At 53.1% G+C, this 57,671-nt stretch carries 53 protein-coding genes, 3 tRNA genes and 1 pseudogene (1 of these 57 running past the window's edge); 17 read left to right on the top strand and 40 right to left on the bottom strand.

The annotated features are described in order from the left end of the window. From cheB to flhD, 14 genes are all read right to left on the bottom strand, one after another. Positions 1–405, bottom strand: the beginning of a protein-coding gene (gene cheB, locus RTX30_RS18430; protein WP_312691611.1) for a protein-glutamate methylesterase/protein glutamine deamidase. 645 nt of this gene lie to the left of the window's left edge; 405 of the gene's 1,050 nt are visible here — the first part of the coding sequence; it begins with the start codon at positions 403–405; the stop codon falls past the left edge of the window. After that, on the bottom strand, positions 402–1,271 hold the full coding sequence (gene cheR, locus RTX30_RS18425; RefSeq protein ID WP_312691610.1) for a protein-glutamate O-methyltransferase CheR: 870 nt from the start codon (positions 1,269–1,271) through the stop codon (positions 402–404). Before cheR ends, cheB begins: the two co-directional genes overlap by 4 nt. Positions 1,272–1,835: 564 nt before the next feature. After that, complete coding sequence (tar, locus tag RTX30_RS18420; protein ID WP_312691609.1) at positions 1,836–3,491, bottom strand: methyl-accepting chemotaxis protein II; 1,656 nt, start codon at positions 3,489–3,491, stop codon at positions 1,836–1,838. Between the two features lie 86 nt (positions 3,492–3,577). Further along, on the bottom strand, positions 3,578–4,540 hold the full coding sequence (locus tag RTX30_RS18415; protein WP_312691608.1) for a spore coat protein U domain-containing protein: 963 nt from the start codon (positions 4,538–4,540) through the stop codon (positions 3,578–3,580). After that, the gene (locus RTX30_RS18410) at positions 4,540–6,945 is read right to left on the bottom strand and encodes a fimbria/pilus outer membrane usher protein (RefSeq protein WP_312691607.1); all 2,406 of its coding nucleotides are present in this window, start codon (positions 6,943–6,945) and stop codon (positions 4,540–4,542) included. Before RTX30_RS18410 ends, RTX30_RS18415 begins: the two co-directional genes overlap by 1 nt. Beyond that, on the bottom strand, positions 6,921–7,691 hold the full coding sequence (locus RTX30_RS18405; RefSeq protein WP_312691606.1) for a molecular chaperone: 771 nt from the start codon (positions 7,689–7,691) through the stop codon (positions 6,921–6,923). The genes RTX30_RS18410 and RTX30_RS18405 overlap by 25 nt, the downstream gene beginning before the upstream one ends. 14 nt (positions 7,692–7,705) lie before the next feature. Further along, on the bottom strand, positions 7,706–8,179 hold the full coding sequence (locus RTX30_RS18400; protein ID WP_312691652.1) for a spore coat U domain-containing protein: 474 nt from the start codon (positions 8,177–8,179) through the stop codon (positions 7,706–7,708). A 91-nt stretch (positions 8,180–8,270) separates the two neighbouring features. Then, the gene (locus RTX30_RS18395; RefSeq protein WP_409429830.1) at positions 8,271–8,840 is read right to left on the bottom strand and encodes a spore coat U domain-containing protein; all 570 of its coding nucleotides are present in this window, start codon (positions 8,838–8,840) and stop codon (positions 8,271–8,273) included. Between the two features lie 390 nt (positions 8,841–9,230). Next, positions 9,231–9,734 (bottom strand): chemotaxis protein CheW, encoded by a 504-nt coding sequence (cheW, locus tag RTX30_RS18390; protein WP_312691605.1) that lies wholly within the window; start codon positions 9,732–9,734, stop codon positions 9,231–9,233. A gap of 22 nt (positions 9,735–9,756) precedes the next feature. Next, entirely contained in the window at positions 9,757–11,820 is a 2,064-nt protein-coding gene (gene cheA / locus RTX30_RS18385; RefSeq protein WP_312691604.1) for a chemotaxis protein CheA, read from the bottom strand. A 4-nt stretch (positions 11,821–11,824) separates the two neighbouring features. Beyond that, positions 11,825–12,772 (bottom strand): flagellar motor protein MotB, encoded by a 948-nt coding sequence (motB, locus tag RTX30_RS18380; protein ID WP_312691603.1) that lies wholly within the window; start codon positions 12,770–12,772, stop codon positions 11,825–11,827. Continuing rightward, positions 12,769–13,656 (bottom strand): flagellar motor stator protein MotA, encoded by an 888-nt coding sequence (motA, locus tag RTX30_RS18375; RefSeq protein WP_094420765.1) that lies wholly within the window; start codon positions 13,654–13,656, stop codon positions 12,769–12,771. Before motA ends, motB begins: the two co-directional genes overlap by 4 nt. Positions 13,657–13,780: 124 nt before the next feature. Continuing rightward, positions 13,781–14,359 carry a flagellar transcriptional regulator FlhC gene (gene flhC, locus RTX30_RS18370; protein ID WP_061494345.1) on the bottom strand — a complete coding sequence of 193 codons (579 nt, stop codon included), beginning with the start codon at positions 14,357–14,359 and terminating at the stop codon, positions 13,781–13,783. A 2-nt stretch (positions 14,360–14,361) separates the two neighbouring features. Further along, the gene (flhD, locus tag RTX30_RS18365) at positions 14,362–14,712 is read right to left on the bottom strand and encodes a flagellar transcriptional regulator FlhD (protein WP_061494343.1); all 351 of its coding nucleotides are present in this window, start codon (positions 14,710–14,712) and stop codon (positions 14,362–14,364) included. A 779-nt stretch (positions 14,713–15,491) separates the two neighbouring features. Between flhD and uspC the strand changes: the two genes are divergently transcribed. Further along, a complete protein-coding gene (gene uspC / locus RTX30_RS18360) occupies positions 15,492–15,917 on the top strand; it encodes a universal stress protein UspC (protein WP_312691602.1) in 426 nt (141 codons plus the stop codon). Between the two features lie 31 nt (positions 15,918–15,948). On the opposite strand, the gene otsA is transcribed toward uspC, so the two are convergent. The 8 genes from otsA to azuC all read right to left on the bottom strand — a co-directional run bounded on the left by otsA (position 15,949) and on the right by azuC (position 23,364). After that, positions 15,949–17,373, bottom strand: a complete 1,425-nt coding sequence (gene otsA / locus RTX30_RS18355; protein ID WP_312691601.1) for an alpha,alpha-trehalose-phosphate synthase — start codon at positions 17,371–17,373, stop codon at positions 15,949–15,951. Continuing rightward, on the bottom strand, positions 17,348–18,154 hold the full coding sequence (gene otsB, locus RTX30_RS18350) for a trehalose-phosphatase (protein ID WP_312691600.1): 807 nt from the start codon (positions 18,152–18,154) through the stop codon (positions 17,348–17,350). Before otsB ends, otsA begins: the two co-directional genes overlap by 26 nt. 186 nt (positions 18,155–18,340) lie before the next feature. Continuing rightward, complete coding sequence (araH, locus tag RTX30_RS18345) at positions 18,341–19,321, bottom strand: L-arabinose ABC transporter permease AraH (RefSeq protein ID WP_312691650.1); 981 nt, start codon at positions 19,319–19,321, stop codon at positions 18,341–18,343. A 15-nt stretch (positions 19,322–19,336) separates the two neighbouring features. Next, positions 19,337–20,851: an L-arabinose ABC transporter ATP-binding protein AraG gene (gene araG / locus RTX30_RS18340; protein ID WP_312691599.1), complete on the bottom strand. Its 1,515-nt coding sequence runs from the start codon at positions 20,849–20,851 to the stop codon at positions 19,337–19,339. A 70-nt stretch (positions 20,852–20,921) separates the two neighbouring features. Further along, the gene (locus RTX30_RS18335; protein WP_312691598.1) at positions 20,922–21,902 is read right to left on the bottom strand and encodes an arabinose ABC transporter substrate-binding protein; all 981 of its coding nucleotides are present in this window, start codon (positions 21,900–21,902) and stop codon (positions 20,922–20,924) included. 317 nt (positions 21,903–22,219) lie between these two features. Further along, positions 22,220–22,777: a DJ-1 family glyoxalase III gene (locus RTX30_RS18330; protein ID WP_312691597.1), complete on the bottom strand. Its 558-nt coding sequence runs from the start codon at positions 22,775–22,777 to the stop codon at positions 22,220–22,222. A gap of 130 nt (positions 22,778–22,907) precedes the next feature. Further along, on the bottom strand, positions 22,908–23,159 hold the full coding sequence (locus tag RTX30_RS18325) for a DUF2766 family protein (RefSeq protein ID WP_312691596.1): 252 nt from the start codon (positions 23,157–23,159) through the stop codon (positions 22,908–22,910). A 121-nt stretch (positions 23,160–23,280) separates the two neighbouring features. Continuing rightward, on the bottom strand, positions 23,281–23,364 hold the full coding sequence (azuC, locus tag RTX30_RS18320; protein ID WP_017458329.1) for a stress response protein AzuC: 84 nt from the start codon (positions 23,362–23,364) through the stop codon (positions 23,281–23,283). 212 nt (positions 23,365–23,576) lie between these two features. Between azuC and RTX30_RS18315 the strand changes: the two genes are divergently transcribed. Beyond that, positions 23,577–24,998 (top strand): MFS transporter, encoded by a 1,422-nt coding sequence (locus tag RTX30_RS18315; protein ID WP_312691595.1) that lies wholly within the window; start codon positions 23,577–23,579, stop codon positions 24,996–24,998. Between the two features lie 49 nt (positions 24,999–25,047). On the opposite strand, the gene RTX30_RS18310 is transcribed toward RTX30_RS18315, so the two are convergent. Further along, positions 25,048–25,686 carry an RpiB/LacA/LacB family sugar-phosphate isomerase gene (locus RTX30_RS18310; RefSeq protein ID WP_312691594.1) on the bottom strand — a complete coding sequence of 213 codons (639 nt, stop codon included), beginning with the start codon at positions 25,684–25,686 and terminating at the stop codon, positions 25,048–25,050. A gap of 339 nt (positions 25,687–26,025) precedes the next feature. Here RTX30_RS18310 and yecR point away from each other — a divergent pair, with 339 nt between their 5' ends. Both yecR and ftnA read left to right on the top strand, forming a co-directional pair. Continuing rightward, positions 26,026–26,358: a YecR family lipoprotein gene (gene yecR, locus RTX30_RS18305; protein WP_312691593.1), complete on the top strand. Its 333-nt coding sequence runs from the start codon at positions 26,026–26,028 to the stop codon at positions 26,356–26,358. Positions 26,359–26,564: 206 nt separating this feature from the next. Then, positions 26,565–27,062: a non-heme ferritin gene (gene ftnA, locus RTX30_RS18300; protein ID WP_312691592.1), complete on the top strand. Its 498-nt coding sequence runs from the start codon at positions 26,565–26,567 to the stop codon at positions 27,060–27,062. Between the two features lie 38 nt (positions 27,063–27,100). Here ftnA and RTX30_RS18295 read toward each other — a convergent pair whose 3' ends face one another. Further along, the gene (locus RTX30_RS18295; protein ID WP_312691591.1) at positions 27,101–27,340 is read right to left on the bottom strand and encodes a YecH family metal-binding protein; all 240 of its coding nucleotides are present in this window, start codon (positions 27,338–27,340) and stop codon (positions 27,101–27,103) included. 67 nt (positions 27,341–27,407) lie between these two features. After that, positions 27,408–27,761: pseudogene (locus tag RTX30_RS18290) on the bottom strand (hypothetical protein). A gap of 223 nt (positions 27,762–27,984) precedes the next feature. On the opposite strand from RTX30_RS18290, the gene tyrP reads away from it, so the two are divergent. Further along, positions 27,985–29,196, top strand: a complete 1,212-nt coding sequence (gene tyrP, locus RTX30_RS18285; RefSeq protein ID WP_312691590.1) for a tyrosine transporter TyrP — start codon at positions 27,985–27,987, stop codon at positions 29,194–29,196. A gap of 137 nt (positions 29,197–29,333) precedes the next feature. On the opposite strand, the gene RTX30_RS18280 is transcribed toward tyrP, so the two are convergent. The 6 genes from RTX30_RS18280 to uvrY all read right to left on the bottom strand — a co-directional run bounded on the left by RTX30_RS18280 (position 29,334) and on the right by uvrY (position 32,874). Continuing rightward, positions 29,334–29,420, bottom strand: a tRNA-Leu gene (locus RTX30_RS18280). Positions 29,421–29,433: 13 nt separating this feature from the next. Further along, positions 29,434–29,507 (bottom strand) — tRNA-Cys (locus RTX30_RS18275). A gap of 53 nt (positions 29,508–29,560) precedes the next feature. Beyond that, positions 29,561–29,636 (bottom strand) — tRNA-Gly (locus tag RTX30_RS18270). 147 nt (positions 29,637–29,783) lie between these two features. Further along, positions 29,784–30,332 carry a CDP-diacylglycerol--glycerol-3-phosphate 3-phosphatidyltransferase gene (pgsA, locus tag RTX30_RS18265; protein WP_312691589.1) on the bottom strand — a complete coding sequence of 183 codons (549 nt, stop codon included), beginning with the start codon at positions 30,330–30,332 and terminating at the stop codon, positions 29,784–29,786. Between the two features lie 56 nt (positions 30,333–30,388). Continuing rightward, the gene (gene uvrC / locus RTX30_RS18260) at positions 30,389–32,221 is read right to left on the bottom strand and encodes an excinuclease ABC subunit UvrC (protein ID WP_312691588.1); all 1,833 of its coding nucleotides are present in this window, start codon (positions 32,219–32,221) and stop codon (positions 30,389–30,391) included. Further along, positions 32,218–32,874, bottom strand: coding sequence for a UvrY/SirA/GacA family response regulator transcription factor (uvrY, locus tag RTX30_RS18255; RefSeq protein WP_312691587.1), 657 nt, complete (start codon positions 32,872–32,874; stop codon positions 32,218–32,220). Before uvrY ends, uvrC begins: the two co-directional genes overlap by 4 nt. Positions 32,875–33,336: 462 nt before the next feature. Between uvrY and RTX30_RS18250 the strand changes: the two genes are divergently transcribed. Further along, entirely contained in the window at positions 33,337–33,561 is a 225-nt protein-coding gene (locus tag RTX30_RS18250) for a DUF2594 family protein (RefSeq protein WP_312691586.1), read from the top strand. A gap of 62 nt (positions 33,562–33,623) precedes the next feature. Here RTX30_RS18250 and sdiA read toward each other — a convergent pair whose 3' ends face one another. The 4 genes from sdiA to RTX30_RS18230 all read right to left on the bottom strand — a co-directional run bounded on the left by sdiA (position 33,624) and on the right by RTX30_RS18230 (position 37,247). Continuing rightward, positions 33,624–34,346 (bottom strand): transcriptional regulator SdiA, encoded by a 723-nt coding sequence (gene sdiA, locus RTX30_RS18245; RefSeq protein WP_312691585.1) that lies wholly within the window; start codon positions 34,344–34,346, stop codon positions 33,624–33,626. A gap of 331 nt (positions 34,347–34,677) precedes the next feature. Next, positions 34,678–35,664 carry a D-cysteine desulfhydrase gene (gene dcyD / locus RTX30_RS18240; protein ID WP_312691584.1) on the bottom strand — a complete coding sequence of 329 codons (987 nt, stop codon included), beginning with the start codon at positions 35,662–35,664 and terminating at the stop codon, positions 34,678–34,680. A 247-nt stretch (positions 35,665–35,911) separates the two neighbouring features. Next, a complete protein-coding gene (gene fliZ, locus RTX30_RS18235; protein WP_312691583.1) occupies positions 35,912–36,463 on the bottom strand; it encodes a flagella biosynthesis regulatory protein FliZ in 552 nt (183 codons plus the stop codon). A 64-nt stretch (positions 36,464–36,527) separates the two neighbouring features. Next, positions 36,528–37,247, bottom strand: coding sequence for an RNA polymerase sigma factor FliA (locus RTX30_RS18230; RefSeq protein ID WP_061494319.1), 720 nt, complete (start codon positions 37,245–37,247; stop codon positions 36,528–36,530). A 488-nt stretch (positions 37,248–37,735) separates the two neighbouring features. On the opposite strand from RTX30_RS18230, the gene RTX30_RS18225 reads away from it, so the two are divergent. The 9 genes from RTX30_RS18225 (at position 37,736) to RTX30_RS18185 (ending at position 45,605) form a co-directional block, all read left to right on the top strand. Continuing rightward, entirely contained in the window at positions 37,736–38,380 is a 645-nt protein-coding gene (locus tag RTX30_RS18225) for an acetyltransferase (protein ID WP_312691582.1), read from the top strand. A gap of 83 nt (positions 38,381–38,463) precedes the next feature. Beyond that, a complete protein-coding gene (locus RTX30_RS18220; RefSeq protein ID WP_312691581.1) occupies positions 38,464–38,706 on the top strand; it encodes an acyl carrier protein in 243 nt (80 codons plus the stop codon). Between the two features lie 3 nt (positions 38,707–38,709). Next, a complete protein-coding gene (locus tag RTX30_RS18215; protein WP_312691580.1) occupies positions 38,710–39,453 on the top strand; it encodes an SDR family oxidoreductase in 744 nt (247 codons plus the stop codon). A 10-nt stretch (positions 39,454–39,463) separates the two neighbouring features. Then, on the top strand, positions 39,464–40,207 hold the full coding sequence (locus RTX30_RS18210) for an SDR family NAD(P)-dependent oxidoreductase (protein ID WP_312691579.1): 744 nt from the start codon (positions 39,464–39,466) through the stop codon (positions 40,205–40,207). Continuing rightward, positions 40,204–41,022, top strand: a complete 819-nt coding sequence (locus tag RTX30_RS18205) for a transketolase (protein WP_312691578.1) — start codon at positions 40,204–40,206, stop codon at positions 41,020–41,022. The genes RTX30_RS18210 and RTX30_RS18205 overlap by 4 nt, the downstream gene beginning before the upstream one ends. Next, positions 41,015–41,980: a transketolase C-terminal domain-containing protein gene (locus tag RTX30_RS18200; RefSeq protein WP_312691577.1), complete on the top strand. Its 966-nt coding sequence runs from the start codon at positions 41,015–41,017 to the stop codon at positions 41,978–41,980. The genes RTX30_RS18205 and RTX30_RS18200 overlap by 8 nt, the downstream gene beginning before the upstream one ends. After that, positions 41,977–43,359, top strand: coding sequence for an AMP-binding protein (locus RTX30_RS18195; protein ID WP_312691576.1), 1,383 nt, complete (start codon positions 41,977–41,979; stop codon positions 43,357–43,359). The genes RTX30_RS18200 and RTX30_RS18195 overlap by 4 nt, the downstream gene beginning before the upstream one ends. Continuing rightward, positions 43,343–44,428, top strand: coding sequence for an acyl-protein synthetase (locus RTX30_RS18190; protein WP_312691575.1), 1,086 nt, complete (start codon positions 43,343–43,345; stop codon positions 44,426–44,428). Before RTX30_RS18195 ends, RTX30_RS18190 begins: the two co-directional genes overlap by 17 nt. After that, on the top strand, positions 44,412–45,605 hold the full coding sequence (locus RTX30_RS18185) for an acyl-CoA reductase (protein ID WP_312691574.1): 1,194 nt from the start codon (positions 44,412–44,414) through the stop codon (positions 45,603–45,605). Before RTX30_RS18190 ends, RTX30_RS18185 begins: the two co-directional genes overlap by 17 nt. A 43-nt stretch (positions 45,606–45,648) precedes the next feature. Here the strand turns inward: RTX30_RS18185 and RTX30_RS18180 are convergent, their stop codons facing one another. Continuing rightward, positions 45,649–46,800 carry a DegT/DnrJ/EryC1/StrS family aminotransferase gene (locus RTX30_RS18180; protein ID WP_312691573.1) on the bottom strand — a complete coding sequence of 384 codons (1,152 nt, stop codon included), beginning with the start codon at positions 46,798–46,800 and terminating at the stop codon, positions 45,649–45,651. A 249-nt stretch (positions 46,801–47,049) separates the two neighbouring features. Between RTX30_RS18180 and RTX30_RS18175 the strand changes: the two genes are divergently transcribed. Together RTX30_RS18175 and RTX30_RS18170 are read left to right on the top strand one after the other, a co-directional pair. Further along, on the top strand, positions 47,050–50,616 hold the full coding sequence (locus RTX30_RS18175) for a glycosyltransferase (protein WP_312691572.1): 3,567 nt from the start codon (positions 47,050–47,052) through the stop codon (positions 50,614–50,616). Between the two features lie 106 nt (positions 50,617–50,722). Next, positions 50,723–51,505: a methyltransferase domain-containing protein gene (locus RTX30_RS18170; protein ID WP_312691571.1), complete on the top strand. Its 783-nt coding sequence runs from the start codon at positions 50,723–50,725 to the stop codon at positions 51,503–51,505. 38 nt (positions 51,506–51,543) lie between these two features. On the opposite strand, the gene RTX30_RS18165 is transcribed toward RTX30_RS18170, so the two are convergent. The 4 genes from RTX30_RS18165 to RTX30_RS18150 form a co-directional block, all read right to left on the bottom strand. Continuing rightward, positions 51,544–55,194, bottom strand: coding sequence for a glycosyltransferase (locus RTX30_RS18165; RefSeq protein WP_312691570.1), 3,651 nt, complete (start codon positions 55,192–55,194; stop codon positions 51,544–51,546). 184 nt (positions 55,195–55,378) lie between these two features. After that, positions 55,379–56,281 (bottom strand): flagellin, encoded by a 903-nt coding sequence (locus tag RTX30_RS18160; protein ID WP_312691569.1) that lies wholly within the window; start codon positions 56,279–56,281, stop codon positions 55,379–55,381. 199 nt (positions 56,282–56,480) lie between these two features. Further along, positions 56,481–57,383 (bottom strand): flagellin, encoded by a 903-nt coding sequence (locus RTX30_RS18155; protein WP_312691568.1) that lies wholly within the window; start codon positions 57,381–57,383, stop codon positions 56,481–56,483. Between the two features lie 178 nt (positions 57,384–57,561). Then, positions 57,562–57,671: flagellin (locus RTX30_RS18150; protein WP_268886888.1), on the bottom strand; the 110-nt coding region annotated here is incomplete at its 5' end.

The raw sequence follows: 57,671 nt of genomic DNA, 5'->3' as shown, positions 1-57,671 counted from the left end.
CAGACGCGCACGCGATGCGGTACGCACTTTCTCAGCGATCATCTCGCTGTAGGCCAGCATACCTTCGCGAATACCGATCTGCGGCTTAGTGACGAAATCAATCGCCCCCAGCTCCAGCGCACGCAGCGTCACTTCCGACCCTTTTCCAGTCAGTGAAGAAACCATCACGACCGGCATCGGGCGTAAGCGCATTAATTTTTCCAGGAAGTCCAGTCCGTCCATGCGCGGCATTTCGACGTCCAGCGTTAACACGTCCGGGTTGAATTTTTTAATTAAATCCCGGGCGACCAACGGATCCGGCGCCGTCGCGACCATTTCCATATCACTGTGGCTATTGATTATTTCTGTCATGATCTGACGCATCAATGCGGAATCATCGACGGACAATACCCTGATTTTACTCATGCTTTATCCTTACTCAGCGCATAAACGGTCTGCCCACGGAGGCTAAACTCGCGCACGAGGTTGCTGAAATTCTCCGAATGCCCGGCAAACAATAATCCGTCCGGCTTAAGCAGCGGAGCAAAACGATGCAGAATGTCCTGTTGCGTCGTTTTATCAAAATAAATCATTACGTTACGGCAGAAAATAGCGTCAAACGGCCCCGGTACGTTGTATTGCTTATCCAGCAAGTTCACGGTCGTGAAATCAACGTAGTTCGCCAGTTCCTGACGTACCCGCACCAGTCCGGCGTGAGGCCCGGTGCCGCGCATGAAATAGCGCTGCATCTGCTGCGGCGAAAGGGTTTTCAGCTCATCCTGGCGATAGATACCGGCACGGGCTTTTTCCAGCACCTCAGTATCGATATCGCTGGCGAACACCTTCCAGCGACCTGGCGCCATTCCGAGCGCGTCAGCAAGCGTAATAGCCAGCGAATAGGGTTCTTCACCCGTCGAAGCGGCGGCACTCCAGACGCGATACTCTCCTGTGCGCTTACGCGCATGTTCAGCCAGTACCGGAAAGTGATGCCCTTCCCGGAAAAATGCAGTGAGGTTGGTGGTCAGCGAGTTAATAAACGCTTGCCACTCGGCGCTATTCTGATTCGCTTCCAGCATGCTCAGATAACGACCGAAATCATCCAGCCCCAGCGTGCGCAAACGGCGGACCAGCCGGTTGTAGACCATGTCACGTTTATGATCGGCGAGGACTATCCCCGCTCGCTGGTATATCAGTTGACAGATCCGACGGAAATGCGCGTCGGACAGCGCGAGGCGCTGAGTCATCTGCTGTAATATTGATGACGTTTGCCCACTGGGCAGTGATGATGTCATAGCGCCTTCTCAACTAGGTTCAGGATGTAACAGGCACGCGCTTTGCCGTGCCACTTCAGGTCTGCCGACCCGCTCTTCATTCTTAAACACTGCCACCAACGCGGTCAGTTTATCCGCCGGGTTTCGTCACGGGCCGGCGGCAGATCTCTTTTCTACACGCGCAGCACCCCGTTGCATCACCCGTTCCATCAGGCTTATGGCATGCGTGTTCTGCCCCGTTTTGCGACGTTATTGCACTGTCGCGGCGGCAGTTTCGCCCATATGTCGTGGTCCAGGGTGACGGCGCAGACGACATCATTCTTCGTCCACACAGCGGCTTCGGGCTTTGTACAGCAGCCATGAAACCGTCGTTAAACCAGGCTTTACTCTCTTCTACCGCCTGCGCACTGCGCTGATGGTTATTTCTACTACGTCCTGTAGATGTGACGTGCTTTCCTTAATTGCTGAGAAAGACAACTTTTTACTGCCAACCTACAACATGCCAAAACACATTCACTTTTTTATTGGGCAACCTGTTCAACATCCCTGCTCTTTTAGGGCGGCAACGTTACCGCCCAGGCACTGCTAAAATGTTTCCCAGTTCGCTTCCTGACCGCCGGACTGCGGGCGGCTTCGCGCCGGGGCCGTCGCCACAGGGGCAGACGCTGGTCGTACCGGTGTGCCGGCTGCCGCTGAGAGGCGGAAAGTGGATACCGCCATCGTCAGCAGGCTGGCTTGTTCTTCCAGGGCGGCCGCTGCGGCGGCCGATTGTTGCACCAGTGAGGCGTTCTGCTGCGTAACGCGATCCATTTCGGATACCGCCAGCGCAACCTGATCGATTCCGCGGCTCTGCTCATCCGAGGCCGATGCGATCTCGCCCATAATGTCGTTTACCCGCGTTACAGCGTTAACAATGTCCAGCATGGTTTCGCCTGCGCTACCGACCAGTACTGATCCGGTATCGACACGGGAGACAGAATCTTCAATTAAAGCTTTAATTTCTTTGGCCGCCTGCGCACTTCTGCTGGCCAGATTACGCACTTCACCGGCTACCACGGCGAACCCACGCCCTTGCTCACCAGCACGTGCAGCTTCAACTGCGGCGTTTAATGCCAGAATATTGGTCTGGAAGGCTATGCCGTCGATAACGCTAATAATGTCGGCGATTTTCTGTGAACTTGTAGCGATTTCATGCATCGTTTTCACTACACCGTCCACCACTTTGCCACCGCGTTCTGCGGTTTCCGAGGCACTCTGCGCCAGCAGCGACGCCTGACGGGCGTTTTCGGCGTTCTGTTTCACCGTGGCCGTTAACTCTTCCATACTGGCTGCGGTCTGCTCCAGCGCGGAAGCCTGCTCTTCAGTGCGCGAAGAGAGATCGTTATTTCCCGCAGCGATTTCACTGGTGCCGGCGTAAATTGCATCAGAACCCTGACGCACATTGGTGACTGTTTCGATCAATGCGTTTTGCATATGATCAACGCTTTGCGCCAGTTCGGTGATCTCGCTGCGTCCGGCAATGGTCAGAGTATGCGCCAGATTACCGCCGGCAATCTCGCGAATATGACGAATAACTGACGACAATGGAGACAATAGAATGCGGCGAATGCCATACCAAACGGCGGTGAGAACAATCACCAGCGCCAGCGCCAGGATTGCCATCTGCCATTTGGCAAAGTTGTAGTCGCTCACGCTTTGTTCCCAGGCGTTGCGATACAAGTTTTCACTTAAGCTTGCATATTTCGCCATCGCCTCACCGAGGGCGTTTTGCATCCCCTGGGTCGGTTGCGCCATAAATGCGTTCATATTGCCGCTTTCAAGGAACTGGACCAGTTCAGTGAGGGCGGCGTTATAGGTACGGTACTTATCGTCCAGCGTCTGGCGGGCAGCGTCCATCTCTGGCAACGAGGGCAATGCACGGAAAGCGTCATAATGCTTCGCCGCCTCTGTCAGAGAATTTTTCGCGCTGTTGAGCAGATCGATTTTCGCACTGCTCTGCTGGTTGCTGGGATCCAACAACATACGCGCGGAAGAGCGACTGAGGTTAATGCGGGTTTGCAGCATCAGTTCCCAGGCTTTGCCCAGTTCGGTTTGTTGCATGCGCAGATCATTGGAGACGGCAAAGCTCTGCTGATTTTGCTTAAGCGAGGAGAAAAAAAGCCCGCCAGAAACGAGTTGCAGCAGGGCAAACACCAGCAACACGCTCATAAGCATTGTAACGACGCGGATACGGTTCAACATACAACACCTTCTTGATAAGTTCTTAACGGTGTTATCGGCATCCGATGAGGGAACTTTACATTTGCGAAAGGGAATTAAATTACTGCTTAAAAAGCGATATCCACGGTCAACGTATCGCTGTAGGTTCCCCCCGGCGGCGTGGTCTGCGTCGTTAACACTTTTGCGGTGTAGTTATAGGTTCGTAACAGCCCATCGGTGCTGATCTGCGTTGACACGCCGCTTGACCAGCGCTCCGCTCCCACGCTGCCCCAGCGCGAAGTGGTGGCACCTTTATAGATGTCGTAGCTCAGTCGGTTACTGCCGCTGGCCATATTGCGCACGCTGCCGCTGGCATACGCGCCATTATTAATGCCGACGGTATAAGTACTGCCTTTCGTGCAGGTAATGGCAATAGATTGCGAGACGGTTGGAAAGTTACGCACCAGCGGCGCACTGCCAAAATTGACGTTTGGCGCGCTGATCGTCGAACAGTCATTTGTAATCGTCATGTTCAGTTGCAGGCTGGTGGCTACCGTACCGGTTTGAGGCGAACCGCATAAGCCCCCCGCACCCGCCGCGCAAACGTTATAGGCGACGTTGAAATTCAGGGTCACTTGATAGGGTCCGGCGCTGACATTTTGCCCTGCCACGGTTTGAAAATAGAGCGGCAGGGTATAGGTTTTACTTCCCAGCAGCGCCAGCAGAACGGATCCGCTCCAGGTATAACTGTTGCCGGTAATGGTCGCTTCGCTGTTCGCGGGGCATCCGGACTGTCCGCAAACCCGTACCGGTATGATATCGGTTACCGTCGTATCATCGGTACGTTTCAGGGTTCCGCGGTTGGCGGCGGTGGCCGATGCCCCCGTCAGCGTCAGGGTGACGGAATCATTGGTTAGCACGTTCAGCGCCGCATCGCATTTGACGATCAGGTTCGCGGTTGTGGTTTGTGCAGTACTGTTCAGTACAAATGACGTGACAGTACCGAAAGCGCCATTCGTGGTGCTAACGGTGCAGGCCGACCAGACCTGCGTTGAACTGAATAACAGCACAAGCAACAACAGTCGGCGCATTAGGGGCTCCTCTTACAGGTTAACGGCCCGTATGTCTGCAGTTTATGTTCGGGGTTGGCCATCAGGCTAAAACGGGTATCACAGCGGGAACCATCCGGCATACGCACATGCAGCACATTCACCGCATCGAGATTTTCCAGCCAGGCAATGCCGTCGTAACCGACAAGGGCATCCACGTTGCCGGGGCGCGACACCAGGCTGGCGACAGGGAGCGCTTCCCCCGCCTCATCATGCAAAATGACGCTGGCAACACGCGACTCTTGCATCGGAAATTCAACCAGATAGCCACTGTGACGGCGCAACGCGACTCTGCGTTCGGTATCCATGATCCGCGTATCTGCCGGAAGGTTAAGCGTATCGATACTGTAGCTGGCCGGATAATAAGCCGAGACGCCGCTCACCAGCAGATAACCATTACGGTCTGTTTCACCCACGGGTTGATTCTCATAATTCACTGGTACCCCGGCACGACCGCTGGTACTCACCACTGCAAAGGCGTCATTGATTCGGTTGGCGGCAAACCACTCGCCGTCCATCAGCACCACCGCGCCGAGCGCTTCGCCCCACCAGGTCATCATATTATTTTCGCCATAACCGCCGCCCTGAAGTTCAACATTATTATTGCGCCACCCCAGCGTGCCTTGTTGATACGTACGTGACTGGGACTGATTGGCCAGCGCCATGTTCCCGCTGAAACCGCCATCCGTGGGCATGGCATGGTTGTAGTTAATTCGTTGAGTCGAGCCAGCATCAGGCGTTTTCTCCATACTGACGGCTGCGTTGTCGCTGTCACCGATCGGGATCTGCAGCGACATGGCGAAAGTCCAGTCGCCCTGTTGGTTATCACGGCTGGCGGCCAGATAGAGACTGCTGCTTCCCCACAGGTTGCGACTCCACGACAAGTTCAACAGTTCAGTTCGGCTGTTGTCGAAACTGCGTACGCCAATCCACGCCGCGCCGACGTTACCGTAATCCCCCATATTAAATGTCAGCGAATACTGATCAGTGTTGCGACTTAAGCTGGCGAAGATGTGCTGGCTGGAGCCGGTGCGCATGTCACGCTCTCGGTTATAACTGGCACGTTGATCGTAAAGTGCCAGATTGCCGAATTCTCGGGTGCGACGGCTGTGCTGGGTGCTGACGCTAAACAGACTGGCGTTGTATTGATAGCCCCAGTTACGTTGATTACCGCGATCGCTAAACATCTGGCTCTGTGTCCACGCACCGTTAACAACCCCGAGCCGGCCCAGTTTGACGACCGCTCCAGCGCCGCCAAGCGCGAGCGACTCGGCCGCCTCGGCATGGCCTTCAAGCGTCAGGTAGTCCGTTAAGCCATAGCGGTACGAGCCGCTTGCCACCAGCGGCCCATAGTCAAAATTATCAATGCCATAATTGCGCCGCAGCGAGCCAACCGTCACAGCACCATCACTCAGGCCCGCTTTCAACAAGTCGCTGGCCACATAAAATGGCAATGTGGTGCTGACCTGGCGGCCCAGTGCGTCGGTGGTGACCAGCACGGCATCGCCCGCCCCGTTGATATAGGGCATATTGGTCAGGGTGAATGGCCCCGGCTGAAGTTGCGTATTCCCGGCGCGATAACCGTTGATAAAAACATCCACGGAGGTCGGTACTGCCGCTTCACCAGAGAAAGCGGGAAGCGGCCAGGTCACCAGATCCGGGCGCAGTGAAAAATCGCGGCCAAAACTGATGCCGCCAACACGCACACTACTGCTCCAGCTCAATGCATCAGATATCACATCCCCGAGATTCCACTCAGTCGCGTCATCTTCATTAGTAAAGGTCACTGTAGAGTCATAACGGATGTAACCCTCTTTTTGTCGCAGATCGCCGGAAAGCGTCTTTCGCCAGGATCCGGTGGAAGAGAGTACCCCGTTATCCTTGAAATACCGAAACTCATGCCATAACGCCGCCTGTGTTCCAATATGTTCTGTGGTGCTGGAGTAGATGTCGTAGTTGATTAACGCGCCCTGGCCGTAATGCAACGAGCTACGCCCGACCCCGGTATTAAAGGCGGTCAAACGCTCAGGCACCCATGCCGACGGGACCGACAACATTAATCGTTGCCGCTCACTATCATACTCCGTTCGCACTTCCGGCCAGGCCGACACATTCACGTCACCTTGTGGAACATGTTCCGCGGCCAGCCCTGCCCGCAGCAAATCCGCACTGGATACATAAAACTGGTGTTGCCGCTGGATCACCGGCACCACCTGCTGCGTATCGTAATGGTTGATAACCAAACTGAGATGAAACACAGCCTGTTCATTGATTGCACGTGCATCTGGCGGCGGCGGTAAGGCATCATCGCCCTCTTCCGCGCATGCCCACTGCAATGGCAGCATCAATGTGACAGCCAGAATCAGTTGCCTGCGGACGACTGCCATTCGCTATCCCTGGCATTGATCGTCGCCTTCATCTCTGCTGGACGTGTCACCCCGGCGGGTAATGGCCAGCTTCTTGTGCTGTGTGGTAACACATACCCTAATAACCCATCGGCAACCTGATGCGTCTGCCCGCCCTGACGCGCTGTCACTTTACTTAAACGAACGTGCACATTCCCGGTATTGCGAACCTCCAGCGCGGGCTTACCGTCGGCGCGCACCACACGCCAGCTTAAGTTCTGCGTGTCCACGAGGGCATGGTGTGCACCCTGGGCATAGGTGATCATCCCCTGGCCATAAACAAACAATGGTATGGAGTAACGCATTTGCAGCTTCAGGCCAATTTTCGGCGTGGCGGGATCGTCGGGTTGCGGTATTTCATCCACGATAATGCGGTATGCCTGTTCAACGCCCGCCGGAATTTTCCCCTGCTTAATTAACCGAATCAGCTGCTTACTGCCCTTTTCAATCCGCACGATGGGTGGACTGGCAACCACATCACTTTGCTGCTGGTAACGTTCAAGCCCACCATCCTGGCGCCAACGTACAATCCGCACCTGCATGGTAGTGGGCGTTTCCCCCTGGTTCTGGATCCATAACTCGCTGGCGTTGGTGTTGCTTGCCATCCACGGATCAATCGGCCAAAGCAAAATGGTCGCTGCCGCCTGTGCCCTGGGTACGACCAGCGTTAGCAACAGCGCGGCTGCCAGCAATGATCCCACCGTCCGGTTAGACAAGATGGCTTTCATGCACTTCTCCCTTATTACCATGACAAGGTCACAGTGAGTTGATCGGTATAGGTTCCCGCCGGGCTGAAGCCGGTCAGTGTCGCGGCGCCGAAGATGGCTAATGCGATATTGTTGCTGTCGGTATAGGCGACAGAGACGGCCTGGTTAACGCCAATTTCTGTGTTAGCCGCCAGGGTACTGCTGCGGTAAAGCCGGTAAGGCACGCGTTCGGTGCCGCCCGTACGTTGCATATTCCTTACCGTTGAATAGTTCGCCCCCCCATTGATACTCATGCTGAGCGTGACGCCAGGGGTACATCCCAGCGACAGCGAGGCATTAGGTACAAAACTGGTAGTCACCTGGCCGGTTTGTACGCCGCTGCGGGTACCAAAATTGAGCGAGCCCAGTACACCGCCGCTGCCACTGACCACCGCGCAGCCCGGCGCTATCGTTGCGCCCACGGTGAAGGTCTGCGAGGTCACCGCAAGCGCCTGCTGTTGCGCCAGCATCCCTAACAGTATCAGCCCTGAAATCGCGCGCAGGCATCCCCCGCTTCCGCGAAGGGAAGCGTCAGCGTCAACAGACGTCATGTGAGGAGAATTAGTACGTTACGCTCACGTTAATCGTATCGGTGTAGGTGCCCGGTACCACACTCACACTGTTACCCCCGCCAGTTATCCGGCCAAAGAGGGTGTAGTTATCTACTCCGCCCGTTGTCGATGCGCGGGGGATCGTGGTGTTGTTGGCAATAACGTTGCTGAAGCCGCTGTCGCTGTAGAGGCTGTACGCCACACCCTGGGTGGTGTTAGCCGCGTTGACCAGGTAGCGCGCGGGCGTACCTGGCGTACCGACGACGGTACCCGGCGCGGTTGAGTTGGTATTGCCGGTGATCTGCACGGTGTAATCTGTGGTGGTGCACTGGATGCCGAAGCTGTTACCGCCACTGGCCCCGGTTAACTGGGTGGTGAGTTGCGAGAAGGTCGCGGGATGGGTACCAAAGTCGAGGGTACCAAAATTAATACCATTCTGACTGGGAGACCCGTTGATCAGGCAGCCGTTCGTCAATGTCAATGTCGCACCGATGGTACCACTGCTGGTCACCGCCCGAGCTTGTTGCCCGGCCATCACTAGCACTCCACTTGCAAGGACAAGAAGAAGTTTTCTGTTCATCGTCGCCTCCGGTAATGAAGCGTGCTGTTCATCTTGAAGTGAAAGTACCACCCGAAAAACACGCAAGAAATCAAAGTTCAGAGCAGGAATATCAGAAATTTAGTTTATGCGTAGCGGTTCAACCACTTATGTTGCTGAGGCTATTGCAACGCGCGGCTTTGCTTTTTAATGCTGTTAAATCAATAAATTAGAACAGAAAAACAGCATCGAAATGGGTTTGTGCAAAGGATATATGGATTAATATGTGATAAATGTCTCAAAATATTACGGATGGTAAATGAATTTTCCACCGTGTATTCAGCGGTAAGCAGAGGAGGATGCAGGATATTTTTTGCAGAGCAGCCAAAGAAAAGCGGGTGAAACTGTGTTCACCCGCCTGATTATTTCGAATTACGCTACGTGAGAAGTCGCGATGTCGAGCAGCGCCATTTCATCGCTGTTCAGCAGTTTTTCGATATTCACCAGAATCAGCATACGGTCGCCCAGTGCGCCGAGGCCAGTGAGGTATTCTGTCGACAGGGTGACGGCGAATTCCGGTGCCGGACGAATCTGGTCTGATGCCAGAGACAGCACGTCAGACACGCCATCCACAACAATACCAACAACACGCTGGCCGAGATTCAGCACGATAACAACGGTGTTATCGTCATACTCAACGTCGCCCTGGCTGAACTTCACGCGCAGGTCAACAATCGGCACAATCACGCCACGCAGGTTGGTGACACCTTTGATAAAGTCGGGGGTATTGGCGATACGGGTCACCTGATCATAGCCACGAATTTCCTGAACTTTGAGAATATCGATACCGTATTCTTCATCGCCCAGCGTAAATACCAGGAATTCCTGACCTGATGGCTCGCCCGCCAGTTTTGCTACATTACTCATACCGGTCATGTTTTATACCTTCTTAACTAAATCAGGCGGCTGTGTGCGCCATACGATGTTCACGATTCAAGCCCTGCAGCGCCGATACGTCGACAATCAGCGCGACGCTACCATCACCGAGGATAGTGGCCGCAGAAATACCCGGCACTTTGCGATAGTTACTTTCCAGGTTTTTCACTACGACCTGGTGCTGACCGATCAGTTGGTCAACCAGCAGGGCATAGCGGCGACCGGCGCTTTGCAGGATAACAACAATCCCCTGCGTGGCTTCGGTTTTGGCACCCATAACGTCAAACACTTTCCACAGTTCCACCAGCGGCAGGTATTCACCGCGCACTTCCAGTACACGCTCGCCACCCGCCAGCGGATGCAGATCTTCTTCGCGCGGCTGCAGAGATTCCATCACCGCATTCAGCGGCAGAATGAAGACTTCGTCATTCACTTTCACTGACATACCATCGAGGATGGCCAGCGTCAGTGGCAGCAGGATTCGGATGGTTGTGCCCGTACCCTGTTTCGATTTGATTTCAACGTGGCCGCCCATCTCCTGGATGTTACGTTTCACCACGTCCATACCGACGCCACGACCCGACACGTCCGTTACCTGCTCAGCGGTAGAGAAGCCCGGGGCGAAAATCAGCATCCCGACTTCTTCATCAGTCATGTTTTCGTGTACCGCCATCCCCTGCGACAGTGCTTTTGCGAGGATACGGTCACGGTTCAGACCTGCGCCATCATCGGTGACTTCAATGCAGATATTGCCACCCTGGTGTTCAGCAGACAGAATCAGGTTGCCGATCGGCGATTTACCTGCTTCAACACGTTTTTCCGGCGACTCAATACCATGGTCGAGGCTGTTACGCACAAGGTGCGTTAACGGGTCAATAATGCGTTCGATCAGGCTCTTATCCAGTTCAGTCGAGCTCCCTTGCAGGGTTAGCTCTACTTGCTTATCCAGTTTGCTCGCCAGATCGCGAACCAGGCGTGGGAAGCGGCTGAAAACGTATTCCATCGGCATCATACGAATGGACATCACCGATTCCTGCAGGTCACGGGCGTTGCGTTGCAGCTGGCTCATGCTGGTGATCAGATCCCCATGAGTGACCGGATCCAGCTCGTTGGAGCGCTGGGCCAGCATCGACTGGGTAATCACCAGTTCACCGACCAGGTTAATCAACTGGTCGACTTTTTCTACCGCAACACGGATGCTGGTTGATTCACTGGCGCGCGCCGCGGGTTTTTCGCGGCCGGCCGGAGCCTCTTTCGCTACAGCTTTCAGTGCCGGAGCAGCAGCCGGTTTAGCCGCAGGCACCGCAGCCTGCGCGTCTTGCGGCGCGGCCTCAGCAGCGACGGCTTCCGCTTCATCAGCAGGTGCGGCGGCGGGCGCAGCAGCCGTTTTTTCGAATGCAATTTGGTCAGCTTCGATAACGAAGCACAACACCGCAATGATATCGTCTTCACCGACACCGCCATCGAGCGTGACGCTCAGGGTATCGCTCCCTTTTACGACATCGCTCAGCGTACCGAGATTGCTTAACTCCTCTTCCAGCAACCCGACTTCGCTCTCCTTCAGGCGAGAGAGGACAATACGCAGTTTACCGTCGCTTTCAGCGGCCGGTGCGGCAGCGGTTTCAGATTCCAGCGCAGCGGTCTCTACAACAGAGAGTTTCGCGCCGCCTGCGGCCGCGGGAACAACCTCTCCTTTTGCTTCCAACGCCAGCTGGCGCAGAGCATTGCAGATATATTCAAAGCTGGCAGCATCTGGCTCTTGAGAGCTTTTATAGGCGTCGAGCTGTTCCTGCATAATATCTTTGGTTTCCAAAAACAGGTTGATAATGTCGGTGTTGAGCTGCATCTCTCCACGCCGGGCCTCATCAAGAAGGTTTTCCATTAAATGCGTGGTTTCCTGCAAGATGGTGAAGCCAAATGTGCCTGCACCACCTTTAATAGAGTGCGCCGCACGAAAGATGGCGTTGAGCTGTTCGGAATCTGGCGCTTCGGGCACCAGATCCAGCAAGTGTTGTTCCATATCGGCCAACAACTCGTCAGCTTCATCAAAAAATGTCTGATAAAAATCGCTAATATCCATGCTCACGCTATCACCTCGGTTCGGCTTGTGGCGATGTGGAAACTGCTACCGGAGATGCGGGCGCGTTAGCGCCTGCGGCCTCTGGCTGTGAAATCGCGCTTACTGGCGCATTCTGACTTTCGGCGTTTTCATGCAGAATGGCCTCTTCTGCCTGCTTATTAAGAACCAAAAGACTAATTCGGCGGTTGATTGCTTCATCCGGCCCCCTGTCGGCCAGGCGCATGGTTGCTGCCATGCCCACGACCCGCAGGATCTTGCCGTTATCCAGGCCACCCGCAACCAGCTCACGGCGCGACGCATTAGCACGGTCGGCAGAAAGTTCCCAGTTGCTATATCCTTTTTCGCCATTGGCGTAAGGGAAATCATCCGTGTGGCCCGATAAGCTGATCCGGTTAGGGATCCCATTCAGCACTGGCGCAATCGCCCGTAAAATATCACGCATGTAGGGCTCAACTTCCGCGCTGCCGGTCTTAAACATCGGCCGGTTCTGGCTGTCGATAATCTGAATTCTCAGCCCTTCCTGCACCAGGTCTATCTTCAAATGCGGGCGCAATGCGCGCAGTTTCGGATCGGCTTCAATTAACTGGTCCAGGTCACCGCGCAATTTATTCAGGCGCGATTGCTCCATGCGTTTTTTTAAATCATCAATATTGGGCTGTTTTTGCACTTCGCCCTTTTGCTGTGTGTAGTCATCGCCACCGCCCGGTATCGGACTGTCGCTGTTAGAAATTCTCGGCCCACCCGTGACTGCCGTTGCCAGCGGCGTGCGGAAATATTCCGCAATCTGGATGAGTTCTTTCGGGCTGGAGATGGAGATCAACCACATCACCAGGAAGAACGCCATCATCGCCGTCATAAAGTCGGCATAGGCAATCTTCCAGGAACCGTGTGCTCCGCCGCCGTGGCCTTTATGTTTCTTTCGTTTTACAACAACGATGGGATGGGCCTGATTTTTCATGCGTCCTCGGTCGTTGTCTGTTGGTTAGGGTTTCTCACCGCACGCACGTGTTCATCCAGCTCGACAAACGATGGACGCTCACTCGAGTACAACGTTTTACGACCGAACTCAACCGCGATAGGCGGTGCATAACCATTAAGGTTCGACAGCAAAGTGATCTTGACGCACTGCATCATCTTGGCGGTTTCAGCACTCTTCTGGCGTAATACGCTGGCCAGTGGAGAGATAAAACCATACGCCAACAGGATGCCGAGGAACGTCCCCACCATTGCATGCGCGATCAGGGCCCCGAGTTCTGCCGCCGGGCGATCCGCAGACGCCAGTGCATGAACCACCCCCATCACCGCTGCCACGATACCAAACGCCGGAAGAGAATCCCCCACTGCCGCCAGGGCGTTAGCCGGAACTTCAGCTTCACTTTCGTGGGTTTCAATCTCTTCATCCATCAACGCTTCAATTTCGAAGGTATTCATATTGCCGCTGATGATAAGTCGCAGATAATCCACAATAAATTCAAGCATGGTGGCATCCGCCAGAATGCGTGGATAGCTGGCGAAAATCTCGCTCTCTTTCGGGTTCTCAATGTCACGTTCCAGAGAGAACATGCCCTGCTGACGTGATTTCGCCATCAGGCGATAGAGCAGCGCCAACAAATCCATATACATACTTTTGGTGTACTTCGAACGGCGAAAGAGCAAAGGTAACGCTTTCATCGTACCTTTGATGGCTTTACCGTTGTTGCCTACAATGAATGCACCGACACCCGCCCCGCCGATAATGATCAGTTCAGACGGCTGATAAAGTGCCCCAAGGTGCCCGCCGGTCATCATGTAACCACCGAGAACAGCACCAACTACAATCAGGTAACCTAAAACGATAAGCACGACATCATCCTTCTGCTAATGACTAAGGCTAGGGATAAACATTTCAGAGGGTTAACGAATCGGAGGTAAAAAAAAAGCAGCGGCATTACTGCACCGCTGCTGGAGTGTTTTCCACCTGATTCGGTCAAACAGCCTGATCGATCTGTTCATCCAGCAGTTGTGGAATAATATCGGCAGCATCCCGGGAAAGTTTACGTCTTTTTACCGCGCGAGAAGGCGGCTGGCATAAACTGCAGGCGAAACTACCAACGGGCTGGTGTGCGTGCGTAATAAAATTACCGCCACAGCAATTACAGCGAGACAACTCCAGCATTCCGCTTTCCACGAAACGAACCAGCGTCCAGGCGCGGGTCAGCGCCAGCAGCGGTCCTTCCTCGGCTTGAGGGCATTGCTCCAGGTAGAGTCGGTATGCTTTGATCACAGCGTCAACACCGCTGCACAGACCTGTCTTCAACAGAAATTGCCAGGCGTTACAGAACATGGAAGCGTGAATGTTCTGCTCCCAGGTCATAAACCAGTCAGTGGAGAATGGCAGCATACCTTTCGGCGGCGGGCTACCACGCAACTCTTTGTAGAGTTTAATAAGACGACCACGACTCAGCTGCGTCTCACTTTCCAGCATTTGCAAACGTGCGCCAAGCGTAATCAGTTCCATTGCTAACTGAATATCGCGGGCTTCCTGAACAATGCTTTTTTCGCTCATGATTACGCCCTTTTCTTTCTGGCCGCATCGCCGGTCTGCGAAGACTCATTGAGCAGACGAGTGGAAAGCAGGATCCCGGTATGGACTTGCTGTAAATCATCCACGCGAGATTCCTGGGTCAGACGAGTAATAGTCTGGTGATTGTCGAAACGGAACTGACAGATCAGCTGATTGGTTTCAGCCAGTTTAACCATTTGCGGAAGGGTTAACTCACCCAGCGTGGTCGCCATTTCTTCATTAATGCCAAGACGGAACATTGCGGAGGCTTTGTCCTGGCTGATCAAACGCTGAGCAAGGAGTAAATACGACAGGTTGATGTCGTAAACATGTTTCAGCAACTCGGATGTATGCATTTTTCCCATCCCGAATAACCAACTTGTATCTTATGCGGCTGAGCCGCACCCCGTGATGTCGCCGGGAAAAAACCCGGTATAAAAAAAGAAAGGCTAAATGCATAACTGACTTAGGATCGGTTCAGCAAGGCGCTTCGCTCAAATGTTATTGCCTTGCTAACTTCTTAATCATTTCTTACAAAGAACTAAGATTTTTCCTAATTCGACGCAACTGTACTCGTAGGTGTCCTTACATACAATCTGACCAGAGCGAAATTTTGAAATTTTTGTGATCTACGTCACATAATTTAAGCTATTCTGGGTAAGAAATCTATCAGTCTCGCTTCAGAATTGACGTTTTATTACTCGATTGAGCATCTTTTCTATTCCTTCGACACGAATAGGCATGCAAAGCAGCGTCTAAACATTGTTAACTGGTCGGAGGTTTACCCTCCTGCGTCATAAATATTCAATTTCGCGTGTCTAAATCAGAGACAATAATAAAATCTTATAAAAAACAATAAATTACTATTTAATGATGTCTAATTAATTAGGGCCCGTTATCATTAAGTTGCTCTTAATCAGTACTATCAATAATTTAACAATTTGATCTTAAATTCTCTTAATTTTAGTTAAGAATTTAAATTCGATTAACCCGCTCAATCGGTAGCCATGCCGTTACGTTAGAATAATTAATGAATATTTATGATAACCTTCACAACGCGGCAATATTTCTGGCTTGCACTGCCTGCGGAAAGGGAGTAATGGTGAGAAAAATTTGATTCAAAAAGGAGAGAGACATGCCCTATGCTCATCTTCTGGTCGCTGTGGCGATCACGCCGGAGAGCCGGCAATTGCTGGCCAAAGCTATCGATATCGCCCGTCCTTTCAATGCCCGAATCACCCTGATTACCCTGGCTGCCGATCCCGAACTCTACAACCAACTCGCCGCGCCGATGATGGAAAATGTGCGTGAAGTGTTACAAGAAGAGACACAGCAATTTATGGACGAGTTGATGCACAACGCCGGTTACCCCATAGAGCGCGCTATTATCGCCTCGGGTGAATTAAGCGAACACATTCTGCATACCTGCCGCGAGCGGGGTGTGGATTTGGTGTTGTGCGGGAATCATAACCAGACGTTTTTTTCGCGCGCAGCCTGCTCCGCAAAAAGCATTGTGCGTGCCAGTGAAGTAGACGTATTGCTGGTACCGCTGGGAGTGTAAGAAGCTCCCGCTTACGCGGGAGCCCTGTGTGTCATGCCAGCTTTGGAAAGGTCGCCACATTGTGTTGTAGCTCGCTTTGCTCGCTACGTGGCGTTATGCGCTTTAAATCGCTAATAAACCTCTGCTGCCAGTGCTGAATATCATTTTCCTTGATAATTTCCAGCATTTCAGAGTGACGTGAAATACGCTCCGCCAGTGGCATTTTCAGCGCCCTGTCCATTGCGGAAGCGACGTCATCCCGATCGTAAGGGTTAACAATCAGCGCGGAGGTGAGTTCATTCGCCGCCCCGGCAAATTGCGACAGAATAAGCACCCCTGGGTTTGCCGGATCCTGCGCGGCAACGTACTCCTTGGCCACGAGATTCATCCCATCGCGCAGCGGTGTTACCAGCCCCACTTCCGCATAGCGGAAAACTTTCATCAGTATCTTGCGATCGAAGTGCTGGTTCAAATAGTAGAGCGGTGTCCAGCCAAGTTGACCGTACTTACCGTTGATACGCCCTGCTTCGGTTTCCAATTGATGCCGAATATCCTGGTACGCCTGTACTTCTCCACGTGAAGTTGGCGCAATCTGCGTATAACGAATTTTGCCGTGATGCTCCGGGAATTTCTCCAGCAGAGTTTCATAAGCAAGAAAGCGCTCCGGCAGCCCTTTGGAGTAATCGAGCCGTTCTACAGAGAAGATATTCTTCACGTTTTTGAGCTCGTTCTTCAACTGCGCAAGCTTGGCGGGTAGCGGCCCGGCAGCCTGCTGCGCAATCTCTTCCGGCTCAATGCCAATCGGGTAAACCTCGGTGCGGAAGTTTTTACCCCAGGCGATGTGGTTTTTACCACTGCGCGTGGTAAGCCGGGTTTGCACTGACAAACTGTCGAGAAACGCCAGTCGGTCACTTTCAGTCTGGAAGCCTAATAAATCGTAATCACAGAGCTGCTCCAGCAGTTCCGCATGCGGCGGCAAGGCGTTGAAAATTTCCGGTGTCGGGAATGGAATATGCAGGAAGAAGCCGATTTGATTCTTGACGCCTAACTGTCGAAGTTCGCTTGCAAATGGCAACAGATGGTAATCATGGATCCAAATGATATCGTCCGGCTTCAGGAGCGGTAATAGTTTTTCCGCCAGCAGCGCATTCACTTGCTGGTAGCCTTCCCAGGCTTCACGCTGATAGTTCACCAAATCCAGACGGTAATGGAATGCAGGCCACAATACGGCGTTCGAGAACTGCGAATAATATTGATCGTAATGCTCTTCACTCAGGTTAAAAGAAGCCCAGGTAATGTTCCCTTTGGTGACTTTTTTTAACGGCTGGTCCTCATTGCCAATTTCACCGCTCCAGCCAAACCATAATCCGCCGGTGCTTTTTAACGCCCCGAGGATCCCTACAGCCAGCCCGCCAGCGCTGGTCTTTTTGTCATCAGGCGGTGCAATTCGATTAGATACTACGACTAAGCGACTCATAGCCATCTCTCCTGTTTGTTAGCGCCCGTTGTTTTTGTTGTTGATAATCGGTAATGGATTCAAGCCACTGATAAACCTCGTTGACCCCTTCCAGCCGCCATTTCGCCTCGGTTTCACCTGCCCCGACCTTAATCGACACACCGCCGAGACGGTTAACGGCTTTAAATCCATGTTCGTCGGTAAGATCGTCACCAACAAACACCGGGGTCTTGTCGGTAAACGGCGGCGACTGCAAAAAGGCTTCAATCGCGGCGCCCTTATGAATACCGGACGGTTTCAGCTCGACCACACATTTACCAGGCTGCATAGCCAGTTGCGGAAAGTGTGCGACCATCTTTGTAGCCAGATCATACACCGCCTCTTCATGTTGCGGCGCCTGGCGATAATGCAATGCAAATGCCATACCTTTGGCCTCAATCTCCACACCGTCGAGCGACAATACTCCCTGTCGCAGTTCACGCTCCAGTGGCGCGATGATATTTTCCGGTAACGTGACTCGCTCGGTTTGACCATTGATATCGCGGCGCTCCGCACCATGCACACCAGCAAGGGGGAAGCGATACGGCTTGATGAGCTGTTCAAGCTCAGTGATTGAACGCCCTGAAATCAATGCCAGCGCCCCGTCATTTATCTCGCCAAGCCGCGCCAGTCTGGCAAGGACATCAGCCGGGATAAATACCTCATCCGGGTGCGATTGAATATCTGCGAGGGTGCCATCCAAATCGAAAAAAAAAGCAAAATTTCCGGAAAAGAGAGGCGGTACTGATAACGCGTCTTCCACCCTGGTTTCCTCCTTACAGTCTTGATGAGAGCTGTTATTCATTAACATCTCATTTTCATTAGCCATGTAAGTATAGACAGTGTGACGCTGCTCGCCATTTTAAGCATGACTTACCAGCCGAATTAACGGCTGGTAAGGAAGTGGAGGTAGACTTAAAGTTTGGGTAAAAAATGTCTGTCGTTGCGATCAGACTGTGCGTTTGGCTTTTTGTTTGTAGCGGTCGAAAATCACCGCTGCCAGCAGGATCAGGCCCCGCACCACGTACTGCGAGAAAGGAGAAATATTCAGCAAGTTCATGGCGTTTTCGACCGTACCCAGGATCAGAATACCCGCCACCACATATGAGATTTTCCCGATCCCGCCTTTCAACGAGACGCCACCCAACACGCAGGCCGAAATCACAATCAGCTCATACCCAATCGAGGTCATCGGCTGGCCACTGGTCATACGTGACGCAAGAATAATCCCCGCCGCCGCCGACACCAGACCAGAAAGCACAAAGATGATAATTTTGGTTCTCACCACGGGCACACCAGCCAGTCGCGCGGCTTCTTCATTACCACCGATAGCCAGCGTGTTACGGCCAAACGTGGTTTTGTTAAGCAGGAAACCAAAAATAACCAGGCAGGCCACGGTTAACCAAATTGGCGCAGGCAACCCCAGCCAGTTGGCGTAACCCAGCGTGAAGAAACGTTCGTCTTCAATGCCCACCGCTTTACCATCCGAGATAATATAGGCCAGACCGCGCACAATCTGCATAGTGGCAAGCGTGGTAATAAGGGCATTGATTTTTAAACGCGCAATCACGAAGCCGTTGACTAAACCGCTGATCACGCCCAGCAGTAAACCGGCAAAAACGCCAATCCACAGGCTTTCGGTCATGTTGATCACCACGGCCGTGGTCACACCAGCGCAGGCAATAACCGAAGCGACGGAGAGGTCAAAGTCCCCCGACGCCAGGCAGAACAACATGCCGCAGGCCACCATGCCAGACATGGAAATGGCCAGCCCCAGCCCTTTCATATTGACGAAGCTGGCAAAGTTCGGCACAAAAACGGCGCAGCCCAGGAACAGCACAGCGAACACCACCAGCATGCCGAACTGATCCCAGATCCGACCAAAGCTAAAAGCCGATTTTGTCGTGCGGGACGTAGTTAAAAATGACATCATTCTCTCCTTCACTCAGGCGACAGCCTGGCTAACTTTAGGCATCGCGAGGCTCAGCGCCCGCTGTTCATCGCCCTGACCGTGTAACAATTCACCGGCAATTTCGCCTTCCCGCATTACCACAATGCGGTCCGCCACGCCGAGCACTTCCGGCAAATCGCTGGAGGCGAACAGCACCGCAACGCCTCTTGCAGCCAGCGCATAGATCACGTTGTAGATTTCATGTTTTGCCCCGACATCAATACCGCGGGTCGGCTCATCCAGCAGGATCACTTTCATCTCTTCTGATAACCAGCGCCCAAGGATGGCTTTCTGCTGGTTACCGCCCGAGAGATTCATAATCAGCTGATCGGCGCCGGGGGTTTTGATATTGAGCGAGCGAATGTGGTGTTCAGCGTTCTGGTTCTCCCAGCCGTTATCGATCAGGCAACCAGCGCGAATATATTTCCGTCTGGCACTGATATTGATGTTCTCCTGCACCGAGTGCACCGGGATAATGCCCTCGGCTTTGCGATCCTCCGGACACAACATCATTCCAGCGCGAATCGCATGGGCCGGTTTACGAATGTCCACCAACTCATCGTCAATAAACACCTGCCCTTCACTGATCTGCGTACCGCCAAACAGGCCTTTCATCAGTTCACTGCGCCCGGCCCCCACCAGCCCGAACAGGCCTACGATTTCGCCTTTGCGCACGCTCAGACTGATTGGCGTACGCACGCCTGGCGCTTTGACCTGATCCAGCCGCAAGCGTTCTTCGCCATACTCGCGTGGTTGCCAGCCATAAATATCCCCCAGTTCACGGCCAACCATCGCCTGCACTAACTGATCATGGCTGACCTGCTGCACATCGGTGAAGGTGCGGACATAGCGGCCATCTTTGAAGACGGTAATGGCATCGCTGAGGGCAAAAATCTCCTCCATGCGGTGCGAGACATACAGGATCACACGCCCCTCTTTACGCAATTCGCGGATCACCCGGAAAAGATTGTCGATTTCGCGGGCGGAGAGCGAACTGGTCGGTTCATCGAAGGCGATGATTTTGGCATTGCGGGCCAGCGCCTTGGCGATTTCGACCATCTGCCACTGCCCAATAGAGAGATATTTCAGCGGCGTTTGTGGATCGATATCCAGCCCAAGATGTTTCAGCTGCAGTCCCGCTTCATAGTTCAGCAATGAGCGGTTCACGATGCCGCTTTTATGAGGTAGCTGACCAAGATAAATGTTCTCGGCCACGGTCATTTCCGGCACCAGGTGTAACTCCTGATAAATGATCGCCACACCCGCGTTGAGTGCCGCGGTGGTGTCGGCGAAGGACACCTCTTCGCCTTTAATGGCCAGTGTGCCGGTAGTCGGTGCGTAGTTGCCGCTGAGTATTTTTAACAGCGTCGATTTACCGGCGCCGTTCTCGCCCATCAGGGCATGAACCTGCCCGGCATGGCAATCAAAACTGATCTCGCTGAGCGCTTTGACACCGGGAAACGTCTTGCCGATGCCGCGAAACGAGAGATAAGGGGTAGACTGTTGCATAACGTCTCCGTGAAGCAGTTCATTGGACCTCTGGCTCCCCGCTTAAGCGGGGAGCACAACCAACAGAGAATTACAGTCCTTTTTTCGCCAGCTCTTCTTTGAAGTTATCGCGGGTGATCAGTACCACATCTGTCACCGCTGTGAATTTCGGCGGCTCTACGCCTTTGGTCACCCAGTTGTACAGCAGCTCACTGGTTTTATAACCGTGCACATCCGGGCTTGGCAGCAGAGAACCAAAGAAGCCGGTGGCCTGCGCTTTAGACAGTTCGCTTACCGCATCCACACCGTTAATGCCAATGCCAACAACATCAGCGGCTTTAAAGCCTTGCCCTTCGGTCGCACGCACGCCGCCAAGCACGGTGTTGTCATTCATGCCCAGCACCAGCCAGTGTTTGACTTCAGGGTGTTGCACCAGCAGCGAGTTACCGGCATCAAAAGCGCCGGGGATATCGTTAGATTTGGTAGGCACCTGGTAGATCTGTTTTTCCGGGAAACCGGCTTTTTTCAACGCATCCATTGAGCCCGTCGTACGGCGACGCGCGGTATCCAGCTCATTGGCTGTGATCGCCATTACCGCCGTCTCTTTGACGTTCCAGCCGCGTTTTTGCATCTCTTTATACAGCTCCTGGCCTTGGCGGGCACCGATTTCACTTGCGGCCATCATGACCAGCGGCACGGTGGTCATCGGTTCGCCTTTAGCATTAACGAACTGATCATCAACGGTGATGACTTTCATGTCGTAACCACGGGCTTTGGCGACAATTGCCGAACCCAGTTTTGGATCAGGTGTACAAATGACGAAGCCTTTCGCCCCACTGGCGGCGAGGCTGTCGATGGCATTCAGCGTTTTTTCACCATCCGGCACGGCAATTTTGATCACCTCGAAACCTAAATCTTTGCCTGCCTTATCGGCGAATTTCCATTCAGTTTGAAACCACGGTTCTTCTGGTTGCTTCACCAGGAAGCCCAGCTTCATGGTTTCAGCGATAGCGGATTGTGACATAACGGCAGCCAGGCCGATGGCCGCCAACGCTTTAGTGAATTTGTGCATGGTAAACTCCAGCTTTAGCTTTCTTTTATGTAGGGGAAATCAAATAAAGGTTTCTTTAAAAGTTCATAAAACAAGGCATTAGCGACCATGTTTCCCTGGACGCTGGTGCTGGAAATAGTTTTAGCGGGAAATTGATTCTCCATAGGAGAGCGCCATCACACCGCAGAATTACAGTAATTCCGTACATAAATTCAGCGATATTTCACATAAAATCAGGCGTTTTTGTCGGACAAATGCGGCAGGCAAAAGCAGGATTATCCATAACGTCAGCCAGCTTATCCTTGTACCCGGATACAGGGTGCATCCGGGCGGAAAAATTACCAGCTATAGTAGATATGATCGGCGTGATCTCGCGCCGCGATTTCATCGCCCAGCAAACGTGAAGCGACAGTAAAGGCAAAATCAAACGCCAGGCCTAATCCCTTGCCGCTGATCATGTTGCCATCTTCGACCACCGGTGCGTCTACATACTCGCCATCACGCACGGTTTCATACAACTCACCAGAGCAGACATAACGCCGCCCTTTCAGTAAACCGTTGCCCCCCAGCACCCGCGCAGCAGCAGAGCAAATTGGGCAGATCAGCATGCCTGCAACATCGTGGCGTTCAACAAACTGCAACACCTCCTGGTTAGCAGCAAGGTTCACGCTTCCCTGGGGGCCGCCTGGCAGGATCACGGCGTCGTAAAGTGCATTTATGCGTTCAGTAAGGGTGCTATCCGCCACCATAGGAATGTTGTGGTAGCTGACCACTGCACGTGACTCCGCACAGGCCAGCGTTTCCACTTCAATATTCAGGCGGCGCAAAATATCAATGGTGATAATCGCCTCTGCCTCTTCGAAACCGGGCGCCAACAACACCGCCACTTTTTTCATTTCTGACTCCTCACGTTGAAGATTGATTAACCAAACGGAGTTTATTGTTGATCAAAACAACGTTTCAAAAATCATAGACACGTCACAACGTGGGCAGTCAGCGTGAAGGATGGCAGGAAGCACCTGCGATTTAGTGAGCTTCGCCTTGCGGGGTAAATTTCAGTTCAATTAAGGCAATCGCTTTTTGAATAGCACGACGTGTCACCGCATCGGCGGCGGCAGGGTGACTGGAGAAATCGATGTTTTTAAGCTGGCTGGCCATCTTTTCACGTACTTCTACCGGCGCGATAACGTCGATGACATCGAGGATCTGCTTAATCACTAACTGGCAGGCAACGATATCGGACACCAGTTCCTGATCTTCTGAAAAATTCTGCGTCATATGAGGCTCCTTTACGAAAGGGCGTCATAGTACCGGGAATCGCAGGTTAAGAGTAGTTTTGCGCATTCGTGGCGGTGAATTGCAGGCATAAAAAAACCTGCCTCAGCAGGTTTCTTTATCATCAGAACATAGCGCCTGGCGGTACGTCTTTGAAAGTTTTGCAGTAGGTTTCGAACATGTGTTTCAGGATTTTACGCAATTTCATGTGTTGCTCCGGCGATTTGTTATGCAGGTGTTACGTCTCTATGTGCACATAATATGACCTCCATCACATAAATCAAGTCTTCTGTGATAGAAATCACGTTTCAAAAAATGAAAATGCAGTAGCTTTGTTAAAAATAGGATTATAAATCTGAGAGTTAGCTCGCTAAAAATTTCTTTAGTATTCTCAACTTTTTTTAAATGGCAGATCACAACATGCGTGAAAGTACCCTTTCGCGAAAGACAGCAGGTCTTTCTCCCGCAGCGCTCCTGGTCGCCGGCGCTTTCTTTATGGAGTTTATTGATGGCACGGTGATCGCCACCGCCTTACCGGATATGGCAAAAAGCTTCGGCGTCGAAGCCGTGGCGCTCAATATTGGTATTAGTGCTTATCTGATCACTCTGGCGGTGTTGATCCCCGCTAGTGGCTGGATTGCAGATCGGTTTGGCGCACGCAATGTATTTTCTATGGCGCTGCTCATTTTTACCCTTGCCTCGGTGTTATGTGGGCTGTCTACCAGCGCCGACATGTTCGTGGCCATGCGCATTCTGCAGGGTGTTGGTGGCGCGTTGATGGTCCCTGTTGGTCGGCTTGCGGTACTGCGCACCACGCCAAAACATCAACTGATCACAGCCATTGCCACCCTGACGTGGCCAGCACTGGTTGCGCCGATTATTGGTCCACCGCTCGGCGGTTTTATTACTCACTATGCCGACTGGCGTTGGATCTTCTTTATTAATGTCCCCCTTGGCGTACTGGCTATTGCGCTGGCGTTGCGGATTATCCCTGACATTCGCGAAGAAGAGCGACGCCCGTTCGATGTACCGGGCTTTATTGCCACGGCTGTGGCCATGGTCAGCCTGGTCTATGCAATGGAAGCCCTCGGGTCAGAACATCCCCAGGGCCTACTGACTGCAGGTCTGCTGGTGCTGGGTGGCGTTACGCTGGCCTTTACTTTGCGCCATTTCCGGCGTGCGCGCTGGCCGATGATCCGCCTGGACGCCATGACAGTCCCGACGTTTCGCGTAACTTTGTATGGCGGTTCGTTATTTCGCGCATCTATCAGTGCCGTGCCGTTTTTGCTACCTCTGATGTTCCAGGTGGGCTTCGGAATGGATCCGTTCCATGCCGGGTTGTTAGTGCTGGCGGTTTTTGCCGGGAATCTCAGTATTAAGCCCGCAACCACACCATTGATTCGCTGGCTGGGTTTTAAAAAGTTGCTGCTGATTAATGGCGCATTGAACGTGCTGGCGTTACTGGCTTGCGCGCTGCTGACCTCCCACACCCCAGTGTGGCTTACTTTTTTGATCCTCTACCTTGGCGGCGTGTTTCGTTCTATCCAGTTTACCGGGGTGAGCACCCTGGCATTCGCCGATGTGCCCTCCGCACAGATGAGTTACGCCAACACGTTATTCAGTACCGCCACACAACTTGCGGTTGGCCTTGGCATTACGCTTGGGGCAATAGGTATTCGTATTGGCGAGCAGGTCAGCGCATGGCTGAATATGACCGCCATTGAGGGGAGCAGTTTCCGCCTGGCATTTGTCTTTATTGCGCTGATTTGCCTGGTCGGCATGGTGGATACACTGCGGCTGACAAAGCATGCTGGCAGCACGGTGTCGCAGAAAAAAGCGTAGTGAGTGAGTAAGGAAGAGAAGCCGCAACAGACGTTGCGGCTTTTTTACATCAGGCAAGGATTTCGCGCACAAACGCTTCGATCTCTTTGCTCTGGCAATTTTCAAAGAAGCACTGCTGGAAGCGTTCACCGGAAACCGCTGTTTTCACCAGATCGCGGTCAATAGCGCGCAGCGTATCAAGGTAGTTCTCTTTCACTACTGCAGCTTTAACCTGATTCAGGATACCGGCGTTACGTACCTGTGGCTCTTTACGCTCCGGCGGATAGCCTTCGCCTTTGCGACCGGTAAACGCTTTTTCAAAAATAAAGCGTACGTTCAGTTCTGCGCCCCAGCCGAAACCTTTGGCAAATGGCAGCGCCAGCGCGTTACCGTTGTTGATCTGGGCAAACAGGAAGGCGTCAGCCGGATCGATACAATATCCGCATACCACACCTGGGTGAATGTTCAGGGACATCAGCGCGCCCTGCCCGGTACCACAACCGGTCACCACAAAGTCCACCGCTTTCGCGTTCAGCAGGATACTGGCCATAATCCCAAGATGGATGTAGGTCAGATGATGATCGTTCTCGTCGCTCATGCCCACGTTGAATACCGGGAAATCTTTCTCGTCAGCAACACTCTTCAGTTCTTTCAGGATGATGGCGTTTTTAGCAGCCTGGCTGTTTTCCATCATCAGTGCGATTTTCATTTTTTATCTCCTGTGAACAGACTTCAGATAGCAAAGGTTGCATAAACCTTACTACCTGACAAACATACTTTCAAATTTAATGAAAAATGGTTTTAAAAATCAAAGGGCGGCTCACAGTTTTGATGGGTTGTGAGGAAGATCCCATTGACGGAAAGCGTTAACGCGCGGGCTGTCATCAATAGCGACGCAGGAGCGCCGGGGAGTAAAGGCACTATTATGGTTAGGACGCAAATCGCCCCCGTTACGATAAGTAATGCAGGTTCTGCAGGTTATTCCACCGATTGCCTCTACATCAACACGATAAGATGCGAACATGCCAAAATGAATCAGGGCGATTTGATGAAAAAAATAGTTATTGCGGCTTCACTGATAATGCTCAGTGGCTGTAGCTTTACCAAACAGGCGAAAGTCAGTGAAGTGGATCCCATCAGCGGTCTGGTGCGGCTCAGTTTCAACCAGCAGATGTTGCAAACCGCGAGTTACGACCAAAGCGCCGCGCAAAGCACTGCCAACAAACAGTGCCAGCAGATGGGCTATGCCACTGCCGTGTCGTATGGCAGGCCAGTCGAAACCTGTAGTCTGATTAGCGGTTCTGTCTGCATGAATACCAAGGTCACTATCCAGTATCAGTGCCGGGGCATGGCTTTTAATCACGGCACGGCAACCTGGTAATCGCTAAAAGCTGGCATAACAATGCTGGCTTTTTCTTTTATTAATAATCAAAACAATTCTCATTTAATTATATTATTTCCTGCAATGCGTTTTATTCTCATTCTCTTTTTTTCGAGACTTAATTTTTATTTTACCTTTTGCAAATAATTAAATAACAAATTATAGTGGCCGCTGCTAATCACCATTATAAATTCCGGAGCCGCACCATGTTAAAAGCAGAGATGATTGAAAAATTAAATGAACAAATGAATCTGGAACTGTTTTCTTCCCTGCTCTATCAACAAATGAGCGCCTGGTGCAGCTTCCATAGTTTTGAAGGTGCTGCCGCGTTTTTGCGTCGCCATGCTCAGGAAGAAATGACGCATATGCAACGCCTGTTCGACTACCTGACCGATACTGGCAGCCTGCCGCGCATCAGCACCATTGACTCGCCGGTGGCGGATTATGCATCGCTCGATGTTTTGTTCCGCGCGACTTACGAACACGAACAACTGATCACGCAGAAAATTAATGAGCTGGCGCATGTTGCAATGACCACGCAGGATTATCCGACCTTTAATTTCCTGCAATGGTATGTTGCGGAACAACATGAAGAAGAGAAACTGTTTAAATCCGTTATTGATAAATTATCTCTGGTGGGTAAAAGCGGCGAAGGCCTTTACTTCGTCGATAAAGAACTGGCGACGCTCGACGCACAGAATTAATTACCATGGCGGTAAAGTTTGCTTTACCGCCTTTTTTATTAATGCGGGCAGATTTTACTTTCGTGCGTCGAGAACCCCTCTTCGACGGGAATAAACTTTCCTTTTGCGGCCAAAAACAGCACCAACTCCTTCGCCGTCATCCCCTCGGCTGAACAGGTATGAAAACGCGCCTCCGCACCGAAGCGGGCAACGATTGCCGCTACCAGGCTCTCATGTGAATAGTGTTCGCCTGAAGAAATCATCATATTCAACACTTCATGACCGTGAATTGACGCCATAAATATCCCTCGCAAAAAGGTGCATCATATACACCTCTTTGCTTACGAACGTTGCGTTAAAACAGGTTTACATACTTCCGGCGCAGCGAGTGCAGCGCCCGTCCTGTTGATTTACTGCGCGGTAAAAATAGCGATAATATTTCGTCTCCAGCGCAATACCATGCACACAGAAGACATCGGTCAGCCAGTCGACATTTTCAATAATCCAGGCATCTTCTTCTGCTCCCTCGGCAAACGTCTCATCCACCGGGTCAATAACCGAGTAACTGCCCCAGGTGCCCATATTCTTCTCCCCACGCCATTCTGGTCATTCCATTGGCCCGTCGTGCCAGCGAATGATTCAGTGACCGTGGCACAGCAAATTTCCGCCTCGAGACCAATGTGCTGTAAAGGGATTCATACTCCCTATCACCTTTCTCATCATTTTGAAAACTTACCACTGCTTTTTAAGCCATGAAGAATGGCGGGCAAAAACATCCCTCTGATGAAGTGGTTAAACTCTTGGGTCCCTTGAGGCAAATACACTGCCCCGTAACGTAAAGAATAAATTACACCCATTGTAACGGCCGTTTGACGAAATCACTGAATTCCCTTACTCTGCGCCGCAGATTGATTGGGCTATACGTTTTATTTCAGAGGAAAGCGTGAAAAATCGAACACTTGGAAGTGTTTTTATCGTAGCGGGTACCACGATTGGTGCCGGAATGCTGGCGATGCCGCTGGCGGCAGCTGGCGTGGGCTTTACCACGACGCTGGTTTTGCTTTTCACCCTGTGGGCTGTGATGTGTTACACCGCCCTGTTACTGCTGGAAGTTTACCAACATGTGCCAGCAGACACCGGCTTAGGTTCGCTCGCGCATCGCTATTTAGGACGCTACGGTCAGTGGATCACCGGCTTTAGCATGATGTTTTTGATGTACGCGTTGACAGCGGCTTATATCAGCGGTGCCGGGGAATTACTGGCTTCAAGCCTGAATCAATGGCTTGCGCTTAATCTTTCCCCCGTGGCGGGCGTATTGATCTTCACCCTGGTGGCAGGCGGGGTTGTCTGCGTGGGAACATCGCTGGTCGATTTGTTCAACCGCTTTTTATTCAGTGCCAAAATACTCTTCCTGGTGTTGATGCTGGTGCTGTTGATGCCGCATGTTCACCAGGCCAATTTGTTGACAATGCCGCTGGAAAAAGGTCTGGCGCTTTCTGCGATGCCGGTGATTTTCACTTCATTTGGCTTTCACGGCAGTGTACCGAGTATTGTCAGTTATATGGGCGGAAACATTCGTAAACTGCGAATGATCTTTATCACGGGCAGCGCAATCCCGCTGGTTGCGTATATTTTCTGGCAACTGGCAACGCTGGGTAGTATCAGCTCTTCCACTTTTATGGGCTTACTCGCGACTCAGGCAGGATTAAATGGGTTACTGCAAGCTTTACGTGAAGTGGTCGCATCGCCACATGTGGAGCTTGCGGTGCACCTGTTCGCAGACCTGGCGCTGGCGACCTCTTTCCTGGGCGTTTCGCTTGGGTTATTCGACTATCTCGCAGATTTGTTCCAGCGGCGTAATAACGCCTTCGGTCGCCTGCAAAGCGGTTTTATCACTTTCCTGCCGCCGCTGGCCTTTGCCCTCTTCTACCCGCGAGGTTTTGTTATGGCGCTGGGATATGCCGGTGTGGCGCTTTCTGTACTGGCACTGTTGCTGCCGTCAATGCTGGCCTGGCAAAGCCGTAAGCATCATCCGCACAGCGCTTACCGCGTGCTGGGGGGCAAACCGGCGCTATGCCTGATTTTTGCCTGCGGTATTGCTATTATTGCGATTCAGTTCGCCATCGTTGCGGGTGTGCTACCCGAGGTGGGTTAACAGACGAGGACAAACCGCGCGGGAGTTTGCTGCTCTGCGCGGTTTTTTTATATCTGCCAGATAACAGGCACAAAAAAACCACCTTTCGGTGGTTTTACGACACTGCTTATTGCTTTGATTATTCTGTTCTTTCCCAATGGTACCCGGAGCGGGACTTGAACCCGCACAGCGCGAACGCCGAGGGATTTTAAATCCCTTGTGTCTACCGATTCCACCATCCGGGCTTCGGGAAGAAATTGGAGGCGCGTTCCGGAGTCGAACCGGACTAGACGGATTTGCAATCCGCTACATAACCGCTTTGCTAACGCGCCAGATTCTTCAGGCTTTTCAGCCGGCATCCGCTAAAACAGCCGATGCATTAAACTGGAGCGGGAAACGAGACTCGAACTCGCGACCCCGACCTTGGCAAGGTCGTGCTCTACCAACTGAGCTATTCCCGCTTATCAAGCTTGTTGTAATCACTTGATTTTATTATCTTCTGGCGAGCTACGCTGCCTTCCGATGCGTTGCATTCTACTTACCTGACGCACTGAGTCAACGATATTTTTCAAAAGGCGGATCGTTTGCTGAAAATTACAACGAAACGATCACTGTTCAAGCAAATCGCCGCGCGCCGCGTTCAGGTATTGCAACATGGACCACAGCGTCAGCACCGCAGCGACAAAGAACAGCGCAATCCCGGCGTATTCTACCCATACATTGGGACGCCACAGCAACCACACCAACGCCGCCATTTGCGATGTCGTTTTGACTTTACCGATCCAGGACACCGCCACACGGCTGCGTTTACCCATTTCGGCCATCCATTCACGCAATGCGGAAATGATGATCTCGCGGGCAATCATCGTGGCAGCCGGTAACGTAACCCACCAGCTGTGATAATGCTCAGCAACCAGTACCATCGCAATCGCTACCAGCACCTTATCCGCAACCGGATCGAGAAAAGCGCCAAAACGCGTGCTTTGGTTCCAGCGGCGCGCCAGAAAGCCGTCAAACCAGTCAGTGACGGCGGCACAACAAAAAATCAGGGCGCAGACAAACGGAGCCCACTGAAAAGGAAGATAAAACGCCAGCACGAAAAACGGGATCAGGATGACGCGAAAAAGGGTGAGCAACGTAGGGATATTGAATCGCATAGCGGCGTTAACTGTCTGTTGTCCGTGAATATTCGCTCTATGGTGCTACAGAGCCCTTAATGTTTCAACGAGTAGTAGATCTTTTCTGCCAGCGCCTGAGAGATCCCCGGCACTTTTGAGATTTCTTCAATGCTGGCATTGAGTAAACCTTGCAAGCCGCCCATATATTTCAGCAGCATTTGCCGGCGTTTGGGACCCACACCCTCAATCGTTTCCAGCGTACTGGTATTTTTCACTTTCGCACGTTTTTTTCGGTGCCCGCTGATCGCATGATCGTGGGACTCGTCACGAATGTGCTGAATAACATGCAACGCGGGTGAATCCGGCGGCAAGCTAAAGCCCTCGCCTTCCGGCTCGAAGAACAACGTCTCAAGCCCGGCTTTGCGATCTGCCCCTTTCGCCACGCCCAGTAACAACGGTCTGTCTTTATCCCACTCGACCTCCAGCCCGGCAAACACCGCTTTTGCCTGACCAAGCTGTCCCTTCCCGCCGTCGATTAAAATAACATCCGGGATTTTACTCTCTTCGATGGCCTTACCATAACGACGACGCAACACCTGATTCATCGCGGCATAATCATCCCCCGGCGTAATGCCGGTGATGTTGTAGCGGCGATACTCGGCACGCAGCGGACCGTTTGCATCAAACACCACGCAGGAGGCAATGGTTTGTTCACCCATGGTGTGGCTAATGTCAAAACACTCCATACGCTTTATTTCAGGCAGTTCAAGCACGCTGGCCAGCGCTGCAAGGCGTTGATGCACAGTCGACTGTTGAGAAAGCTTAGTGCTGAGCGCTGTAGCCGCATTGGTTCGTGCAAGCTTAAGATAACGCGCCCGGTCACCGCGCGGTTTGGTCTGCACGTTAACGCGCCGTCCCGCCAGTTCCGATAATGAGTCGCTCAGGAGAGTTTTATCGCTGAGATTAAAGTCGAGCAGGATCTCCGTTGGCAACGTGCGCATCTGGCTCCCCTGCAAGTAGAACTGGCCAACAAAGGTTTCCACCACTTCGCCAAGCTCCGTGCCACCCGGAACTTTCGGGAAGTAGCTGCGGCTGCCAAGCACTTTACCCTGGCGAATAAAAAGTACGTGCACACACGCCATACCGGCATCAAACGACACGCCAATGACATCCAGGTCGTCGCCATTATTGGAAACAAACTGTTTTTCAGTGACCCGGCGAACGGCCTGAATCTGATCGCGGATCCGCGCGGCTTCCTCAAACTCCAGTGCCTGGCTGGCTTTCTCCATGCGGGCAATAAGCTGCGTCAGCACTTGATCATCTTTGCCCGCAAGGAACATGCGCACGTAATCAACTTGTTGCGCATACTCTTCTTCACTGACCAGCCCGGCCACACAGGGCCCAAGACAGCGGCCAATCTGGTACTGTAAACAGGGACGTGAGCGGTTACGGTAAACGCTGTTTTCACACTGGCGCACCGGAAATATTTTTTGCAGCAACGCCAACGTTTCGCGCACAGCGTAACCATTGGGGAACGGGCCGAAATACTCACCTTTGGCATGTTTTGCACCCCGGTGCATCGCCAGACGCGGGTGAGTATCGCCGCTGAGAAAAATAAAGGGATAGGATTTATCGTCACGCAACAGCACGTTATAACGCGGCTGATAGAGCTTGATGTAATTATGCTCAAGCAATAACGCTTCTGTTTCGGTGTGCGTAACGGTGACATCGATTTGCTGGATTTGCGCGACCAGCGCTTCGGTTTTACGCGATGCCAGGTTGCCCCGGAAATAGCTGGAAAGCCGTTTTTTCAGGTCTTTCGCTTTACCGACATAGATGACAGTACCGCCGGTATCATACATACGATAGACACCGGGTTTACTGGTAACCGTTTTAAGAAAGGCTTTAGAATCAAAAACTTCAGTCACTGACTTGTTAACGTCTCCGCATTACACAAACCATGGCGAATCGCGAGGTGCGTCAGTTCGACATCACCATGAATGTTCAATTTACTGAACATGCGGTAGCGATAGCTGTTCACTGTTTTCGGGCTCAGATGCAACTGCTCTGAGATCTCATTGACCTTCTGGCCTTTGGTGATCATCAGCATAATCTGCAATTCTCGTTCAGACAAACTGGAGAACGGCGAGTCCGTTTTTTCAGGTTCGATTTGGCTTAGCGCCATTTGCTGAGCGATATCTGAAGCGATATAACGCTGGCCGGAATGGACAGAGCGGATGGCATTCACCACTTCCTGCGGCGCGGCACCTTTGCTGAGATAGCCTGCTGCACCCGCCTGCATCACTTTTGCTGGCAGAGGGTTTTCTGTATGAACCGTGAGCATAATAACTTTGGTGTCGACATTGCCGCGTGCAATTTTGCGCGTAGCTTCAAGGCCGCCAATACCGGGCATGTTCATGTCCATCAAGACAACATCGACGGAGTTGGCGCGACACCACTTGATGGCATCTTCACCGCAACAGACCTCGCCAGAGACTTTTATGCCCTTAATATCTTCAAGAATGCGTCGTATCCCTGCGCGCACCAGCTCATGGTCATCAACAAGTAGTACGTTGATCAAAGGAGTATCTCCGAAATAGGGATAACGCTGCTGAAAATTAACTCGCCATATATTAGCGTTTTTTTACCCAACAGTGAATGACTAAAAACAGTGCCAGCCGGATTTTGCTCTCGTTTTTGGAAATTAGATTGTACAAAAAGTGGAAACGCATCTTCTGTTTTCAAGCGCAGCGCGGGAAAATTTTGGCGCCATTTTTCATAAAGTTACCGAAAAAATGTATTTCCGTTATCAATAATTAAGCCATGAAATTTGTAACAACTATTAAACTCATCCCGCTTCGATAGATCATATATTTTCCGGGGCAAAATAACTGCTCATTTTTAATGCATCGCAAGTTTAATTTAATAACCCCTGTCAGGATAAAAAACATCCTCTGCTTTCTTTTGCGGGCAATATGGTATACTCGCGCGCTTTGACAGTGATCGTCGCGCAGAGGCGCGGCAACGTAACGAGGAAAATAAATTGAGCACACCTGATTTTTCCACTGCTGATAATGCAAAGGAACTGGCACTGGAAGTTTCCTGCCTGAAATCATTGATGACATTGATGTTACAGGCAATGGGACAGGCTGACGCAGGCCGCGTCATCATTAAAATGGAAAAACAAATCGATCAGATGGAAGATGAAACGCAGGCGGCCGTTTTTTCCAGCACTGTTAAACAAATTAAACAAGCTTATCGCCAGTAATTAAGCCGGCTGTCGGATATTTCCGGCAGCCGTTTGTCTGGCATGCACTGCCCAAAGTCGGCTTAAATCATGCCAGTCGCGGCCGCATAGCAGGCAATCTGGGTTTTATTCGGCGCGTTGAATTTTTTCTGCATGTTTTTTTGGTGAAAGTTGACGGTATTTTCCGATATCGACAGGATCATCGCGATTTCCGCCGACGTTTTCCCTTCAGCCGTCCACTTCAGGATTTCTTTTTCCCGCTTACTGAATTTCATTTCCGGCGTCACAACCAGCTCGTGCCCCAGTCGCGACAACATGAGCAGGCTCATTTGCACCAGCGTCTGTAGGCGCATTTCGATTTCATCATCAGGCATCATTTTTGCCAGCATGCTGCTACGGGAAACCGACAGGAAACCGAGCGAATGATTCGGCAACATCAGACACTGGGAAATACCTTTGCGCAAACCGTGGTCGCGGGCAGCATCCCACAAGGTCATGGCGTCCTGGAAGAGTTTGTCATTCCATGGTAGATGTCCCTGAATAAAATTCTCCGCTTTCAACACCGGATCGATGGCGAAAAAATTCTCCGCCTGATAGTGCTGCATCCACGCTACGGGATAGGTGGTTTCCACACTGATCTTCGGCCGGGTAAACGGCACCGGATGGCGAACACAAAGCGAAAAATAATCGAATTCCAGCTGCTGCGTCTGCCGCTGTAACTCGGAATAAATTTCTTCCGCGGTTGTCATCTCCTGGAATCGCGCCAAGATATCGCGACGCCAGTTAAAAAAATCTTTCTCCTGCATACCGACCGGTAATACCCCTGGTTTTTAATAATCATTATTTTGTATACAATAAACTAACACATAAAACTTAATTATAAATATAAAATATCGGCGTTTCTGGAAATAAGTTGGTTTTATTACCGACTTTAACAGCGGCGGCAGGATGGAAGATCTGGGGGCGTTTTCAGTCAGGCAAGGGCACGGCCAAAATATTCCCCTGCATTGTCTATGTCATTAATCAACCAGCATAAAATCTCACCTAAGCCAAATTTATGCGATCCAGCTAACATTATTACCCGGATCGCAGTCATTATTTCTATATCAATCCACTATCGCTGCTGGCTGTTGCGAGTTAAACATGAGGATGATAGGCAAATAACGCTGGCGCTCCGCCAGTGTGCACAAACAGAATCGGCCCGTTATCTTTGAAACGATGTTGCTCAATACCATCAAGCAGGCCTGCCATTGCTTTCCCGGTGTACACAGGATCGAGAACAATTCCCTCAAGCCTGGCAAGCAGTTTTACCGCCTCCATGCCTTCATCATTCGGCATGCCATAACCTGGCGCAAAATAGTCGTCCCACAGCAGGATATCGGCGCTCGCTTCGACGTCCAGTGCCTGCGCAATCCCCTGCTGCAAGGTGACTACTTTCGGTTTTTGTTCAGCAACAGCGCGGGACACGGTGACGCCAATCAGTTCGACATCCGGCATCACCCGCTCTAACCCAACGGCCAGCCCGGCATGGGTTCCGCCACTGCCCGATGCAACAACCACCGAGGAGAGCGCGACCGCACCTTCACACTGCTGCGCTATCTCCAGCGCGCTTTCCACATAGCCCATGGCCCCCAGGGTATTTGAGCCGCCCACCGGGATCACATACGGGCGGAACCCTTGTGCTTCAACGCGCGTCGCCAGTTCCTCCAACTGCGCGACGGGGTCGGTCAACGCCTCACAAACCTCAATTTGTGCATTAAACAGATCCAACAGTAGACGGTTGCCATTGGTCAGATAGTTTTCCGCCCGTGTGCCGATGGGGTTTTCCAGTAACGCCACGCAGTGCAAGCCGAGTTTTGCGGCGACGCCTGCCGTCTGGCGTACATGGTTGGACTGGATCGCACCGGCAGTAATCAGGGTATCTGCGCCCTCGCGTAACGCATCGGCGGCAAGAAACTCCAGTTTGCGTAGCTTATTGCCTCCCATAGCGACCGGCGTGACATCATCCCGCTTAATAAAAATCTCACGGCCCAGGTAATCAGAAAGTCGCGGCAGATACTCAAGTGGCGTCGGCGCGCCAATAAATTCCAGACGGGGAAAGCGGGTCACGTTGTGCAGCGGCATAGGTCCTCCGGAGGCGGGGTAAGGTTAGGTATGGGTTTGATTATGCACCTTAAACCAGCCTGATAAAAAAGGCGCTGGTTTCAGCGCCTTTTTTACGAACCACAATGTCCCGGTGAGTTAAGCCCCACCCTGGGCACACTTCCTTTTCAGGCAGCCGTGTGTCGCCAGGCCGTGATGGCAGCAGCATCAGCCTGTTGCAGCATAACGCCGCAGGTGCGCATAACCGCACCCTGCGACGAACCGTTGCTTAATAGAGATCGGACGTAGCGCCGACGGCGATTTTTTGCACCGTTGCAAAACGCATTTGGGCTTTAAATTGCGCGTACTTGCGCAGAGCAATCCGATAATTATTGGTGCTGGTCGCGGGTAACCACGGCTCCAGATTTTCATCAAGGAAGCCTTCTTCCAGCAACTGACGGGAGATATTCAGCTCGCTAAGATGATTCCCCAGCCGGCGCAAACGCACAACATATTCGCGCACCGTGCCGTGGCTCATCTCGGTCTGTTCAAAGAGGTATTGCTTAAAGCCGATGATGTCAAAGAAATCACTCTGCTCTTTGCAATGCAAATCACCACAGAAGCGACATAGCGCAACCCACTCTTTTTGTTCCTGCTGCCAGGCCGCTTCATCCAACAGTGTATCCAGGCGCGAAATCGCGATTTTGTTCACGATTTCGCCCCGACGTACCAGAGTGATGCGGTCAAGCAGCTTGTGACAATGGGCGCAATGCGTCTGGCTGTGTTTAAAGTCTTTAAGGTAGCGGCTTAAAGGCCGTCTTTTAGGTTGCTGCACCGTCATGATAACTCCTGGTTGTCAATGCGTTGTACGGCATTTTCCCAGGAGGCGATGCAGAATCACCGACCTATAACTTACCCAGCTTGGTACGTAAGCGCTTAATGGCCTGGCTATGAAGCTGGCTGACCCGTGATTCCCCGACTTCAAGAACAGCACCAATCTCTTTCAGATTGAGTTCTTCCTGATAGTACAGTGTTAACACCAGTTGTTCACGTTCCGGGAGGGATTCAATAGCCTCCATCACACGGTGACGTAAATTACTTTCCATTAACTGGAATAACGGGTTTTCCTGTTGATGATCGTCCGTCACCAGCTCGATACTGTCGCCGTGCTCTTCCCGCCACTCATCGTAGGAGAAAAGCTGACTATTATTCGTATCGAGCAACATCTGACGGTATTCCTCTACAGGAATGCCAAGACGCTGCGAAACTTCCGTCTCCGACGCGTTACGTCCCAGCTCTTGCTCAAGTTGCCCCATAGCCTGCGCCACTTCGCGGGCATTACGCCGGACACTTCGCGGCACCCAGTCACGGCTGCGCAATTCGTCCAGCATCGCCCCACGAATACGCTGCACTGCGTAAGTGGTAAATGCCGTTCCTTGCAGGGCGTCATAACGGTCTACTGCGTTCAGTAGCCCAATGCCGCCCGCCTGTAGCAGGTCGTCCAGTTCCACACTCGCCGGCAAGCGCACCTGCAGGCGCAATGCTTCGTGACGCACCAGCGGAACATAACGCTGCCATAGCGAGTGTTTATCCATTACACCTTCAGCGGTATACAGTGAATTCACGATAAACAGCCCTGCGTTAAATGAGTTATCGGCATGATTATCCGATTCTGGAGTAGTTTTAATCGGATGAATAATGGGTGAAATGGGGGTTTATTTGCATTAATAAAAGAATTGCAATGAATCCAACAACTCTTGAAATGAAGAAACACCGAATTATCAATGCAATAAATGAGCAAGGCTAAAAACGCGTCATTCTTCACTTTTTACTCTGCAAATGTTGCCCGGTATTGTCACTGTTATTAACAAACCGCCCCTAGCCTTTTTACCCTAATTGAAATTTTAGCTGTTGACCAATGTTTATGCAGCTTTCTATCCGCTAATAAGCGAGAGAAAATGATGGTTATTCCCACCCTGATAGAACCCCCTGGTCATTTACATTAGGGCATTGATCCCGACTGCCTCTTATTACGCCCGCGCAAGACTCGCCGACGCAAGCAGGACGGTCAGATAACCGGGCATACCCTGAAATACCGCACTTCGAGGATACGATGAAACTGGCAATTTATGGTGCAGGCGGGCTGGGACGAGAAGTCCTCGAGCTGGCGAAACACATCAACGCCGCCCACCCGCGCTGGGACGCATTCTGCTTTATCGACGATTTGCACGCAGACCGACTGCTTAAAGGCCACCCTGTCGTCACACTGGACGCGCTGGACACCAATGAATATGAAGTGGTGATCGCGGTGGGTGAGCCAGCATTACGGCAGAAATTAGCTGATAAAGCACGTGCCGCCGGTTTTACGTTGCCTGTGCTGGTGCATCCCGGTGCGCAAGTCAGTGCGGATGTCACCTTTAACGAAGGCTGCGTGGTCTGTTACGGGGCATTTATCTCTTGTGACACGGTGATTGGTCGTAATGTGCATCTGCAACCCAACGCCAGTCTCGGCCATGACTGCCAGATTGGTGACGATTGCGTCATTTCTTCTTATGCCAATCTGGCGGGTCAGTGTCAGGTGGGTGCGCGTACATTTATTGGTATGAATGCAGTCGTTCGCGAATGCACGGTTATTGGCGAAGACGCCATCATTAGCATGGGTGCCGCTGTATTTGCCAATATCAACGCCGGCGTGATTGCGATGGGCAACCCGGCACGCGCGATCCGCGCAAACGACGATAAAAAAGTTTTTCGTTAAGCAACCCTATTCCCCCGCGCGGTCGTACGCGATAACGCGGGACAGATACAGATTTAATTTCCACGCTATTCTGGAGAAACACGATGTCAAATTTAGCAACTTATAACCGCATCTTCGTTGAAACCTTCGAAGTTGATGAAGCCATTCTTGCCGGATACAAATATCAGGACACGCCGTCCTGGGACTCGGTAGGCCATATGACGATGATTGCCTCGCTGGAAGATGCATTCGACATCATGATGGACACAGATGACATCATCGAATTTTCTTCCTGGGAAAAAGGCAGAGAGATCCTGAAGAAATACGACGTTGAACTTCAGGACTAAGCCATGTTGCTAAAAGCGAAAACCGCCGTTATCACCGGTTGCCTGCAGGGCATTGGCAAGGCAACGCTGGAAACCTTCGCCAAAGCGGGAGCCGATGTTTTCGCCTGTTGTCAGGCCGAAACGCCAGAGTTCACCCAATTTATTGCGCAACTGAGCGCTGAGCATCAGGTCGAGATCGTCCCGGTTTACTTCGATCTGAGCGACAACGACGCGATAAAACAGGCGGCGATGTCGATTCAGAAAGCAAAGAAACCGGTCGATATTCTGGTGAATATCGCGGGGGCTAATTTCGATGCCAATTTCCAGATGGTGACGCTGGAGCAGCTACAAAAAACCTTCACCATTAACTTCTTCTCGCAGATCGCTTTTACCCAGTACATTGCCCGCCTGATGTTGCGCCAGAAAAAAGGCAGCATCATTAACATCTCCAGCATTTCGGCACTGGACGGTAATCCGGGCCAACTGGCTTACGCCAGTGCCAAAGCGGCGTGGATTGCAGCGACCAAAACAATGTCTGCCGAGTTAGGGCCGCAAGGTGTGCGCGTCAATGCTGTAGCACCGGGTGTCATCAGTACCGCGATGACGGCATCGCTGTCTGAAGAAGTCATGGCGAGACAAATGTCACGCTGCGAGCTGAAGCGTCCTGGACTCGCGGAAGAAGTGGCCAACACATTGTTGTGGCTGGCATCTGACGCTTCCAGTTACACCACAGGCCAGGTCATCCGCGTTGATGGCGGCATGGGTTGAGGAAATAAACATGTTGATGCAAGGAAAAACGGTACTGATCACCGGTTGCCGTCGCGGTATGGGCCGCGCCATGGTGGACGTATTTGCCGCCAGTGGTGCAAATATTTATGCCCACGCACGTGAAGCCGATGAAGCCTTTACCCAGGAAATGGCGCAGGTCGCTGCCCGTTACGATGTGCAAATCTGGCCGCTTGGCTTTGATATGACTGACTACGAGGCCATGAAACTGGCGGTCAAACGCATCATGTCCGACAAACGCCCGCTGGATGCTGTGGTGAATAACGCCGGCATTACGCTAAACAGTCTGTTCCAGATGACCAGCGAAGCGCAACTCCGCGCCCAGTTTGAAGTGAACTTCTTCTCGGTGTACCTCTTTACGCAGTACGTCGCCAAACTGATGACCCGCCATCAACATGGCAGCATCATCAATATTGCGTCGACGGCAGGAGAAGATGGTAATCCGGGCAAGTCTGCTTACGGCGCATCAAAGGCGGCGCTGATTGCCATGACAAAATCCATTGCTGCTGAACTGGGTGAGAAAGGCATTCGCGCCAACTGCATCGCGCCGGGCATTACCGATACCGAGATGCTGCTCACCATGCCGGCACAAGTGGTTGAAGATGCCAAAAATGGCGCTGACTTGCGCCGTGCCGGCGAACCGGCGGAAATTGCTCAGGCGGCGTTATTCCTCGCCAGCGATCTCTCCAGCTATATCACAGGCCAGACAATTCGCGTGGATGGTGGTCTCAAATGACGCAAAAAATTCAGGATGCGGCCCGACGCATTCGTACCCGTATCGTCAATGTGGCGCACCACGCGCCGAGTGATGGAGTACACGTCTCCCCTGCTCTGTCGATGACCGACATTCTGAGTACACTGTATGGCAGTGTCATGCGTTATGACCCACAGAACATCACCAGCCGCGAGCGCGACCAGTTTATTCTGAGTAAAGGCCACGCGGCGCTGGGGCTGTACGCCACGTTGTGCGAGTACGGCATTATTAGCGAAGATCAACTCAATGAGTTTGAGATCAACGGATCCGTGTTGCAGGTTCATCCCACCAAACACCCGGAATACGGCATCGACTTCTCGGGCGGCAGCCTGGCACAGGGACTCTCCTTTGCTACCGGGCTGGCGCTGGGGCGTCGCCTGAAAGGCGAAACGTGGCAGACCTATGTGCTGGTCGGCGATGGGGAATGCAACGAAGGTGCTATCTGGGAGTGCGCGTTTATGGCAGCACACCATAACATTGATAACCTGACGCTGATTGTCGATCGCAACGGTTTGCAATCTGATGGATTCACCCGCGACGTCATGTCGATGGATCTTGAAGCGCTGTGGCGCGCCTGCCGTTGGGAAACGCGGGTTTGCGATGGTCATGATATTACCGCGTTGCAGGCGGCTTTCGACGCACCGCACCAGGGTAAACCGAAAGTGATCATCGCCAATACGGTGAAAGGTAAAGGCCTTTCATTTATGGAAAACAATAAAGAGTTTCACCGTAACCGCGTCTCTGCTCAGCAGTTGACGGATGCGCTGAATGAACTGAATGGGGGCCAGCATGATTGAGTTTAAACCCGCTACCATTCGCTCCTGGGCGATGCTCGGCTCGCGCGGCACATTTGGCATGGCGCTGCTGGAACTCGCACACGATAACGATCGCATCGTCGCCCTGTCCGGCGACTTGTGCAAATCTTCCGGTCTGGATCGCTTTAGCACCACGTACCCCGAGCGTTTCTTCAATACTGGCATCGCCGAACAGAACATGATCGGCGTTGCTGCCGGGCTGGCAGCGAGCGGCTATGTTCCTTTTGCTACCTCATTCCCTAACTTTCTGACCCTGCGTGCCGCAGAGCAGGTACGCCTGAATCTCGGTTATATGCAGGAAAACGTTAAGCTGGTTGGCCTGGCATCGGGTCTGGCAACCGGCATGTTTGGTGCCACACACCACGGTATTGAAGAGCTGGCAATGCTCCGCTCAGTCTCTAATATCGCTATTTTTTCCCCGGCAGACTGTACCGCCACCGTCAAAATGACCCAGGCCGCACTCGCCTATGATGGCCCGGTCTACCTGCGTCTTACCGGCGGTATGCGCGCACCTATCGTGTATAAAGATGATTTTGAACTGATCCCAGGCAAAGCCATTACCTTACGTGAAGGCAAAGATATCGCCATTATTGCCACCGGCAGCATGGTGCATGTTGCCCTGACCAGTGCGGGTCAACTGGCGGACCGCGGGATTGATGCCGCAGTCATAGATATGCATACCCTGAAACCGCTCGATGAAGCCGCTATCACCGCCCATCTCGGTAAAAAGCTGCTGGTGACTATTGAAGAGCACAGCATTATTGGCGGTCTCGGCAGCGCTGTCGCCGAATATGTCGGCGCGCAAACACAACGCCCCAGACAGTTAACCCTCGGTATTCCGCAAGGTTACCCGCATGCGGGCGATTATGGCTGGATGCTGGAGCAAAGCGGTCTGACAGCAGAAAACCTCACAGCACAGGTCATGGACGCACTGCAATGAATGCTTTCTGGCATACCCACCAGCACCCGGCTTCACAACTGGCGCTGAAAGACGATCGTGGCGTAAGCCTCAGTTACGGAGAGTTGACCGCACGCGTTGACGAACTGGCGCAGCACATTCCACCCCGCGCGCTGGTGTTTATTTTTTGCCGTAACCAGGCCGAAACCGTCACCGGCTATCTGGCCTGTCTGAAACAAGATGCGGTAGCGTTATTGCTGGATGACGCCCTTGATACCGCACTCGCGCAGCAGCTTATTGACACCTATCGCCCGTCCTATCTCTGGCAACCGCACGACGGCAGCTACCGGCTGAAGACGACAGGGTTAACGCCCTGGCCGCTGCATGATTCTCTCGCGTTGCTGATGACGACATCCGGCTCAACAGGCAGCCCGAAACTGGTGAGACTCACTAAACGCAACCTGCAAAGTAATGCCGCCAGCATTGCGCATTATTTGCAAATTGATCGCCACGAGCGCGGTCTGGTGAGTCTGCCGGTGAACTACGTTTACGGGCTGTCGATTATCAACAGCCATCTTCATGCCGGAGGCAGCCTGCTGCTGACCGGGCACAGCGTGATGCAGCGTGAGCTGTGGGATTTTGTCCGCAGCGAGCGTGCCAGCTCCTTCGCTGGCGTGCCTTACACCTGGGAGATGCTGCGTAAACTGCGGTTTATGCGCATGGATCTGCCGGATTTATGCACGCTGACTCAGGCAGGCGGTAAGCTGGCGCCCGCTTTACAGCAGGAGTACACCGAATTCGCCGCTCAACAGGGTAAACGCTTTATCGTGATGTACGGCGCAGCAGAAGCCACTTCGCGTATGGCCTGGCTACCGCCAGAAGACGCCGCGTCGCGTTACGGTTTTATCGGCAAGCCTATCCCCGGTGGTGAATTCCTGCTGCTCGGGGAGGATAACCACCCGGTGACCACGCCTGGGGTGCACGGCGAATTGATCTACCACGGTGAAAACGTGGCTCTCGGTTATGCTGAGCGCGGCGAAGATCTCGCCCTCGGCGACGATTTTGCCGGCCGGTTGCATACCGGTGATATCGCCACTGTCGACAGCGAGGGTTTTTATCGGATTGTCGGGCGTAAAAAACGCTTCCTGAAAATATTCGGCAACCGCGTAGGGCTGGACGAAATGGAAGCACTGCTCAAAACAGCCTTTCCGGATACATCAATCGCCTGCGATGGACGTGATGACTTGCTGTGCATCTTTATTACCGATGCGTCGCTTGCTACGGCGGCTAAACAGTATGCGGCGGACATCAGCAAACTTCACCCGTCGGCATTTCGCGTTATTCCCCTTGCCGGGATCCCCAAAAATCCGGCAGGCAAGACGCTCTACCATAAGCTGAAAGATTATGTCCCTGCCGTTTGAAGCGATCCTTAACATTGCGCCCTACTCGCTGGCTCGCGAGGAAAAACGTGCGCTATTACAGGCACGATTGCAGACCTTAACCACGCAGCACTATGCACGTTGCGAAGCGTATCGCGGCATGCTGGATGCGCAGTCCGTGCGTCCTGCATCTGTTGCTACGCTGGAAGATATTCCCTTTCTTCCTGTTTCGCTGTTTAAATCGCTGGCGTTGAAAAGCATCCCGGACGATGAGATTGTCAAAACCATGACATCGTCCGGCACCACGGGCCAGCAGGTGTCGCGTATCTTTCTCGATAAAAGCACGGCTTCTCATCAGCAAAAAGTGCTGGTAAAGATCGTCAGCCAGTTTACAGGCGCCAGCCGTCTGCCAATGTTAATTATCGACTCCCCGGATGTACTGAAAGACCGTCTGCAATTTTCAGCACGCGGTGCGGGCATTCTTGGCTTTTCACTGTTTGGTGCCGATCGCGCCTGGGCGCTGGATGAAAACATGGCGCTGAACATGCCGGTGATCGAGGCGTTCCTGGAAAAACACCAGGGTAAGCGCATTCTGCTCTTCGGCTTCACATTTATGGTGTGGCAGCATTTTTATAAAGCGCTGGTCGCCAGCGGTAAAACACTGGCGCTGAACAATGCGTTACTGATCCACGGTGGCGGCTGGAAAAAGTTACAGCATGAAGCCGTGTCGCCCGCCGACTTCGCACGGCGGTTAGAGGATGTCTGCGGTTTACCTGCGGTGCACGATTATTACGGCATGGTCGAACAAACCGGCTGTATCTATATGCAATGCGAGCAGGGCCATCTGCACGCATCGATTTTCTCCGATGTGATTATTCGCGATCCCCTGGATTTTTCCTGCGCTCCCGTCGGGAAGCCGGGGATCATCCAGGTGCTGTCGCTGTTGCCTGAATCGTACCCAGGCCACTCTTTGCTGACAGAAGACGAAGGCGTATTGCTTGGCGAAGACGACTGCCTGTGCGGACGCAAAGGCAAATATTTCCGGATCCTTGGCCGCCTGAAAAAGGCCGAATTACGCGGGTGTAGCGACACATATGCAGCAGAGTTTTAACGGTCTGACCTTTATTATGGGCAACGAAGCGCAACTGCGGGCGATGCCTGAACAGGCAACGTACCCGGCTTTTGCCCCGGAAATTCTGGCATTGCTGCACACCTTTTCCCGGCTGGCATTGCACGATGCTGAAGCAAAAGCGTGGCCGGATGTGATCAGCCTTGGTTTCTGGTGCCGGGAAGCCTCGCTGACGCAAATGCGTGCAGCTTACGCCGATCTGACTCACTGCTATGGCCGCGGCGTCGCTTTTCATATCGCCCCCGGCAATGTGGCTGCCAACTTCGCTTACTCATTGTTTACCGGCTTACTGACCGGCAATGCCAATATTGTTCGTTTACCGGGGCGTGATCACCCGCAGGTGGCGATCATTGTGCGATTGCTGGCGGGTGCGTTAACGCAGCATCCTGCGCTGGCGCCCTATATCTGTCTGCTGCGTTATGAACGCCAGCAGTCCGTGACTGATGCCCTTTCTGCACTGTGCGATACCCGCATTATCTGGGGCGGCGATGAAACTATCGCGCAGATCCGTCGCTCGCCGCTGAAACCGCGCGCGCGTGAAATCGCTTTTGCCGACCGCTACTCCATTGCCGCCATTGACGCAGACAGCTATCTGGCGCATGCACACAAAGATAAACTGGCACAGGCATTCTTTAACGACACGCTGCTAAACGATCAAAACGCCTGTTCTTCACCGTCGCTGCTGGTCTGGCTGGGCAAAGAGACTCAGAGCGCTCGCGACGTATTCTGGCAACATTTTCATGCCTTCGCGTCACGCTTTTACACCCTGGAGCCGGTGGCCGCTGTGAATAAACTGACACGGCTTTGCCTGCTGGGCGCAACCTGGCCGGGCGTTAAACAAGTGCCGGGTGAAGATAATTTACTGGTGCGCGTTGAACTGCCCGAGGTCAATAGCGCGATAATGGACTTACGCGGCAATTGTGGTTTCTTCCTGGAATATGTTGCCCGTTCACTGGATGAAATCGTGCCGGTCTGTGGCGAGCGGTGTCAGACGCTGGCAACGTTTGGCATTGATAAAGAAACCGTAAATGCGTGGCTGGCAGCGCGTCGCCCACAAGGTATTGACCGCATAGTACCCTTTGGCAGAACGCTGGATTTCACCCTGCAATGGGATGGCTATGACCTGGTCGCGATGTTGACGCGCACCGTCGTCAGTTAATGGCGGATGAGACAAAAAACGCCGGATAACCGGCGTTTTTTTATCAGGCAACGTGGCGAACAGATTTACCGGGCTTTTTCGTTTTCTGAGCATGGCTGCGGATGATATCAATCACCCGCAACTGATCGGCTTCTTTCAAATCCGGGTAGATCGGCAGGCACAAAATTTGTTCTGCGATGGCATTGGCTACCGGTAAATGATCCACCGACGCAGTCGCTAAATGGCGGTACATCGCAAAGGAGCTGATCAGCGGGTAGAAATAGCGCCGCGAGTAGATCCCCTCGGCTTTTAGCGCATCGTACAGTCCGTCACGGGTTAAGGCATACTCGCCGCCCACCAGCACCGGATAATAAGCATGGTTCCAGTCAAAACGTCCGGCGGCGTCAAACCAGTTAATACCCGGAATGCCTTGCAACCCTTCACAGTAACGCTGATAAATCGCCGAACGGGCAGCTAACGCGCCATCAATGTATTTCAGTTGCAGCAGGCCAAACGCCGCTTCCATTTCGTTCATTTTGGCGTTGATCCCCGGCGCAACGACACGCGTTTCCCCGGCGAAGCCAAAGTTTTTCAGGTAATCAATGCGCTGTTTAGTACGCGCATCGTGGCAGATGATCGCCCCGCCTTCGAAGGTGTTAAACACTTTGGTGGCGTGGAAACTGAGCACCGACAGATCGCCATGATTGAGGATGCTGACGCCGTCCTGACGAACCCCAAAGGCGTGCGCTGCGTCGTAAATCACTTTCAGCCCGTAGACATCGGCAATTTGTTGGATTTTATCGACATCGCAAGGAATACCGTAGCAGTGCACCGGCATAATGGCCGTCGTTTGCGGCGTAATCAGCTCTTCAATGCGCTCAGGGCAAATATTAAAAGTCTGCGGATCAATATCGGCAAAGACGGGCGTCAGCCCATTCCACAACAAGGTGTGCGAGGTCGCGACAAAAGAGTAAGGCGTGGTGATCACTTCACCAGTCACGCGCAAAGCCTGCAATGCCGTCAACAGTGCCAGCGTACCATTGGAAAACAGGCACACGTGTTTTACGCCAAGGTAGTTCGCCAGCTCGTCTTCAAGCTGTTGATGAAAAGCGCCACCGTTGGTCAGGATGCGGTTTTGCCAAATCTTCTCCATGTAGGGTATGAACTCCTCAAGAGGAGGCAAAAGCGGACTCGTGACAAAGATGTTATCGCCCATAAGCGAACCTGCATATTTAAGAGGAATGCCCTCATCTTAGCGATGAGCAATCACTTTCGATCGGCAAAACAACGTCTATTTTCGGTGCCAATTAATCTAAACAAATCCTCTTCCGGCTCACTATCATCAGAATAGGGCTATAAAAATTGAGATGTTTAGCTGCTGAGTTAAGGGCAGTGTATGACAGAGTCATACCCTCACACCGATCAGTCAGCGCTTCGCGCGCGAAGCGCAACCAATGGATGAATAATGAACGAACACGCTCTGGTGAGTATCATCATTCCGGCGTATAAGCCGGATTTCTTCGAAACCGCACTGTGCAGCGCGCTCAATCAAAGCTGGCCGAATTGCGAAATCATTATCAGCGATGACAGCCGCGACGACACCATCCGACTGATCAGCGAGCGTTACGCCCGTGAGGCCGCCACACCGATAAAATACTTCAAAAATGAGACGGCGCTGGGCGAAGAGAATAACACCCTGCGCTGCGTGCGCGAGGCGCAGGGTCATTACATCAAGTTCCTCTACGACGACGACATCCTCTTCGAACACTGTATCACCCGGCTGGTGAACGCACTGGAGTCTGCCCCTGGCAATCGGCTGGCCACGTCACGCCGTTTACGCGTTGATGAATACGACAAACCGCTGGCGGACATTGTCGCCACTGCCGCGCCGTTTGCTGAAGATGTGATCCTCGACGGGCGCGATGTCATTGCTTACTTTGCCGACACGCTGGTGAACTTTATTGGTGAACCCAGCGTAATCCTGTGTTACCGCGACGATTTACTGGCGTTTGGTGAGGGATTGTTCCTCCTGAAAGGCGAGGCCATGCCGTTTCTGGCCGATATGACCATTTCATTAAAACTGCTGGCGCTGGGCAATCTGGCCTTTGTCGCTGAGACACTTTCCGCTTTCCGTATTTCAGGAAACCAGCAAAGCCAGTTGAACCAGACACGCCAGGATCAGGTCACCCGCACCTATACACGCATGCCAATCGTGATCCGCGAGCTGGGCTGGTACAAAGGCGATACTGAACAGAATCAGTGGGTCAATGTGGCCCCAATGCATGCACCAACGCAGTTCAGCCAGCAGAACCTGCACCACGCCATGTTACTCTCCGCCCAGCGTTCGCTGACGCATTTTCGCAGCGGCAAAATCCATGAATGGCTTGCTGGGCGTACGCTGCCTGCACAATATCGTCCGTTAGTGGAGGCTTTTCAGGAAGCACGCGGTACCACGCAAACCCTCACCGTCTTTGTTTTTCAACCGGGCAACAACACCGCTGCCTGTGAAAAAACACTGGCCAGCATCGCAGCGTACCAAAGTGTGGGACTGACCATCAGCCCGGTGGTGATTTGCGAAAACCCGCAAGCAGCGCCCGCAACAGCACCGACGCTCATCTGTCCGTATGCGCTACGCGCCACTGCGGTTAATCAGTATATTGCCGCCCGCCCTGGCGACTGGCTGTTGTGCCTGGACGCCGGAGAAACGTTACAAAGCAGCGGCATGTTGATGTTTGACCTGGCGCTGGACAGTGCGGCAGGCTGCGACGCCGTGTACGGCGATGCGTTTTACCAGGCCGCTGACGGCGAACTGACCGGCTCGGCCTTCCGTCCGGACTTTAACCTCGACCTGCTGTTGAGCTACCCGTCGGAGATGGCGCGCCACTGGATTTTCCGCAGTGCGACCCTGCTCGAGCTAGGGGGTTTCAATACGGAATATCAACAGGCGTGGCAGTTCGATTACATCGTGCGTTTGATTGAACAAAAAGGCATTCAGTTTGCTGGTCATCTGCCGGAAATTTTTGTTATCGCACAGGATCCCCAGCAAATGACGCAGGCGGAAGAGGTGGCGATCCTCACTCGCCACCTGCACCACCGTGGTTATCCGCAGGGCCGCGTGGAGGCGCCAAAACCAGGTCTGTATGCGTTGCGCTACCAGCATGAGCAGCAGCCGCTGGTGTCAATTATTATCCCGACCAAAGACCAACTTTCGATGCTGATCCCCTGCGTCACGAGCCTGCTGGAAAAAACACGCTACGCGAATTACGAACTGCTGATCGTCGACAACAACAGCGAAACCCCGGAAGCCCTGCAATGGCTGGAAGGGCTTTCCACCATCGATCCACAACGTATCCGTGTACTGCGTTACCCCTACCCTTTCAACTACTCGGCGATTAACAATATGGCGGCGCGGGAAGCGCGCGGTGAATATCTGGTGTTGCTTAACAACGATACCGCCATCATCAGCGCTAACTGGCTGGATAACCTGCTTAACCATGGCCTGCGCCCGGAAGTGGGCATTACCGGCGCAAAACTGCTCTATCCAACCAGCAAAGTGCAGCATGCCGGTGTGGTGCTTGGCCTGCGCGGCCCTGCCGACCACCCGTTTATCGGCAGTGAGTCCGAGCGCAGCGGCTACATGAACCGCCTGCAGGTTGATCAGAACTACAACGTTGTGACGGCCGCCTGCCTGCTGATCCGTAAATCGGTCTATGACCAGGTGGGCGGGCTGGATGAAGAGAAATTCAAAGTCTCTTATAACGATGTCGATTTATGCCTGAAAGTGCGCGAAGCCGGGTATCTGACGGTCTGGACGCCACATGCGATGGTGATGCACGAAGGCAGCGTGAGCCAGAACAAAGTGGACAAAACCGCGCAGGAGAAGAAGCGCATTCGCTTTATAGGCGAGCAGGACGCGATGTACGAAAAATGGATGCCGCTGATTGCCAGCGATCCGGCTTACAACCCCAATCTGACGCTGGAGGGCGAAGGCTTCCAGTTTACGCTCGGTGAACACGATACCTGGCAGCCGTTGCACTGGAAACCGCTACCGCGTTTTATTACCTATCCGTTAAGCGATCACCAGGAGACGCAACAGCGGCTGGTACAACCGCTGGATCGCCTGAAAGCCGCCGCACTGGCTGATGGACAAAACGCCTACCGCGCCACCTCGTTTGCAGAAATTGTGCGTTACGCGCCGGATGCGTTGATCCTGTCGCGCCAGTGCTCGCCGTTTCTGCAGGAGTGGCTGCAGCGCCTGCGCAAAGTGACCCAGGTCTTCACCGTTTTTGATATCGACGAGTACCTGCCCGCCTTACCTGCCAAATCGCCGCTACGGGAAAAATTCCCGGCGGATTTCCAGCAGGTTCTGCGCGGCACGGTCGCCAGCGCCGATCGTCTGGTGGTCGCAAGCGATGTGCTTGCCGAAACCTGCGCTGGCTGGAATCACGATATTCGCGTTGTCCCTACACGCCTTGATCCTGCACAGTGGGCCAGGCTGACCAGCCTGCGCGGCATCGGGCAGAAGCCGCGCGTTGGCTGGGTGGGTAGCGCGGAACGCAGCGCCGATCTGGATGTGATATACCCCTTAATCAGCCAGCTTGCCGACCGGGTTGACTGGATCTTTTTTGGCTATTGCCCGCCGGCACTGCGCCCTTATCTGAAGGAGTATCACGCATCCTGGTCCAGCGAAGTGTATGCACAGCGGCTGGCTTCGCTCAATCTGGACCTCGCGCTGGCCCCACTGGCCGATAATCTCTTCAACCGCAACCTCAGCCCGCTGCGTTTGCTCGAGTATGGCGCGTGCGGCTATGCGGTGATTTGCAGCGATAATATCTGCTATCGCAACGATTTGCCGGTCACCCGTGTGGCCAGTTCAGCGAAGAAATGGCGAGAAGCCATTGAAATGCACCTGCACGATTTACCGGCAACGTGGAAACAGGGCGATGCGCTGCAAGCCTGGGTCCGTGAACATGGCATGTTACGGGGTGAGAATTTGCTTCAGCACGCGCGCAGCTGGCTACCTGACGCATGATGGTCAGGTGCCGGGACCGCAATTTTTCAGCAAATCGATTATATAAAGGACAGTTATGTCTAAAAGCACATGCCTTATTTGTGGCACAGAGATGAGGCTATATTTCGTGAAGGAGGCGTATCTCGCACCTTCAACCCGCAATTTCACACAACAGCTGGTTCCCGTACAGTTTGATGAATGCCCGGCGTGCCATTTTCTCAGTTCACGAACGCACCAGTCGTTACCCGCGCAGGTGTGGGAAAAACTGAATCACGACCTGCATCATTATGCTGAAACAGAAGGGCGCAAGACGCACGATTTTAATCAACCGCCCTACCTTGCACAGGCAATGATGGTTGAACTGCTGGCACGCAACGGTCTTATTGATGACAGTGCCATCCTCGATTATGCCGCCGGTTACGGTTCACTGAGCCATATCCAGCGTAAATATTTTAACCGGGGCATCACCTGCTACGATAAGTACGTCAGAAACCCGGAACAGCACTATATCGACAATCCGCAGAAAAAAGCGTGGTCGCTGGTGATTAACTCGGCCATGTTTGAGCATGTCCTGACGCGTGCAGACCTGGATGCGGTCAACGACCTGGTTTCCGATACCGGGGCACTGATGATCCATACCGTGGTGGTGGAACGCGTGCCGAAAGATCCGAACTGGTTCTACATTGACACGCCGGTGCATACTGCCGTGCATACAAACCAGAGCATGGAGCGGCTGATGGCGCAGTGGGGGTACAAGTCCTCCATTTATAGCCCTGTCAGTAAAGCCTGGGTGCTGCTGCGTAAGCCGTACAGAGAGGTCCAGGCTCTGGTAGAGAGCATTAACGCGGAGCTGCAAACTGAATGGTTGTTCGGTAAAGAGGGTTTTGTTGATTACTGGAAAACCCGCTAAATCTGCCGATGAAAAAAGGCGCTTTGCAGCGCCTTTTTTTATTTCCCGGCAGGTAACCAGCCCTGACGCCAGTCATCCAGCCCGGCATCGCGCAGATACCAGTTTTGCAGGATAGCCTCGCGCAGCGCATCGCCCTGGCGTTCACGTAATGCTGCATCGTTAATATAAGCCAGAACCGCATTCATCCAGTCTTTGAAACGGTTTTCAACCAGGGTAACCGGCAAACCACAGCGATAAGGTTCAATGTCGGTGGCAATGATCGGCACGCCGCAGGTGCCAATTTCCAGCAGACGCAGGTTGCTCTTACATTCGTTGAACTGGTTGATTTGCAGCGGCACCAGCGCCAGGTCGAGATCCAGCGACGCCAGTTTTTCCGGGTACATTTCAAATGCCACGCCAGGGTGAAACTCGCAGCGTACATTGCGCGGTTTCATCCCCATAAATACCCATTCCACCTTTCCTTCCAGCTCTTTGATCAGCGGTAACAGGATCTCCAGATCGCCCGAATGGGAACTGCCGCCTGCCCAGCCAACGCGAACCTTTTTCCCCACGCCGCGCGCGCTGCGCAAGTGCTCCCACTGATTCGGCGCAAGGCGGTTTTGCGCAATACGAATATCAGAATGGAAACGGCTATAGGCTTCGGCCAGCGGCTGCGTGGACACCACTATCCAGTCGGCGCTATCCATCACTTTCCGGAAACTTTTCAGCATCTGTTGCGGGAAGTGCTGACGGTTGCCGTTTTTAATCGGCACATTCAGTAAATAGTCGTCATATTCCAGCACAATTTTCGCCTGGCTGACTTCGCGCAGTTGCTTAAAGATATCCGGGAAACGGCTGCCGGTAATCAGCTCCAGCAGGATGACATCCGGCTGAAGTTGCGCCACTTCCATCACGCCTGGGATGGTGTTGGTTAATCCGCCTTCAAGCATCAGGTGCCGTTCCATTGCTTTAAACGGCTGCATCACCCGGTGGTGACCGCCGCCAACCCAGTTAATGTGGTGTGCCAGCACCACCGGTAACGGTCGCCCTGGCAACGGGGCATGCAATCGCGCACTGCTGGCGCTCAGGCTAAAGGCCTTGCCCATTTTTTGCATTAACGGATGGTAAGACGGCTCTGCCAGCAGCCCCTGCTGCCACTCGCGGCGCAGGGTGGAATAGTCCTGCAGTAACGGGCGTTCCTGCACATGGAATTTATTACCCAGCAGACGCGTCGCGCCCCCCATATGGCGGACGCGGGCATATGGCGTCCAGACATTGAGAAAGCCCTGTTTCTGTGCGCGCAGACCCAGATCGACATCCGCGAAATAGAGTGGGTAAGTTTCCTGGGTAAAGCCATTCAGCGCGAAGAACACTTCTTTACGCACCATCATGCAGGAGGCGCTGACCGCCGCGAGGTTACGCGGGGTTTTCAGATAGTACTGGAAGCCGTTGCTTTGACCATCGGCGCCCTCGAAAGCAACTTCCACGCCATGCTGCACGCCCAGCAGATAGCCGCCATGCTGAATGCGTCCATCGTGGTATTCCAGCCGGGCACCAACCAGACCAATTTCCGGGCGGAGTGCATGCTCCAGCAGCGCGTCCAGCCAGTCTCCGTCCACGATTTCGCAGTCATTATTGAGGAAAACCAGCACATCGCCGCGCGCTTGCTGCGCCGCCGCATTGTTAATTTCGGCAAAATTAAACGGCGCGTCATAACGCAGAATACGCACCTGATCGATCCCCAACGCGGCCAGATCATTCAGGAAGCGACAGGCATCCTCGTCCACCGACTGATTATCGACAATGACTATTTCGTAGTGCGGGTACCGGGTCTTTTCCATCAGACTTTCAATACACCGCTTGAGTAAGGCAAATCGGTCACGGGTTGGAATAATGATCGATACCAGCGGCTTAGCCTGCCAGTGATAACGCAGTCGTTTGATCTGCGGTGCCAGCCCCGCTTCCAGCGTGGCGTTAATGCCAAGACGCTGCATATGCGCCAGCAGGATCTGCTCGCATTCGCCAGTGACCTCCGGCGTCTCACTCCAGCGCGTTGCCGGGTGCGGGCTTTCGACCAGAACCTCTGCTACATGGCCCAGCGCCTCTGTCCCCTGCCCTTCTACAAAACGCCACAGCAGATCGATCATCGCCGCCTGCGGGAATTGGCTGTTCAGGCCACCCAGTTGCCGGGCGATGTCGCGGTTAAACAGCAGGACGCGACCGATATACGGCAGGCCGCGCAGCAGGTCGATATTGACCTCCGGGCGCAGGGTCAGGATCGGTTCGCCATTCTCCGCCCGTGTCATTTCGTCGCAGTAAAATAGCCACGCCTTTTGTTGCTGCATACGTTGTTCGGCAAAACGCAGTAACGCGTCGTCGCGCAGCGTGTAGCCTGCCGGGATGAGTAGCAGCGCTTCGGCATCGCGTGTGGCCAAAAGCTGATTGACGGTCGCAACCCAACGGGCATCATCGGCAACCACATCCACACTGGAGGGTGCCAGCGACTGGCTTTTCACCGAAGCGAGCGTGCATGCGCTGTGTTCATTATCGCCAAGGATAATCACGCCAATACTGGCTTTGTCTGGCCATGCGTTAGCAAAAGTAAGCAGTGCTTCACGCCGGGCATCACTGATTTGCCGGTCTTCCAGCCAGCGATTAAAGGAGTAATCGCTGGTTTGCTGCTGCGCCAGCACGGCTTTGCTGTGAAAACTGAGGGTGTAGCGGGATTTCTCATCCAGTACGAACGGTTTTTCGACCAGCTTCTGAGCGAAAATGGCCGTAAGTGCCGCCTCGAGTTGCCATTTGACCGCATAATACGGGCGCTGCGCCTGCGCCCATGCCAGCGCACTGGCATAGCCGTTTTGCAGCAAATCCACCCACTCATCAGCGTCCGGGCAGTCACGCAGCGATAAGGCGCAGAAGTGCTCCGCCTCATGCCGGGCAACGTTATCTTCCGTGAGGTAGCCTTCCACGTAGCCATCGTTAACGAGGAAAACAGGAATACCCAGCGTCAGGGCTTTTGCCACACTGTCTTCGTTGCCGATGACAACGTCATACTGCTCAAGCCAGGCTGGCTCAATGCGCTGCACCTGCTGGCTGAGATCGAGCCACTCAAACTGGATCCCGGCATCGCGCACACGTTGCTGCACTTCATACATTTCGGCGGACATTTTCACCGCAATGTAGAGCACGCGGCTCAACGCCTGCGACTCACGGGTGCGAGTGTAATGGCCAAACGCAGCCGGCACCGTCCACGGCAGCGTCTGGAGCTGCGCGGGTTCGATCCCCGTCTGCAGCAACAGCGCAGAGGTACGCGGTGAGAGATCGAGCGTCAGCGCGGCAAACTGGTTCTCCAGCGCCACACCCCACGGAATATAGACATCGTTGTAATCACTAAAATGACGGAAAACCATCGCCCCGGACAGTTGCCCTTCATCTATCGCGCGCAGCAGTTTTTCACTGAAGAAACCGCGGTAAACCCAGATAACGTCGTAATGCGTTTCGGGCTCACCCTGTTTGTCGGTGATCACCGTAAAGCGCCCGGTTGCTTCCAGGCGTGCGATTTCCCCGGCCAGTGCCTGCCCTGCCGCGCTGGTAATTACATCCACACGCCAGCCGTCCGCCAGCAAGGCGTCGGTAATGTCGAGCAGTTCGCTGCTGTGGGGGGTAAAGGCGTCAAATTTATCAACGCTGAGTAGTATGCTTCGCATCTGTCATCCTCATATCACCGGGCGCGGAGTGCCGGGCAATGGCAAAAGGCGGTCCTGTCGTTATGCAATATTGTGGGCGACGAAGGAAAGATTGAGAGGAAAAACAGCTTGCAGAAAAGGGGTTATATCTGGCGATTGACCATAAAAAAAGGCATCCGAGGATGCCTTTTTAAAGAATGGCGAATTAACGCAGCAGGGACAGCATGGTCTGCGGAACCTGGTTGGCCTGCGCCAGTACAGAAGAACCGGCCTGCTGCAGGATCTGCGCTCGCGACATGTTCGATACTTCGGTCGCGTAGTCGGAGTCCTGAATACGGCTGCGCGCTGCAGACAGGTTGTTCACGGTGTTGTTCAGGTTGGTGATGGTGGACTCGAAACGGTTCTGAGACGCACCCAGCAGGCTGCGCTGATCGTCAACCGCTTTGATGGCCGCATCGATGTCTGCCAGCGGGCTGCCGTCAGTGGCACCGCCGGTGGTCACAGTACCGCTCAGTACGTCGAAACCTTCTGCAGAAGTAGAACGCGCAGTGCCGTTCACCAGGCCGCCAGTTGCGCCGGTTGCAGAAGAAGTGCTGAACAGGTTGTAAGAATCAGACTTGCTCAGGCTGATGGAGATGGTTTCGCTGTCTTTCGCGCCAACCTGGAAGCTGTAGCTGCTGGAGCCGGTACCGGTGTTCAGGACTTTGATGCCGTTGAAGTCGGTCTGCGTGGTCACACGGTTGATCTCTTCCATACGCTGGTTAACTTCAGCCTGGATGGAGTCGATGTCGGAAGCAGAGTTGGAGCTGTTCTGCGCCTGAACGGTCAGGTCACGGATACGCTGCAGGTTGTTGTTGACTTCGCTCAGCGCGCCTTCAGCAGTCTGCGCCAGAGAGATACCGTCGTTGGCGTTACGGGCAGCAACGGTCAGGCCGTTGATGTTGGAAGTAAAGCGGTTAGCAATCGCCTGGCCAGCAGCATCATCTTTTGCACTGTTGATACGCAGACCGGAAGACAGACGCTCGATCGCCGTGCCCAGAGAAGACTGAGATTTAGTCAGGTTGTTCTGAGTCATCAGCGACAGGGTGTTAGTATTAATAACAGCCATGATAGTTATCCTTCATTGAGAAATTTATATTCCGGCATGGGCCAGCGGCTTCATCACCGTCATAATAGTTATCGACGTGACTGACGAACTCTTTAGCTATTTTTATATTTTTTGAGCGATTTTTGTCTAAAAAACAAACCATAACCGTAATAAAAAAGCGCCGACAAGCGGCGCTTTTTGCGTACTACAAAATTTGCGATTAACGCAGCAGGGACAGCATGGTCTGCGGAACCTGGTTGGCCTGAGCCAGTACGGAAGAACCGGCCTGTTGCAGGATCTGCGCTCGCGACATGTTCGATACTTCGGTCGCGTAGTCGGAGTCCTGAATACGGCTGCGCGCTGCAGACAGGTTGTTCACGGTGTTGTTCAGGTTGGTGATGGTGGACTCGAAACGGTTCTGAGACGCACCCAGCAGGCTGCGCTGATCGTCAACCGCTTTGATGGCCGCATCGATGTCTGCCAGCGGGCTGCCGTCAGTGGCACCGCCGGTGGTCACAGTACCGCTCAGTACGTCGAAACCTTCTGCAGAAGTAGAACGCGCAGTGCCGTTCACCAGGCCGCCAGTTGCGCCGGTTGCAGAAGAAGTGCTGAACAGGTTGTAAGAATCAGACTTGCTCAGGCTGATGGAGATGGTTTCGCTGTCTTTCGCGCCAACCTGGAAGCTGTAGCTGCTGGAGCCGGTACCGGTGTTCAGGACTTTGATGCCGTTGAAGTCGGTCTGCGTGGTCACACGGTTGATCTCTTCCATACGCTGGTTAACTTCAGCCTGGATGGAGTCGATGTCGGAAGCAGAGTTGGAGCTGTTCTGCGCCTGAACGGTCAGGTCACGGATACGCTGCAGGTTGTTGTTGACTTCGCTCAGCGCGCCTTCAGCAGTCTGCGCCAGAGAGATACCGTCGTTGGCGTTACGGGCAGCAACGGTCAGGCCGTTGATGTTGGAAGTAAAGCGGTTAGCAATCGCCTGGCCAGCAGCATCGTCTTTTGCACTGTTGATACGCAGACCGGAAGAGAGGCGCTCAATCGCCGTGCCCAGAGAAGACTGGGATTTGCTCAGGTTGTTCTGAGTCATCAGCGACAGGGTGTTAGTATTAATAACAGCCATAATAGTTATCCTTGGTTAAGTTTATATTCCGGTAAGCGCCAGCGGCTTCATCACCGTCATAATAGTTATCGACGGGATTACAAAACTCTTTAGCTTATTTGGCAGAAAAATATCTTACGGAAAACATTAAAAAAAAAGCGCCGACGAGCGGCGCTTTTGCGTACTAAATAATTTGCGATTAACGCAGCAGGGACAGCATGGTCTGCGGAACCTGGTTGGCCTGAGCCAGTACGGAAGAACCGGCCTGTTGCAGGATCTGCGCTCGCGACATGTTCGATACTTCGGTCG

Source organism: Kosakonia sp., from assembly GCF_032052965.1.
Lineage (GTDB): Bacteria > Pseudomonadota > Gammaproteobacteria > Enterobacterales > Enterobacteriaceae > Kosakonia.
Note: the sequence above shows the minus strand (reverse complement) of the source record. Positions and strands in the feature narration are given on the sequence as shown.

Excerpts from the sequence above, each read along its gene's own strand:
- azuC (WP_017458329.1), bottom strand. The coding sequence starts at position 23,364 with ATGAAATTGCGTAAAATCCTGAAACACATGTTCGAAACCTACTGCAAA.
- RTX30_RS18195 (WP_312691576.1), top strand. The coding sequence starts at position 41,977 with ATGAATGCTTTCTGGCATACCCACCAGCACCCGGCTTCACAACTGGCG.
- RTX30_RS18415 (WP_312691608.1), bottom strand. The coding sequence starts at position 4,540 with ATGCGCCGACTGTTGTTGCTTGTGCTGTTATTCAGTTCAACGCAGGTC.
- RTX30_RS18215 (WP_312691580.1), top strand. The coding sequence starts at position 38,710 with ATGTTGCTAAAAGCGAAAACCGCCGTTATCACCGGTTGCCTGCAGGGC.
- flhC (WP_061494345.1), bottom strand. The coding sequence starts at position 14,359 with ATGAGCGAAAAAAGCATTGTTCAGGAAGCCCGCGATATTCAGTTAGCA.
- RTX30_RS18155 (WP_312691568.1), bottom strand. The coding sequence starts at position 57,383 with ATGGCTGTTATTAATACTAACACCCTGTCGCTGATGACTCAGAACAAC.
- sdiA (WP_312691585.1), bottom strand. The coding sequence starts at position 34,346 with ATGCAGGAGAAAGATTTTTTTAACTGGCGTCGCGATATCTTGGCGCGA.
- RTX30_RS18180 (WP_312691573.1), bottom strand. The coding sequence starts at position 46,800 with ATGGGCGATAACATCTTTGTCACGAGTCCGCTTTTGCCTCCTCTTGAG.
- RTX30_RS18165 (WP_312691570.1), bottom strand. The coding sequence starts at position 55,194 with ATGCGAAGCATACTACTCAGCGTTGATAAATTTGACGCCTTTACCCCC.
- araH (WP_312691650.1), bottom strand. The coding sequence starts at position 19,321 with ATGTCATTTTTAACTACGTCCCGCACGACAAAATCGGCTTTTAGCTTT.
- otsA (WP_312691601.1), bottom strand. The coding sequence starts at position 17,373 with ATGAGTCGCTTAGTCGTAGTATCTAATCGAATTGCACCGCCTGATGAC.
- RTX30_RS18185 (WP_312691574.1), top strand. The coding sequence starts at position 44,412 with ATGCAGCAGAGTTTTAACGGTCTGACCTTTATTATGGGCAACGAAGCG.
- RTX30_RS18205 (WP_312691578.1), top strand. The coding sequence starts at position 40,204 with ATGACGCAAAAAATTCAGGATGCGGCCCGACGCATTCGTACCCGTATC.
- RTX30_RS18310 (WP_312691594.1), bottom strand. The coding sequence starts at position 25,686 with ATGAAAATCGCACTGATGATGGAAAACAGCCAGGCTGCTAAAAACGCC.
- RTX30_RS18220 (WP_312691581.1), top strand. The coding sequence starts at position 38,464 with ATGTCAAATTTAGCAACTTATAACCGCATCTTCGTTGAAACCTTCGAA.
- RTX30_RS18330 (WP_312691597.1), bottom strand. The coding sequence starts at position 22,777 with ATGAAAAAAGTGGCGGTGTTGTTGGCGCCCGGTTTCGAAGAGGCAGAG.
- RTX30_RS18315 (WP_312691595.1), top strand. The coding sequence starts at position 23,577 with ATGCGTGAAAGTACCCTTTCGCGAAAGACAGCAGGTCTTTCTCCCGCA.
- RTX30_RS18295 (WP_312691591.1), bottom strand. The coding sequence starts at position 27,340 with ATGGCGTCAATTCACGGTCATGAAGTGTTGAATATGATGATTTCTTCA.
- araG (WP_312691599.1), bottom strand. The coding sequence starts at position 20,851 with ATGCAACAGTCTACCCCTTATCTCTCGTTTCGCGGCATCGGCAAGACG.
- tar (WP_312691609.1), bottom strand. The coding sequence starts at position 3,491 with ATGTTGAACCGTATCCGCGTCGTTACAATGCTTATGAGCGTGTTGCTG.
- flhD (WP_061494343.1), bottom strand. The coding sequence starts at position 14,712 with ATGCATACATCCGAGTTGCTGAAACATGTTTACGACATCAACCTGTCG.
- RTX30_RS18160 (WP_312691569.1), bottom strand. The coding sequence starts at position 56,281 with ATGGCTGTTATTAATACTAACACCCTGTCGCTGATGACTCAGAACAAC.
- pgsA (WP_312691589.1), bottom strand. The coding sequence starts at position 30,332 with ATGCGATTCAATATCCCTACGTTGCTCACCCTTTTTCGCGTCATCCTG.
- ftnA (WP_312691592.1), top strand. The coding sequence starts at position 26,565 with ATGTTAAAAGCAGAGATGATTGAAAAATTAAATGAACAAATGAATCTG.
- cheR (WP_312691610.1), bottom strand. The coding sequence starts at position 1,271 with ATGACATCATCACTGCCCAGTGGGCAAACGTCATCAATATTACAGCAG.
- RTX30_RS18325 (WP_312691596.1), bottom strand. The coding sequence starts at position 23,159 with ATGACGCAGAATTTTTCAGAAGATCAGGAACTGGTGTCCGATATCGTT.
- RTX30_RS18335 (WP_312691598.1), bottom strand. The coding sequence starts at position 21,902 with ATGCACAAATTCACTAAAGCGTTGGCGGCCATCGGCCTGGCTGCCGTT.
- fliZ (WP_312691583.1), bottom strand. The coding sequence starts at position 36,463 with ATGACGGTGCAGCAACCTAAAAGACGGCCTTTAAGCCGCTACCTTAAA.
- yecR (WP_312691593.1), top strand. The coding sequence starts at position 26,026 with ATGAAAAAAATAGTTATTGCGGCTTCACTGATAATGCTCAGTGGCTGT.
- cheW (WP_312691605.1), bottom strand. The coding sequence starts at position 9,734 with ATGACCGGTATGAGTAATGTAGCAAAACTGGCGGGCGAGCCATCAGGT.
- dcyD (WP_312691584.1), bottom strand. The coding sequence starts at position 35,664 with ATGCCGCTGCACAACGTGACCCGCTTTCCCCGTCTGGAATTTATTGGC.
- RTX30_RS18175 (WP_312691572.1), top strand. The coding sequence starts at position 47,050 with ATGAACGAACACGCTCTGGTGAGTATCATCATTCCGGCGTATAAGCCG.
- RTX30_RS18405 (WP_312691606.1), bottom strand. The coding sequence starts at position 7,691 with ATGAAAGCCATCTTGTCTAACCGGACGGTGGGATCATTGCTGGCAGCC.
- RTX30_RS18400 (WP_312691652.1), bottom strand. The coding sequence starts at position 8,179 with ATGCTGGCGCAACAGCAGGCGCTTGCGGTGACCTCGCAGACCTTCACC.
- RTX30_RS18395 (WP_409429830.1), bottom strand. The coding sequence starts at position 8,840 with ATGAACAGAAAACTTCTTCTTGTCCTTGCAAGTGGAGTGCTAGTGATG.
- RTX30_RS18225 (WP_312691582.1), top strand. The coding sequence starts at position 37,736 with ATGAAACTGGCAATTTATGGTGCAGGCGGGCTGGGACGAGAAGTCCTC.
- uspC (WP_312691602.1), top strand. The coding sequence starts at position 15,492 with ATGCCCTATGCTCATCTTCTGGTCGCTGTGGCGATCACGCCGGAGAGC.
- RTX30_RS18210 (WP_312691579.1), top strand. The coding sequence starts at position 39,464 with ATGTTGATGCAAGGAAAAACGGTACTGATCACCGGTTGCCGTCGCGGT.
- RTX30_RS18190 (WP_312691575.1), top strand. The coding sequence starts at position 43,343 with ATGTCCCTGCCGTTTGAAGCGATCCTTAACATTGCGCCCTACTCGCTG.
- motB (WP_312691603.1), bottom strand. The coding sequence starts at position 12,772 with ATGAAAAATCAGGCCCATCCCATCGTTGTTGTAAAACGAAAGAAACAT.
- RTX30_RS18200 (WP_312691577.1), top strand. The coding sequence starts at position 41,015 with ATGATTGAGTTTAAACCCGCTACCATTCGCTCCTGGGCGATGCTCGGC.
- RTX30_RS18410 (WP_312691607.1), bottom strand. The coding sequence starts at position 6,945 with ATGGCAGTCGTCCGCAGGCAACTGATTCTGGCTGTCACATTGATGCTG.